This is a genomic window from Mucilaginibacter sp. P4_C11 (assembly GCF_056402115.1).
The window spans coordinates 57,672-115,342 of the sequence record NZ_JBFUIA010000012.1; the positions used below are offsets into that span (position 1 = coordinate 57,672).

The window sequence follows — 57,671 nt, forward strand, 5'->3', positions numbered from 1 at the left end:
TTTTCAGCCCAAACTCATTTACCTCTACCAAAACCGGTTCGTTAAACTTTTTTTCCTCACCCACAAAGGCCTCGGTAAGGTCTTTTATAGATGAATACAAGAACGCGAAGATGGGTAAACGGTTAAACCAGCGCTTAAACCAGCGTTTTATCGGGTCGGTTATTACATTGGTAACTAAAATGCCGGCAATCATGATCACCACAATCACATTCAGTATCCCAAGGCCCGGGATGTAAAGGTGCTTGCCCGTTTTATCAACCAACAGGTCACTCAAATTCAACGCCTTATCAATTGTTGATACGCCCCAGTACATCAAAAAAATTGCTGCGCCAATAGGTACTACTACCAACAGCCCTTTTGCAAAATACCTGATTAAAACCCGTACAAAATTGTTCATAAGCCCCTGAAATTTCCTGCTTGTAAAAATACACCCTTTTAAATTGGCAAAAAAATAAAATAACGGGTACGTTCAAGCGCTTCTGCCCCCGGGATATGTTATTGTAGTCAAAGTGTGTAAGTTTACGTGCACAGGTCGGCAAATGAATTCTTGTTCATTTAAAAAAGCATCACTGGTACTTTACACGTACCTCTTCCCGTTGAATTGACAAAACCTTGCTAAAAAACTTTAGAGATTTTAACTCCAAATATAAAATTTCCGCATACATTGGTAACATCTAAACCTTTGAACCGGTAACCAGAAAAACAGTAATTTAAAAATTTCTCCTCTTGGCGTTCTGTGATGTGAAATTGTGTTACACGTTGGGCAATGAATATCTTTTTTATCGTGATTGTTGATGTTTGACATAATAAAGTCGATTAACATGGGTAGGTATGTAAGTTACCCATTAATAATTGCTAAACCGGTTTATTACAGCCAACTTCTATTAAAATGCCTTTCAGATGTCTAATGTTGAATCCTCACGGCTCCTAAAGTTCCAAGCTGCCCGGCGGGTCGAATAGCAAAATTGTTATAGTTTAACATCTAAAAAACTACTCGTAAAAATACACCCTTTTTACCCGCTGCGAAACATTAGTTAACATTTCATACGGGATGGTGCCTATCTGGGCTGCAAGCTCCTCAATCCGCTGGTGCTGTTCGTCAAATATAACTACCTCATCGCCCTCGTGTACATCAAGGCCACTTACATCCAGCATACACATATCCATGGTAATGTTACCCACCGTTGGCACTAGGGTTCCTTTTACCAGCATTTTACCTACGCCATTGCCAAATGCCCGCAAATAGCCATCGGCATAACCAATACGCACGGTGGCAATTTTACCGTCTTTAGCCAGCTTACCGCTGCGGCTGTAGCTGATGGTATCTCCTGCTTTTATTTTTTTTACCTGTGCCACGCTTGTTTTTAAGCTGGCAATGGGCTGTAACGCCCTGTTTGATGCAGGCACGGCCGAATCGATGCCATATAAGCCGATGCCCAGCCGAACCATATCGTACTGTGCCGATGGCCACCGGATGATGCCGGCGGTATTGCACAGGTGTTTAATAACAGAATAACCCAATGAGCGTTCAATCTCCTTAAATGCTTTTTCAAAACGTTTTATTTGTGTTTTGGTAAACTCATCATGTTTACTGGCCTCGCTTGCTGCCAGGTGCGAAAAAACAGATTGTACACGCACATACCTGTTGGCTTCCAACATATCGCAAAGCGTATCAATTTCGTGATTTTCGAAACCCAGCCTATGCATCCCTGTGTCTATTTTGATGTTTACAGGATAGCTTGATATGTTGCGCCCCTTTGCATAGCTCACAAAATCATCCAGCAAACCAAAGCTATAAATCACTGGCTCCAGTTTGTACTCCGTCAGCTTATCAAATGCCGAAGCTTCTGGGTTCAATACCATGATAGGCAGATTGATGCCGGCCTGCCTTAATGCAGCGCCTTCGTCAATATAGGCAACTGCCAGGTAATCTACCTTATTGTATTGCAGCATATTGGCTACCTCAAAGGTGCCGCTGCCATAGCTAAAGGCTTTTACCATCGCCATCACTTTTACACCTGGTTTCAGTTTAGATTTATAAAAATCAAGATTACTCAACAAGGTATTCAGATTAATCTCTAAAATGGTTTCATGCGCTTTCTGAGCCAATGCACGGCTTATCCGTTCAAATTCAAAACTACGCGAGCCTTTGATCAGGATAGTTTCATCTTTAAAATCAAGCTGCTTCAGATGTTGTAGCATTGCTGCAGTATCATTAAAAAAATGATGTTCCTCTACATTAAAGTAATCCCGATGGCTTACCAAAGCTTCGCCAACGCCGATGAATTTATCTACCTTTTTACCAGCTACCAAATCGGCAACCTGCTGATAAAGCACATCCTGCGGCAGCCCCGACTGGTAGATATCTGACAGGATGAGTGTTTTTTTCTGATGTTGATTTTGCTGTCCTAAAAAATTAAGCGCAATTTCCAATGATTGCAGATCGGAGTTATACGAGTCATCAATCACCGAACAATTGTTTATGCCATTTTTTAATTCAAGGCGCATGCTTACCGGCACCAGCCGTTCAATACGTTTATCAGCCTCAACAGCACTATACCCAAGGCCCAGCATAGTTGCCCAGCAAACAATAGCATTTTCTACAGATGCCTCGTCGGTAAAGGGCACCAGGCATTCAATCTCCTGCTTTTTGTAGTAAGCGCGCAGGTAATAATTTTTGGAGATCACCGTCCCGCTAAAAACGTACAAGTCGGCCTGGTTAAATTTACGGCTCCAGGTAAATGCTTCTTTGGCCTGCATATCTGCCCGAAAATCTATCAGCAGGTCGTAATTACAAATTAGTTTTTGGCTGTTTTTAAATAGTTCAAGCTTCTCCAAAACCTTCTCCCGCCTGTTGGCAAAACCTTCGTCATGCGCGGTACCAATGTGGGTAAGCACACCTACCTGGGGTTTAATAATAGCCTCCAGCTTTTCCATTTCGTTTATGGTTGATATCCCGGCCTCAAAAATACCCAGATCATTGCGGCTATTTATTTGCCACACCGAAAGCGGCACCCCTATTTGCGAGTTATAGCTTTTAGGATTACGTACAATATTTTTATCGGCGGCAAGCAGCTGGTATAACCACTCCTTTACAATAGTTTTACCGTTACTGCCGGTTATGCCTATTACCTGCAGGTTAAACCGGCCACGGTGGTAGGCGGCCAAAGCCTGCAAGGCAGCCAAAGGATCGGCCACAATTAAAAAATTCGCTTCGGGTAAATTAAATTCGGGGCCATGCTCCACCACAAAATTACGTACGCCGGCGGCGTAAGCGCCGGCAACAAACTCGTGTCCGTTACGCCTGCCGCTCAGGGCAAAAAACAAGCCTTCGGCGGCGTTATTTAAACGGCGGCTATCGGTAAACAGCGCACTGATGATGTATTCTTTTACAATGTTGCCACCCGCATTAATGATCTGTTTAACTTCGGTTATCTGGTACTGGTTGTTAAGCATGGTACGAATTTGGGCATATTAATTTAACTATAGTATATTTTTTGACGAATTTTGACAACCAATGGATGGCCCTAAAAAAATAAAAATAACCGACCCCAAAATAGCCCTGGCCAAGGCCGAAAGTTATTGCGCCTACCAGGAACGATCGCAACAAGAGGTGCGCGACAAGCTTTACGAATGGGGCTTATGGCCCGATGCCATTGAACAGGTAATAAGCGAACTGATACAAGGTAACTTTTTAAACGAAGAGCGCTTCGCCAAAGCCTACGCCAAAGGCAAGTTTAGCCAGAAAGCGTGGGGCCGCGTAAAAATAAAACAAGGCCTTAAACTGAAACGCGTGCCCGATGTATTGATAAAAAAAGCCCTGTTAACCATTGATGCCGATGATTATTTTACGGCATTAACAAGGCTATTGGAAAAAAAAGCAGGCACCATAAGCGAGAAAAATGAACTAAAGCGCCGTTACAAGCTGCAACAGTACGCTATGGGGCGCGGGTACGAGGCAGACCTGGTTGCAGATGTTTTGAAAGTCAACCACTTATAAACTATTTTAAAAAAAGTGAAATTTTCCCTTGCAGAACATCCAATTCTGTCTATATTTGCACTCCCGCAAACGAGATAGGCACACAGCTTCCTCAAAGCAGGAGAATACCAATGCGAAAGTAGCTCAGTTGGTAGAGCACGACCTTGCCAAGGTCGGGGTCGCGAGTTCGAATCTCGTCTTTCGCTCAAAGCCCTTCCATCAAAAAGAAGGGTTTTATTTTTGAAGGTTAATCACCTGCTCAGATGGTGGAACTGGTAGACACGCAGGACTTAAAATCCTGTTCCCGTAAACGGAGTGCGGGTTCGATTCCCGCTCTGAGTACAAAGCCTTGATACCGGCGTATCGGGGCTTTGTTATAATTATGAAGACCAACGCGAAAGTAGCTCAGTTGGTAGAGCACGACCTTGCCAAGGTCGGGGTCGCGAGTTCGAATCTCGTCTTTCGCTCATTAAAGCCCTTCTGTAAAAAGAGGGGCTTTTTTTGTGGCCAGTTTCTGATCGCCGGAGACGAAAAATGAGGGATCAAGGGGTCAGTCTAAAAGTTAGGTGATGTCAAAATAAGTACCTATTTTGCACGTAACATGAACTACAAGTACATTTTAGTTTTAACAATCGCCGTTGTTACGCTCTCTGCATTTCGGTTACCTCTAAAAAATACATTAAGCTTTAAAACATTGGCAGGCCATACAATCAAAGTGGTCGTGCGGCAAATTCTTTACGATAATAAAATGATACTTAAAATACAGTACGCCGACGACGTACTTTATGAAAGCAAGGCCAATCGCTTAATAGAAGATCATGGTTCTGTTTTGTTGTTTATCGCGATGGCTGGCAACCCCAATGTTGACCGCTTAAACGTATTTTTAATCACGCCCACAAAAGCCACTTTGCTGGTTGACGCCATTATTTCACCTATTAAAGATTATGACAATGATGGATACCTGGAATTTGGGGGCAGGGATTTAACGGAAGCGTATGTTAATCCCGATTCGATGTATTATATACCATCGGCTTACTACGAAATACGTGAAGGAAAAATCCATCCGGATAATACGCTAACAAGAAACGAGGACATAAAAACAAACGGATTATACTTACCTCCGAACAAGCAACTTGACAAAGATGGCAATTGCTGCAAAGTTGTGCCGGTTCCACGACGAAAACATAAGCAACAAGCAGCAAGCAGGAATACATAGTCTTTTGCAGTGCTTTGAACTCGGCCAACGCTGCGAAATTAGACTTTTATGCGTTGAGATTCACCTGTAATAATTCAATAGCGCGAAACAAATAGACTAAACTCAGCGATCCAGGTTAAAGTGACCGGATCAATGTAACCATCGCGCCCGGGGCTTTAGCCATAATCGTACGCCGAAACCAAGTACTACCGATCTCCGGTTACCTTACTTTTAAACAGGCAGCATCCGGGTAAAAAAAAATATTTTTCAAATCCCAAGAAAAATGTCACATATGTCCCTGTTTTTTCGTATATTAAATTTATGGGTAGATCAGTAGAAACATTTAGTAAAAAAGAAAGAGAAAAGAAAAAGTTTAAAAAGCAACTGGATAAGAAAGATAAAGCTGAAGAAAGGAAAGCAAATTCAGGTAAAGGAAAAGGACTGGAAGATATGATGGCCTATATCGATGAGAATGGCAATATCACCTCTACCCCACCCGATCCGGCTAAAAAGAAAAAGATTATAGCAGAGGATATCCAGATTGGCGTACCCAAACAGGAAAACCTTGCGCCTGCCGATCCGGTGCGTAAAGGCGTGGTTGCCTTCTATAATGATTCTAAAGGCTATGGATTTATCAAAGACCTGCTAAGCCAGGAAAGTATTTTTGTACATGCTAACGGCCTTACGGAAGCTATCCAGGAAAACGATAAGGTAACTTTTGAAACCGAGCAGGGAGCCAAGGGTTTGAATGCAATTAAAGTAAAAAAGCAATAGTCGTCATTCGCGGTCATTAATTTCCGAAAACATTGGACATTCCAATAGCCATTTATTAAAATGGCTAAAAACCGGGAATTAAGGTATCGCCTTTCGGTTACGGATGCGGTTTTAAAAAGCTTTCTTCCTGATATCGGTGTCTAAATAAATGGCCGGCAATCAATATGCCGGCCATCTAAAAAATAGTTTAAAAATTCATTTGGGGTAAGATATCTATTGATTTACGCGGAAGGATTCGTAAGTCTGGGCAGCGGTGCGATTACAGGTCATAGCCTGGGTACCATTTTCGCTCGAAACATATTTGGCGTTGTTTCCTCTCAGCGAAAATGTGCCGTTCCCGTTGTTTACCCAGTCAAATTGTTCCCAGGCCCCAATCGACGTGCGGTTGCAATTTATAGCCTGGGTACCGTTTTCAGAAGATACATATTTACCCTGGCTCATCAAGGCAACCTTGCCTCCGCCAGCATCAACAATGGTAAATTGCTCCCAGCCCTGTGCCGTAGTACGGTTACAATTCATTGCCTGCGTACCGTTTTCACTACTTACATAAAGATTATTGTTTCCCTTAATGGTAATTGTTTGCCCTATGGGTGCAGGAACACTGCCCGATACCACCGGTAGCGTAGGGCGTGTAGCCGTAAGCCCAATCTGGCCTTTCAGCATCTTGCCGCCATCGCCTGTAAGGCGTAAATAATAATCTGCAGAGCAGGCCGTGCCATCTTCATCCAACGAAAAAAAGCCCAAACCAACAGGCGTGTAGGCAGATGTTTCGGTGGTTTTGGCAATCTGATTACCCTCGTTGTATTCATCAAACATGGAAATGTAAATGCCCTGGGCGCCCAGCCTTACCATGTTATAAAATTGCCTCCACATAAAATCGCCATGAACTCTTTGGTGTTTTTGCAAATCGCCGGGTAAAACGCATGGCTGGTAATCAATACCATTGGCGTTACAATAAGACTGATCGCCAACATTATGGTCGGTGTAAAAACCATCGGCTTCCGAGGTATTTGAAATCTTCCCAATCATCCAGGGCGAAATCATGTTCAAGGCGTTATATGTCGCCAAAAAGCCTGGCCTCACTTCGGTACTATTTGTATCGCGCCAATAAGCAGGCACGCCGCCAATGATATAGCAGCCCTGGGCTTTAAACCAGTTAATAACATCAAGACATACCGCCGCCGACCAGGGATGGTTGGTATCATTGAAACCGAAGCCCCATATACACACAACAGGCTTACCATTTTGCTTAGCGTAAGCCGATGATGAGGTATAGGCCGCCATTTTGTTGGTCCAGTCTGTTTTAATTTCCGATTGCATGTTAGTCCAGCCGCCCACATCATACATAATGTAAAATTTACGCCCGTAGGTTTCTGCTGCTGTTTTAACTTTAGCGGTAATAGCATCGCGGATTGGCCCTTCCTGCCCGTTAGGATTAAAACGTTGTAAGGCAGCTCCGTCGATGTTGTTTTGTTGCATCCATAAAAAATGGGTGTTTACTGTTTGATCGTTGAACGAAGAAAACAATTTGGCCGGCTGACCATTGCCCAGGTTGCCAAAATTGGATGCCGTGTAGGTGTTGGTATACTCGCGAACATCTGGCCAGGATATAATGCTGGCATTGGTTGGTGTTGGCACACCAAAGGGGTCGCCGGATGCATAGTGCCACCAGGTATTAAGGGGCGAACCATCGCCAGGTGCAGCAAACCAGCCCTGGTAGCCTACTATCACTTTACCAACAACGTCGCCGGCGGCAGAAGCCGAGGTTTTAAGCTTGGTTGTTTTTCCATCCGGAGTTGTAGCTGGGGCGCTAAGTTTATTTTTGGAACAACTGATGATGACAGCCGTGCAAGCTATCATCAAGATAAGATTGGTTTTCTTAAAAGTCATAAAGGATTGATGTTAAAAAATTAATAATTGGTTAAACGACGGAGCTGCGTACCCACTACGGAGGTACAAAGAGTTTCCTTTTCATAGCTGCAGATTAATTTGTTTAGTAGATTTTGTGAAATTTTCGCTGATATTATTGGTTGCTTATAAAGTAAGCCTGGGGCGATTAATAAAAGATTAATTATCGCTTAACGTATAGAATTCAGACCAGAATAGCAATTCAACTATTTGATATTTAGATAAATATATTGCACGGACAATCAGAACGAGATATTAAGACGTTTCAGTCTGTAATTAATTTCCATATTAATATGCCTGTACAATATAATTCCGAATTTATGAAGACGTGTTTTAATATATAGAAATATCTGTGCAGCTTTTTGACCTCTGCGAAGTTGGTTGAGTTTGATTTAGGTTATTTATGTATCACATAAATATTATTGCCGATAACTTTAGTCAACGGCAATGAATACTTTTGGTGCTATGATGGTTTATGTGGGTAACACAGATGCGGTTGCCGATTAGTTTCTAAAGATATATTTTGCCGATACATCCGGGCTTGTTCAATCGGATTAGAGGCGTAGCCTCGGCCAATCTTGTAGCCGCGGGTTTTAACTCGTGGAAAAAAACGAAGAAAACGATTGAGAGCCGTAGGTTCGATCCATATGAGCAACGCGTATATATCGTTTAAACAAATTTATACCCCAATATGTGCCGTGCCGATGGCACTCTTGTTGTGCTTGGCCAATCGTCCGCGGGTTGAAACCCGTGGCTACAGTATGTGCCGGGCCGATGGCCCTTAGGAAGAATCATGTAGAAGCTAATTGAAATCGAACAAACCATTCAAACCGGCATAGAGCCATCATTTTCTTGTTATACTCAAAATAACCGTGCTAAATAGCTTGCCAACAAGCCATGTTACTTGCCCAGCGCGACATCAAAATCAATAAAAAGGCCGTCTTTGCCTTCGGTATTATAAACGCCGCCTGCTATAATGCTTTGCCCGGTTATCCCCGGATTGTTCCCATGCCCCAGGGGCCACGAGCCTTTTGTATCAGCCACGCCGATGCCTGCGTATGAAGCAGCTTTAATTGCAAAATCGGTACAATTATTTTTAGATAGATGATATTCAAGCCCATCGTAGCTTTTGGTGAGCAGCAGTATTTTATCAAACCTTTTTTTGGAGATAAACTTCCCCATCACCTCGTCCCAGTTATGCCCGTTGTCGTTCTTGAACGTGCCCGAGCAGGAAGGATCAAGCGGCGTTGCCGAAAACAGGTTGTCTTTTTGAGGATAAAATCCAAACGATATGGAAACCGAGGTTGAATCGGTATTGTATTTTATAAGCGTAATAAAAGTATGCCCCGTATTAACTATCTTAAATATCCGTGGTTTACCGGGCACCGGCTGTTTTACATGAAATAACAGCGCATAAGCAACCGCCTTTTTGCCATCGTTAAAAGTGTTTACAATACGCTGGTAAGTAACCGCCTTGCTTTTCTCTTCGGCCTTATCATTTAATGCCAAAGGTTTTGGATCGTTTACAAATAACGAATCGTCTTTTGCGCTAATTGCCAGGTAACGTGTGCTAAGGCCCGAATCAGCACTCAGCGTATCTGCCGATACAGAATCAACCACCGGCCTTATTTGCAAGGCTGGTTCTTTTGAATCTTTTTTATACTGCATGGTTTTAAAAAAGCATTTCATGGCCAGCGGGTACATGCGCAACCGGGCAAATACATTAGCCAGTTTGTAGTATATCTTAACCCTCGACCTATTATAATTTACTTCGTTCCCCGCAGTCGAAAACTCTTTTAAATAGCCCATCAGTGCCTTACGCTCCTGGCGGCTGTTTAAATGTGTTTCCATATTTTCCAGGAAATTGATGTTGCCTTCGGCCGGTACGCGTGTTTTATTAATTATTACAGATGCTTTTTTAACATCGTAATCAGTTATAACATCTGCCGATGTATCTGCCCGCATTGGTTTATAATGCACCGCGGCCGATAATTGGGCATGCACGGGTATACTATATAAAAGATAACCTATAATGGTAAACGCTTTTAAACATTGCGCTATTCGATGGCTATTCATGAAAAGAAGCTTAGATGGATATTGTATTAACGTAATTTATTGGTAAACGGTATATGCGGCTTGCTTACCTGCAACAACAATAGTTGCTGCTACAACTTAAAAAATTAAAACATGTGGGCGTGTTTTTCATATCCGTTACAAACGTAATAACATTTTAAATAGTCTACAAATTTAGTAGAGTATTTATTTAACTTGCGGAGTTTTTTGGGTTTTGGTTTAAAATGACAATTACAGGATGAAAAAATATGCTTTAGTAACCGGCGCAAGTAAGGGTATTGGCAAGTCGATAGCCTGGCTATTGGCACAAAAAGGTTATAATTTATTGCTTGTTGCCCGCTCAGAGGCCGAATTGAATGCTTTATCCGTAGCTATCACATCAGCAAATCATGTTGATGTGCACTATTACGCGGCCGATTTATCAAACGCGGACGCGGCTGCAGATATAGCCGCCTGGTTTGCCGGTTTATCTATACCACTATCTATACTGGTTAATAATGCGGGCTACGGCCAGTGGGGTAACTTTGATGAACTGCCACTACCAGGCCAAATGGCCATGATGAGGGTTAATATAGACGCAGTTGTTGAGTTATCGCATTATTTTATTCCGCTTTTAAAATTACAGCAACAAGCCTATATACTTAACGTAAGCAGCACTACAGCCTACCAGGCTGTACCTACGATGGCTATTTACGCGGCTGCCAAAGTATTTGTTTTATCATTTAGCAGGGCTTTGCGCTACGAACTAAAAAACACTCCTGTATCTGTAAGTTGCCTGTGCCCTGGCCCTACTGATACCAACTTTGTGCACCGTGCAGGCATGGATGCCATAGCAGAACTGGCAGCCAAATTTAACATGAGTCCTGATGATGTTGCGTCTATAGGCATCGCCGGTATGTTTGCCAACAAAGCCGAAATTATACCCGGCTTTTTAAATAAGCTATCGTCAACAGCGGCCAGGCACAGCCCCAAACGCCTTATTGAACGTATAACAGCCGGTTTATATAAGCGATAAAAATATTTTCAGGAAAATTTGTTTGATTAAACAATTTATCTATATTTGCATAGTCTATAAAATACATAGACATTATATACATTGAACAAAACACAACATAAAACCTTTGCATTCTCCATGCGAATGCCCTTTGCAAAAAGGGTGATGTGTAGCTGTTGTTGTTAATTATCACCGGCCCCAAGGCTCCCCATTTAAAAGCGGTATAGCGCTTTATCCAATTCAACATTTAATTATCTATTATTTTAACTACCCATTTTATGGCAGCGGTATATCAAAAATTCACCTTAGGCACAACAATTACGGCCGAACAACAAGCTTTTTTTAACCAGCATGGTTTCATCCATTTTACCAATTTCATTAAGCCCGAAACCGTGGCCGATATCATCAAGGCATCTGAACAGGTACAGCGGCAATGGATAGATAATAAAGTAGAAAAGATAAACGGCGTCCCTGTTAAATATGGCAAGGATTTGGATGGATCGCCAATTGTACAGCGCTTCGCGTTCATAAACCAACACCATGCGGTGCTCAATGAATTTACGCATGACCCAAGGTTCCAGGTATTGTTAAACCTTATTGGCGATGGTGCAAGGCTGGGAACTGAAGAAAAAGACGGAATGGTTTTTAACCATTACGTAAATGGCCCCGAAAGCAGCTTTACCAAAATGGGCTGGCACACCGATGGCCTCCGCGATATATTTCACGGGCAGCGTTTAAACCCGATGCTGAATGTAGGTATCCACCTGAGTACATTAAAACCCGAAAACGGAGGGTTGCGCATTTTACCCGGCACCCACCGGCAGAATCTTTACCAGATGCTTTTCCGTAAAAAGTATTTCCTGGATCATGATACTGATGAAAATGAGGTAGCAATTACACCAAATGCCGGCGACCTGACCATACACGATGGCCGCTTATGGCACCGTGTGGCACAATCAACCATAACCGGCGAAGCAAGCAGGCGCAGGGTAATATACATACCCATCATAGCGGGCAAATTCGAACCAAAAAATGCTGATAGCCCTACCGCATTTTATCAACGTTTTGCAGGAATTGTTAAATAAATTAAATTATGCTGATAGCCTTACTCACCGGTTACCTTATCCGTACAGGAAAAATAACCGTATTTAAAAACTTCATTAACAACAAGGTGCTTGCTAAAGTTTATGTACGTAGTACCATCAACTAAAAGCAAACACCCTGAGTTATTTTATCCTGCTGCTTTTTAAAGCTCCCTTACCCAGATATTGCGATAACTGATAGGTTCGCTTTTATCGCCATGGGCTTGTAGCTTAATAGGCTCGGCACCATGCTTGCGGTACTCAGGCTGACCGATGTAAGGGGTATCTCCTTTCAGGATAGTATTGTTTTGTACCAGTACACCGTTATGCAAAACCGTGGCGCGGGCTGCCGATTTTAAGGTTCCATCCTCATTAAAGCGTGGGGCTGTCCAAATTACATCGTAGTACTGCCAGTCGCCGGGTTTGCGGCAGGCATTTACCAATGGCGGCGATTGTTTGTACATACTGCCGGCCTGGCCGTTTACATAGGTTGGGTTTTTATAATTGTCCAATACCTGCAACTCGTAACCACCTGCACCCCAAGGCAAAGCGGCCAGGAAAATACCGCTGTTACCACGTGCCTGGCTGGTACCGGTAATGTTAGATGGAATGCGGTACTCAATATGCAATTGAAAATCTGTGAATTTCCTTTTAGTGCGGATATCGCCTACGCTTTTGTCAACCGTGATTGCATTATCGGCCACTATCCATTTATGGGTAGAGGTAGAATCGTTAAGGGCAACCCACTCGTCCAGGTTTTTACCGCCGAACAAAACGATGGCATCAGATGGTGCTTCGCCCATTTTTTGGCCGGGTGTTACTACCGTGGGTACCGGTGTCCAGTATTCGGTATCCTCTGGTTTTCCTTTTTGCTGCGCATTTGCAGCTATTGCCGAAACAGCTAATAAAGCTGATAATATGATAACATTTTTCATTTTAAACTATTGATGATCTGTTTTAATAAATTATTTAGCCAGTGATTTAATCCAGAGCGCTATTTTCCGGGCCTCATCTTTAGGCACCTGCGGCATTGGTGGCATCGGTGTCGAATAATCGGGCCAGTGTTCTGGTTTGGGGTTGTGGATCAGTTGCACCAATTCGTTCACGCTGTACTTCTTTTTGGCCACGTCAACATACGCCGGGCCAACCTGGCGCTTATTGGCGTTATGGCACGATAAACAGGTGTTTTTTAGTAACAGCGGTTTTACCTCATCATAGGTAGGTACCGCGTTGGCCATAGCCAATGCTTTTGCACCGGCGCCTTTAGCTAAAACTCCCTTTTTAGCACCTGCTGTTGCCACAGTTTTTACCGTTTTGGCCGAATTCAGGGTACTTACTCCCACCATCGAAAGCTTTTGCCCTTCGGGGATGTTGTTGAGTGTGTAATAAGCCGTTGGATGAACAAGATTAAAATAATTTTCCTTATCGCGCATGCCATCCAACGTAATAGTGTGGATGTAATACCTACGCAGGTTGTTTACAATTAACCTGGCCTTCATGCCGTCTTCCGATACTTTAACCCCTACAATAGGGCATTTTTCGGTATTCACCGGCGGGCTACCGTACACCGCCTGGTATTTATAGATGTAACTTTCTACCGAGTAAGAAGCGATATCTTCTGCTACCTTTTTATCAACAGGTTTGGTAAATTCAATCTCGAAACCATCGGGCATGGCACGGATGGCGCGCATCTCAAACGGTACCTTATTGTTCCATACCAAACGTTGCAGGCCCATAGTGGCCTCGCCTGCAGATCCCCAGCCACGGTTGGTTTCGCCGGCGGCTAATGAACCATCGGGTAACCAGGCCAACCGCACAATGCCCGATTGAAAGCCGCTGCGGAATGCCCATGCTGCGCCCTGGTACTGGCCGTTAACTTTTTCTAAAAAGATCCTGTCAACCATGCTCTGGCCCTGGTCGCACACTAATAGCTGGCCGGCAAAGGGACCAAAGGCATCTTCGGGAACTTTTACTATTTCGGAGTTGGAGATACCCAAAATGCCATGAGGTAACCAAACGGTCGGCAATGTCAGTTCCGGAATTTCCTTTTTTACTTCAAATTCTGTCCTGAATTTTTCGTTTACGATATCCTGTGGTTTAAAAGGCTGGCCGTCTTTATCAAACTCGATGCGTGGTTTGTTTTTGGCGAAGAACTGCTCGGGCGTTAACTTCAATGGCGAATTTGGCAAATTCGTCCACACCAGGCTTGAGGGGTGGCCCATAAAAGCCCCTTTTTCTATCTTCATGATACTGCCCGATCCTACCCAGTCGCCCTGGTTATCGCTGTACCACAGTTCGCCATCAATCATACTGATACCGCAGGGCGAGCGGAAGCCCGCAGCCCATGGGGTAACGGTGCCATCTTCCTTAATATTTAAAGCCCAGCCACGGTATGGCACAAAACTTTTGGGGTGCCACCAATCCGGCGGGAAGCCGAGGTTAAGCGTAACAAAGAATGAACCATCGGGTGCCAGTTTTGGCCCAAAGCTGTATTCGTGGTAATTGCCCGATAATGGCCAGGCGTAAATGGTTTCAAATACATCGGCCTTGCCATCCATATTGGTATCCTGCAGTTTGGTTAACTCGCCGCGTTGTACCACGTATAAAGCACCGTCTTTCCAGGCCGCGCCCAAAACCTCGTGCAGGCCCGATGCAAATTTCCTGAAATACGGATGCTGGCCGGTGGGGTTCTCTACCATAAAAATATCGCCCCGGCGGGTGGTTACCGCCAAAGTGCCATTAGGCAGGGTGCACAAACCGCCAACTTCCAGTATAGTACCTTCGGGTGCGGGTACTTTCATGATCTTGAAAAAATCGTCTTCTTTAGGCGATTCGGCCTGGGCTAATGTGTATTGCGTATTGCTTAACAGCGCACCAACTATCAGTGTAGTAAATAAGCCGGCCCTGTTTATCATTTGTTTTAATGTGTATTTCATGACGACGGCTGCTTAAAAGATAATTGAATAGGTTAATTTTCCTTTGATAGGGATAATGAGCTCCTGCTTACCGCCCGCATCCCTAAGGACGGGTTTAGCCCCAGCAGCATCTTCTACTTTGATATAGTAAGATTTATCATCAACTATATATAATCCGTTACCCGCATCCTCAATATTGTTGCCGGTAGCCAGGTGCGCAAACAAGCCGTCAATCGGGTTTTGCAAAGAAATTTCGCGGTGGATGCCGTGGCCGCCTTCTATCACCGAACTGGCATCATTTACCATCGAACCATAAATGATATACCTGAAAGCGGGCTGATCATTAGCGTTCAGGATATAGCCTTTGGGCCGGTAACCTGTGCCGGCGGTATCTGCCGCCCAGGCCGCCTGCACGCCAGCCAGTTTTTCAATTCCCGGTACGGGTTTGCCCAGGTATTGTACCGAACCTGCTACGCGCGATGAGCCATCGCCCCTATCGTGCCACATTGGGGTGGCATCTAAAAAGCCGCCGCGCCATAGTTGTACTATCATCCCTTTATCCAGATCGTAAGTGTAATGTACCTGTTCGGCACTGCCCACATTTACGCCATGGGTAACGCGGATACCGCCAGGCAGATCGGAAAAGCTGCGTAAAATGGTGTTGGCGGTAGCATTAATAAGGATAGGGTCAACCGGATCGTTATTACTTACGTTGGCATCAGTCAGCAGGTATTCGCGGATACCGGGGCCCGAAACGGTTAAGCCTAAAGCAGGCTTGGCCCAATCAGCAGTTTTGGAATAGTACAAATCGAAAGCCTGACCGCCGGGCTGCAATTGGATTTTTCCATCGCCGCGGTTATTGGCTGATGCTATGGCATCATTGCCGCCGATACGTAAGGAGCCTTTGCCTCCCGGTACACTTAGTTTAAAAGTATACTGCCCGGCCTCGGTTATCTTCATGGTTCCTGTATAGTGAATCACAAAGTCGTTGTTTAGTTTACCTACATTTGATGATAATATGGTCGAATTTCCTTCGGCAACCGCCTTAACCTTAGCATCATTTGCTGCGGTGGCTGCACCTTTATAAATCGCATATTTTAGGTTAGATAAAACAGGTGGCATTTTATCAAAACTGGTAATACTGATATTCCTGAAAGCTACCGCACCGTGATCGCCCTGGATACGCAGCGGACCAGCGGTTGTTTCCTTGCTGTCCATTGCACCGCGGGTTGGGCCTGCAAGTTCTGCATTATCCTGTATCAAAACACCGTTTAACCAAACGTAAATTACTTTGGCGTTACTTATCTTTTTGCCCTGTGCATCAAAGCGCGGAGCCTGGAACGAGATACGCATGTGCTGCCATAAGCCAGGAGCCCTGCTGGCATTTTGCCTTGGCGCGTGGCCATCATAGCCTTGCTGGCCGTCGGGCTTGCTATCGTCCCAACGCTCGTAAATGCCCCCATTATCGCCCGATTGGGGATTAACTTTACCCCAGCTATCCAGCAGCTGAATTTCGTACCGGCCCTGTAAATAGATGCCTGAGTTTGATCCTTTGGCCATCATATAATCCAGCTCCAGATCCATATCGCCGTAATTAGCTTTAGTATAAAGGTCCTGGGCGCCTTTTTTGCCGGGCAGGTTAACCAATATGCCGGTACCATCTTTAGTGGTTAAAACTTCGTCTTTATCCAGGTCGGCTTGTGCGCCGGCAGCCAGTTTCCAGTTAGATGATGGCTCCTGAAAGGCCGAAAGATCGGTTAAAGGCACTGTGTTTTGTGCCATCAATTGATGGCAACCCAACAGGCAGCCCAACAACATAACCAGCTTTTTACCGCCAAGGGTTATAGGAGGATACTTGATACAATACATTTTATTTTAATTATAATTTGGTTTATGTGGCATAAGATGATTAAACCTTATACCCGTGCAATTTAATAAATTATACAATCGATTGCGGATTTATTTGAATAACTTGTTTGATACAAAATAAGTAGTGCATACATATCCTTTCCCGATTTCTAAAAGCATTAACCCGTTGTTATTTCGAACGAGGTACGGGGAGAAATCCTATACGATTTGCATCACGATAAGCCGTCGGAATGCAAGGCGTACAAGATTTCTCACCCTTTCCCCGCACTTCCCCACCCTTCAAGGGATTCGAAATGACATTGGGTGTAATTTGAAAACGCTGTTAGCTGATGCCCCCCTATTTCACCACCCTCTTATTCCCCCTATCATCAAATACAACCACACTCTTCATTCCATCATCAACCTGTATAAACCTTGCAGATTGCGAAAGGAATGAGCTGCCGTAGTAAAACTCCTGCTTAGTTACCCTGCCATCAGCGTATTTGATGATAGCATAAGCATCCCGCTCCTGTACCGCTATGGTTTTAACCTTTGTATTTTGTTTAAAAACTTTCAGGCTATCCTTGTTTTGGCTGGCAGCCAGCAGGATGTTGTTGCTTTTATCGCGTAACTGCACCAAGGCTTTGCCGTTACCGGGAATGTAAATACCGCTTTGCAAAATACTCATCGGTTTAAAACCGCCTTTTCCATCGCCCTTCAACATTAAGCCATTTAAGGCGTCGTAGCGCCCTACAGATGCATCGGAGCCATAATCGTTTCCATTCATCACCACATCCAGGTTGCCATCGCCATCAAAATCGCCGGTTTGAATGCCGTTGAGGACGGATACCTGGGCCTCTATTGGTAGGGGTATCAGCGTAAATTTGCCGTTGCCATCGTTGCGCAGGTAACATGATTTAAGCAGGTTGGCTTTAAGCCTTAAAGCACCGTTTAGCTGCTCGGGCGTGAGCATATCCTGCAGGGTAGCGGTGGCAAATGATTTGTAGTTGGTATACTTCTTTTTCAGGCTGATCATTTGTTTCAGCTGGTCTTCCCTCCCGTGTAACGGAAACTCTTTCTTTTCGCCATTTACATCCGGGAAAAACACGGATGGGATGGTGCTGTATCCGCTGCCGTCAAAGTTTTTTGCGGTAATGTAAATCGGGTATTGATCGCTGGCCTGCAGCAAGCTGTTTTGGCCAAGGTTGCCCACTATGTAATCAGTACGCCCGGTATGCCTAAAATCGCCGCCGGTTATGGTGTTCCACATCCCCAATTTGTCGGCTGCGCCCGATTTAGGGGTGATGTTCACAAATTTGCCATGATCGTTTTTCAGAAAAGTAATAGGCATCCATTCTCCGGCCATGACCAGGTCGGGCCAGCCGTCGTTGTCAAAATCGGTGAATAAGGCATCGCAGATGAGGCCCGCATTTTTTAATGCCGGGGCAACCTGGGCGGTAACATCGGTAAATTTGATGTGCCCGTTTTGGCTATTGTTCCTTAAAATAATGCTTGATACCGGCTGCGGGTATTTCCATGGCTCAACCCTGCCCGAGATAAACAGATCAAGTTTGCCATCTTTATTATAATCGCAGGCGCGTACACACAGTTTGCTTGTAAAGTTTGTGGGCAAGGCATCCGTAGCTAAGGTAAAATTGCCCTTGCCATCGTTTAAATAAAGCCTGTCCTGGTATTCAGGGCTGTTGGCTGCCGTTTCGTATCCGGCGCCCGCCGCGTATAAATCCAGCTTGCCATCGCCATTGACGTCAAACAGCAGCAAGCCGCCATCTTTGTATTTACCCTGGCTTTGTGCCGGATTATTTTTAACCAGGTCGCGCTGGATGAATTTGCCATTGGCCTTTTGCAAAAATACTTGTGCCGGAAAATTGGAGTTGCCGCCTATCACCACATCGTCCAGCCCATTATTATCTACGTCGCCAACGGCCAAAGCCGGGCAGTATTCTGATAGTTTATGGGGTAAAAGTTTTTGAATATTGAAATCGATGAAGGTGGCATCCTTGCTTACGTAACCTATTCCCAAGGAGTCTGTAACCTCTTTAAACAGCGATTTGGTATAAAACTTAGGCAATATCGATGAATAATTACCTTTAGCATCTGCAATGTTTACGCTCAGTTTTTGATCAGCCTTTACATCGCGTAATACTTGTTTTTTGCCACCCGGCCATTTTATAACTACCGAATCTACCTTCCTAATAGTCCCTAAACCAAAATGGGCTATGGCCTGCACCGATGACAAATATCCCCGGTAAGGGTCGTGTTCATAAACCTGGTGTTTGCCTTTATCATAAAAAATTTCGGCCAGTGCACCCAGTCCGTTGATGTTATTTTTCTCGCCTTTAAAGGCTATCTGCAGGTAATGGCTGCTGTCTGATTTCGTTTTATCATCCCGCGAGGTGTTGCGATATACCGATGCTTCATCGTTGATATTGTTCACCACCATATCCATAGTGCCATCATTATCCAGGTCGACGTAAACTGCACCATTTGAAAACGACGGTGTATTCAGTCCCCAGCTTTTACTTACATCATGAAAAGTAAGATCGCCGTTGTTTTGGAAGGCATAGTTAGGAATCTTGATCTGGGGGATTTGCTCCAGCACTTTTTTCTTCGGCACGGCTGCGTAGGCCTGGCTGCGATAAGTCATAAAATCACGGTCGGATACATCCTTGGGGAAACCGTTGGTTACAATTACATCGCGGAAGCCGTCATTGTTAAAATCTGTTACCAATGGCGTCCAGCTCCAGTCGGTTTGGGATAGGCCGCTCATGAAACCTACTTCGCTGAAGGCCGGGCTGCCAATGGCTCCGTTTTGCCCCAAACGCGGCCCCTGGTTAACCTGTAGTGTATTGCGCACGTATTGATACTGCGTTTTAAACATATCAAAAAGCTGGAAGGTTTGGTAGCTGTTGGCACCAAGGATCATTTTTTTACGGTAATTATCCTCCGGGTTCATGTCCAGCTCTATCACATCGGCCAGGCCATCGTTGTTTATGTCCACAATATCCTGCCCCATGGCGTTGTAGGATGTATGTTTAAAATACTCTTTGGAGCGATCTGTAAACGTACCATCGTGGTTATTGATGTACAGGATATTGCTGGATACAAAATCGTCAGATACATAAATATCTTTCCAGCCGTCGCCGTTAATATCAACCGTAGTGGCTGCATGGCCAAAGCCATCTAAATTGATGCCGGCCTGTGCCGATACGTTATGAAAAACGGCATGGTGCAGCTTTTCGTCCCAATCGTTACGGTACAACTGCCCGGTACTGCTGTTGCTGGTACGGGTGGCTTTGCCAAAAACGTTGGGGTAATAGGCAGATGACGCGGTATTAACGGTGAGGTACATATCCAGGTCGCCATCATTATCGTAATCAAAAAAGCTGGCCATGGTTGATTGTTTGGTCAGCTCCAGGCCATAGGCTTTCGCCTCATCCTTAAAATGAGGGATGCCATCCTTATCAAGCCCCTGGTTGATGTATAAAATATTTTTACGGCGCAACGAATCGGGATAAATGGTATTACAAACATAAATATCCATCAGGCCATCGTTATTGATATCAACAACGGCAACACCCCTGCCCCAGCGGCCCATGCCGCTTACGCCGGCTACATCGGTAATGTCCTCGAATTTAAAATCGCCTTTATTCAGATAAAGCCGGTTTGATACCAGGTTGCCGGTAAAGTACAGGTCCTGTAAACCATCGTTATTAAAATCGCCTACGCCAACGCCGCCACCGTTGTAAATATTGGTAAGGTCGATGGGGTTAATGGTATCGGTTTCTATAATCTGGTTGTTAAAATGAATGCCCGAATGCGACGAAGAAATTTGCTGAAACAACGTATGCTTTTTGCAGGAAAACAAGCATATCAACAATAAAAGCAGCACCGGGAAATGGATCTTATTCATATGGGGGATATTCAATTATTTGTTAACAAATGCCATTATCTTTTTAACCTCCTGCGGATATATGGCTATATGATGAGTATGCACAAAAAACCGTACAGGCGGGGCCTTATCGGCCGTTTGCACAGATATTACATTGGTAGTTAATTCGGGCATATGGCAGTTGATGCATTTACCTTTAAGCACACTGGCGCTCAGCTTATCTGTCATTTTGCAATAAACATGATTGGGCTTGTTATGGCAGCTGAGGCATTTTTGGGTATATAAAATATCGTTGCCGCGCGTATTCTGGTGCGTATCGTGGCAGGTTGCGCAATCCATGGTACTGTTTATGTAGCATTTGCTGCTTTGTAATAGCTGCAACTGCTTGCCATGCACATCTAAATGGCTGGTATCCAACGTGCGCTGAAATTCGGGAAGTTTATATTTGGCAAAGGTATCGCCGGGCATAAAACCAAATGTTGTTTTTAACAATGCTGTATGGATGCCCGAATGGCATACCGCGCACATATCCATCCTTTGCTCCCTGCTTAAATTTGCGTAGCGGGCTATAAATTTTGCCGTTTTAACACCGGGATTGTTAGCCTGAAAATCCACGTGCTGTGCACCGGGACCATGGCAGCGTTCGCAATCAATACCATATACCATGGTGCTTTTATCAAATTGCTCATCGCGGCTTAACTGCTGGTTTTGCTGGGGCAGCTCATCAACATACGAAACATGGCATTCCAGGCAACGCTTCCCTATCGACCGGTAGTTGACAAAATTAAATTGATAGCCAGGGCTGGTTGACCATTGCTCCTGTTTGTTGTAATAAGATAACGGCAACTGGTAAAGCTGGTTGTTTTTCCAGTATAAATAGCTTTCGCCTTTTACCCCGCCAAAAACAATATCAAAGCGGTTGCTTTGCTTAACCTTCCCATCCTGGTAAAGGGTTTGGTATAAGCCGCTATCGCGTTTCTCCATCACTATTTTTTGATTTTGGCTGATGTTAAACACGTTAAAGCCTGCTGCAAAACTGCCGTGTACTGTATTTGCCGATGCAGGGATTGACGCTATATAATGCGCAGTATGCAAGTACGAATCATAAAGCTTACCATGACATTTAGCACAGGCTTTTGAACCGGCGTATAAAGGGCCGCGGGGATCGGCCAGTGCATTATTACTCCTAAGCTGGAAGTAAATGACTGCCAGCAGGGTAATTAATATGCTTGTTACTATTAGTATTTTCTTCATAACTGCGAGCCCCCGGCCCCCTCTAAATCTCCCCCGGTAGGGGAACTTTTAACCAGTTTCCCCGGTTAGTTACCGTGTATGCACTTCAAAGCCACATCGTTAATTAAAGAATGTCATTTCGAACGAACCAGGTCGGGTTTGAGCGCAGGTGTGAGGAGAAACTATCTCTTGAGCGATAGCCAAAAATCTTATACGCCCTGCATCACGACAATCATCTCGGAATACAGGGCGTATAAGATTTCTCTTTCGCCCCTCCCACTCACGCCCCCCTGCTCTATCGAAATGATATTTTTTAATTAATAAATAGGATAACGTTTGAATTTAAAAAGGCTTTCTCCCGAAGGAGAAAGCCAAAACAAGGAAACCAATTATATAACTAAACTTATTTCATTTTAATTTATATAACCCTTTATTAATAACCTGGGTTTTGTTTCAGGTTAGGGTTAAGCCCTATAGCGGTTTGCGGTATAGGCAATATATCGTGGTTTGCAGGTAATGATGTGCGCCAAACTCCATGCAGTTTTCCATCGGCAGTTGGGCCGTAAGGGTAAGGCTGCGGGGTTACTGTAGCATCGGTACCGTAGTTTTTTTGAATAAAGGCAGCAGCTACTCCAGCACCAGCCCTGCGTAACAGGTAAAATAATGAATACTCGCCGGTCAATTCGTGCCTGTACTCGCTTAACACCATTTGCAACGGATCGGTGATAGGGGTAGTTGCTTTACCATCATAAGTAAGCCCATCCTGCATAACCGCAGGGGCCGAGCCACCAAAAGCCCTGTCTCTAACCAATTTCAAATCGGCCATGGCACCCGGAATATCGCCTGTACGCACTTTACACTCTGCTCTTGACAATAAAACTTCGGCATAACGCATCAAGATCTGGTTTTGCGAACCAAATATGGTTGATGAACCGTTGGCACCTGTAAGGTTTGGATCGCGCCATTTTTTTGCACAATAGAAACCAGAACGGGTAAGGTCATCGCCGTACCATGGCTGCCTTAACGCACCGCAGGTATTAATGATGTTGCCATCATCGCCTACAAATGAGCCGTATTTTTGTGCCGAGTTATCTTTTGTTCCGTTTTTGAAACCGTCAATAACTACCTGGTAACCTTTTATACCACCCCATTTGGCAATAATGCCAGGGCTGATGTTTTGATCGCCGGGACCAATGATGGTTGCATTTTTACGTAAATCGCCTGTTTGGTATGAGTATTCTAAACCTGGGTTACCATAATCATAACCAAAACCGCTTAACTCATGTGGCCAGCTAAAGTCATCAATCCATGCTACTTCGCCACCATTTTGCCAGCCGCCATCCCAGCTTTGTGAGCCCTGGATATCAAACTGAATTTCAAATAACGATTCGTCGTTATTTTGATTGCTAAATTCATGTACATCAATGAATTTTGGCAATAAATGGTAATTGGCTGTCAATTCGGTATTGTTAAAGGCGGTAAGTGCCTCGGCATATTTACCTAACCACATTTGCGCCGAACCTTCATAAGCGTAGGCCGCGCCTTTGGTAGCCCTACCCTTTTCGGTAGCCGGCAATACTGTTTTTGATTGCAACAAGGTTTCAGCCTGTTTCATATCGGCTACTACCTGCGCAAATACCTCGGCCTGGGTGTTTCTTGGGGCCAAACCATTCGGGTTTGATTTTAACTCCAAAGGTACGCCGCCAAAGCTGCCTGCCAGGTAATAATAACTCATCCCCCTTAAAAAGTAGGCTTCACCCAATAAACGGTTTCCCAATTCTGGGGTAACTACACCTTTTGTTTTTGCGGTAGCAATGATCTCTAACGCCGAGTTTGCCCTGATGATATCAAAATAAGCGTTTTGCCAAAAGGTATATAAGGCACCAAAAGTCGGGCTGATGGTATAGTTATTCCAGGCAATGTCGCCACCATCATTAAACCAATCATGGCTGGTAAAATTGGCATAGTACCAGATTGATTTTTTCAACAAATCGCTGTTTTGATAACCATCATAAATACTGTTTACCAACGCTACTACATCCTGCGATTTTTGAAACGTAGCATCAGCGTTTGATGCTGTTGTATTGGTTTGTGTTAAGAAATTCTTTTTACAGCTGAGCGGGATCAGCATAGCCCCACACAAGGCCGCTATAGTGAAATATTTTTTATTGATTTTCATATCATTAATTTTTTTGTCCTTGGTTAGAATACTACGTTTAAGCCGATAGTGTAAAACCTTGATGATGGATAAGTACCGTTATCAACACCGTTCTGGGTTGGGTTAGCGTTTTGAGTGCCAATTTCGGGATCAAGACCAGTGTATTTGGTAATGGTGAACAGGTTTTGAGACGAAACATATACCCTGATTTTGGATAATGTAAGTTTCTTAACCAAATCCTGTGGTAACGAGTATCCAACCGTAACAGTTTTCAATTTCAGGAAACTACCATTTTCAATCCAGGCGCTTGATGGCAAAAGGTTACCGTAATCGGTATCATCATAATGTACCGCGGCATAACGGTTTGACGAGCGTGTAGGAGTCCAATAGTTATTGTAATACTGCTTGCTTACGTTTTCGATACTTACCGATCCTCTTTGTGCAAAGCTCTCGAGGTTACTTTCCTGGTAATTCAAAATCTTGTTACCGTAAACACCGTAGAAATAGGCATTAAAATCCCACGATTTGTAAGACCCGCCAAGGTTAAACCCGCCAAAAAACTTAGGCTGCGGACTGCCAAGGGCTACCCTATCGTCGGCTGTTATTTTACCGCTGCCATCCACATCGGCATATAAACGGTCTCCAACGCCTGTAGTAGCTTTATAGTAAAAATCATTACCTTTTGCCTGTGCAGCTGAGTTTAAGGCCGTTAATTGAGCCTGGCTCTGGATAATTCCGATTGCTTTGTATCCGTAAAACTCGCCAATTGGCTGGCCTATATAAGTCCTGGTAAATTCACTCCAGCCATCGCCTGTTAATCCAAGGCCACCAAAATTGGAGATTGCATTAGTACCAGAATATAAGCCTGTAAGTCTGTTTTTAATGAATGAAAGCGTTAAACCTAAATCAATGTGTACATCACTATTTACAGCGTGATTATAATTGAGGGCAAACTCCCAGCCTTTATTTACCATCGAGCCCACATTTGAAGGTAATGTATTATAACCTGTTTGTGGTGATGCCGCTATGTTTAACAGGAAATCTTTTGATTTCCTATTAAAATAATCAACAGTAAGGCTTAACTCGCCATTTAAAAACGACGCGTCCATACCAATGTCCGTTACATAATCGGTTTCCCACCTGATGTTATCATTTTCTGGCTGGATTGAAGCCACACCTGCCTGGTAAGTTCCGTTTGATCCACCTACTTTACCAAAGGCATAACCAAGGTTGCCACTGGCTGTTGCAGAAGCGCCTGCAGAATATAATGATTGGTAGGTAAAGTCGCCTATGCCGTGCTGGTTACCCAACTCGCCATAGCTTCCTCTGAATTTTAAACCCGAAAGCCAGTTTACATTGGTAAGAAAAGATTCCTTTTTAACATTCCAGTTTACAGCACCTGAGTAAAAAGTACCATACTGATGGCCTGGCGCAAACTGCGATGAACCGTCTCTTCTAACCGTACCTGTTAAATAATACTTACTGGCGTAGTTGTATGCCAACCTCGCAAATTGCGAGGCGTAAGAACGTTTTACTTCGCCGTTGTTAACAGCACCATTGGTATTAGCATCCAATATAAGGTTGGTACCCTGGCTTAAGCTTTTAATAGTGTTGTTTGGCGGCGTAACACTACCACCTAAACTATTGTAATCGCTTTCCTGTTGAGATACACCCGCTACAAAATTGATGGTATGTGAGCCGAATGTTTTATCGTACGACAGGTAATTTTCCCACAACCAGTCAAAAGTGCTGTTGATATGCTGCGAATATAAAGCTGTACCCGATGCACCGGCAGCAGCGCCATACTGGTCAATTTTACGGCTATCTGAAGGCTGGAAGTAAGAACCGTTGTAGCCGGTATAAGTAATGCCGCCGTTGGTTTTAAATTTAAGGCCGTCAAAAATGGTAGCTTCTAATGACGAGTTAACCAAAAAGTAGTTGTTTATATTTTTATACTGATTGGTCTCGATTGAATAGATTGGGTTGTTATTTTTGGCCACATAAGTGTAAATAGGGTTAAAAAAACCGTAGTTGCCATTAGCATCTTTTATCTGGCTGGTTAATTTATTACCGCCATCAAGTGTTGGTGGCAACTGGTTTATATTACCTAAATTACCGGTACCAAATGGGTTATTTAAATTTTGGTAAGAGTATTTGGCACTGGTTGCAGATTTAAGCCATTTTGTTGGCTGATAATCTAAATTTTCACCTACGGTGATCCTTTTAAAGTAAGAGCCCAGTACAATCCCTTTTTGATCATAATAACCTATAGATGTTGATGACCGAACCTTTTCATTACCACCACGCACAGCCAAATCGTAATTTTGGGTTAAACCGCCTCGGTAAATGGCATTTTGCCAATCGGCATTGGTTAACGACGATGGGCTGGCCCAGTTGGCTAAAGTTGTAAAGTGTTTGTTAGGGTCGTTTGCGGCTACGTCGTTGGCCAGGGTGGCAAACTGTTGGGCATTTAGCAAATCGTACTGTTTAGGCTTGCTTTGAAACGCATTGTAAGCGTTAAACTCAACAACAGCATTGCCATCACCTTTACCCCTTTTGGTAGTAATCATAACAACCCCATTTGCCGCCCTTACGCCATAGATAGCCGTAGCTGAAGCATCTTTCAATACTTCCATTGATGCGATGTCGCTCGGGTTGATGTTATTGATACCGCCCGCATTTATCGGGTAACCATCAACCACGTATAATGGTGTGTTGCCACCACTGGCCAAACTACCAGTACCGCGTATTAACACAGTAATGTTGCTGCCCGGCGAAGCATCATTATTGGTAACCTGTACGCCCGCCGCGCGGCCCTGCAAAGCCTGGTCTAACGACGTAACAGGAACCTTGGCGATAGTTGCGGCGTTAACGGAGCTAATTGCGCCGGTAACATCGCTGCGTTTGGCACTACCGTAACCGATAACAACAACCTCGTTAAGGGCTTTATTTTCGGGTGATAATTTTATGTTTACTGTTGCGTTACCGCCAACTGCCGCTTCCTGGCTGGTGTAGCCAATAAAGCTAAATATTAGTGTAGCATTACTGCCTGCTGTAATTGAATAAGTACCTTCGGTATTGGTACTTGTTACGGCAGCGCCGCCTTTTACTTTAACGGTAACGCCCGGTATTGGCAGCCCGTCATCGGCTCCGGTTACCTTACCGGTAATTTTGCTTTGTGCATATCCAGACATACTTACCAGCATAAGTGCTAAGTTGATCCAGATTAAAGCCACAAACTTTTTGATGTGTAGTTTTCCTCTCATACATTAATTATTAGATTTTGAAAATTGGTTTGCGATCGAAGCGGTTCAGCTTTTTTTCATGTCGGCAAAATTTCACCGAACCTTGATACCAAAACTATACAACCCGCACAATCGATTGTACTACTTATGTTTAAATTGATACAACAAATGTTACACACATTTAAACATATGATTATCAATTAGATAAACAGAATACTGAGTATTAATGGTCAAAAAAATATCATAAGCGCTAAGCCGATACAACTTTTGATACAGACATTAGAGCTGTAATTTGAGGCAAAACAGCGTTAAAATAGATTGGGAGATAAGTGTAGATTTCCGGGGGAAGGCCAGAGTCCGCATAACGGAGGGATCAATTTATTAGCCGCGGGTTTCAACCCGTGGACACGGAGCTATACCCAATTCAAAGTTTTGTAGGAACGTTACCGTTAAATGTGCCGAACCCACGGTTCTCCTTATTGTTCGGCTCCTTTTTCAACGGGTTGAAACCCGTTGTTACAAAATGTGCCAGGGCTACGGCCTTGGGGAACTGTAAGCGCAAAACTTGACGAATTGAGGAAAAGACCTGGTAATACTATTTATTCCGAGCTGGTGAAGCTGACTAATTAAAAAGAGACCGCCATTGCGAGGCACGAAGCAATCCTTTACGTGCTAAGTCCCCTATAGTTCGTCATTGCTTCGTACCTCGTAATGACGATAGTTTAATCAAATTTAAACAGCTTCTTAAGACCTTGGGCTAAAGACTTTCCACTTAAAAAATAGGGCTCTTTAAAAACGACTCAAAGCCGATGGCTTAATTTTCAAAATATTGCCTTGCTTATCAAAGTTCAGGCTATCTAAACAAAGCTCGCGCAATACATATTCTTTATTTTGTGGATGGATGCGGTGGTATAAAATATAGTATTGACCGTTTTGCTGAAAAACAGTATGATGACCCGGCCCAACTGTTGTACTATCGGGTGTGGTTGCCAGGATAGGATCATACTGGCCCTCTGTCCATGGCCCAAAAGGTGTTTTACTTACCGAATAGCGAACCTGGTAAGTAGCATCAATAGCCTTCCCGTATGAATACATCAGGTAATACAAGCCGCCACGCTTAACCATATGCGGGGCTTCAAAATAATGGGGTGGCGTAATATCCTTTGGTTCGCCATCAAAAGTGACCATATCTTTTTTAAGCTTTACTGCCATACAATGGCCATTTACCCATTTAAAGCCCGATCCCCAGTATAAATAGGCCTGCCCATCCTGGTCAATAAAGCAATCGGGATCGATATTATGAACCCCCGGGTATTTATTGCCTGCAACCAGGGGTGTATTGTCGGCCTTCGCATTTTTCCACGGGCCAAGCGGGTGGCTGCTTACCCCTACCCACAACTCGCTGCCGACTGCTACGTACAGGTAATACTTGCCATTGGCTGCCTTACGGATAGACGGCGCCCATACCATGGAATTATTGGACGTTGGGCTTGTACAGGCTTGTTTAGTTGGCCAGTTAATATGTTCTGTTTTAAAGGTCACAAAATCTTTGGTCACCAATACGCCCAACTCGTTGCCTCCCCAGGGATCAATGGTTGCATAGATATAAAAAAGCCCCTTATCTTTAATTATGGTAGGATCGGCATAATAGCCCTTAACAACCGGGTTATTTATAGCCTTTGTTTGCGCGCCAACTGTCAGCAAAAAACTAAAAAATAATGTTATCAGCAACGGCGTTTTAAATATCCTCATGAAGCGCAAATTAACAATTTTATCAATTACCGGTATCAATTGTGCTATTGGCTAAGCTAAAATATCTTCATGCTCCTTATTTTTCAGTTCGGCAATGTATTCAGATGGCAGCATACCAAACTCTTCTTTAAACACCTTTGCAAAATAAGCGGCATTATTAAAACCAACTTCGTAGGCAACATTGGCAATGCTAAGCTTGCTGCGCTCCAGTAGCTGTACGGCACGCTGCAAACGGRTGGTGCGGATACAATCAACCGGCGTTTTACCGGTAAGGTTTAATAATTTACGGTAAAGGGATACCCTGCTCAATGCCAGGTGCCTGGCCAGCTCTTCTACCGAGAAATTGGGCTTGGTGATATTTTGCTCAATAAAATCGAGCGCGTTTTTCAGGAATTTTTCGTCTTCAGATATGACCACCACACCTTGCGATTGAATATCAACCTGCTTTTGATAGGTTTCTTTAAACGTTTGCTGCATCAGCAATAAATTGTTGATTTTGGACAGCAGGATGCCGGAATTGAATGGCTTAACAATATAATCGTTAGCCCCACACTCCAGCCCCACCAGCTGATCGTCTTCGCCGGCCATAGCGGTTAGCAATATAACGGGGATATGCGATGTACGGCTGTCTCCCTTTAGCTTTCGCGACAATTCAAAACCATTCATTTCGGGCATGGTTACATCGCTCACTATTAATTTGGGGTGCAGGGCAAGCGCTTTTTGCCAGCCTTCTTTACCATTTATGGCCTCAATAATGTGGAAATGATCTTTCAGGTTCTCTTTCAGGTAAAAACGCATATCATCATCGTCTTCAATTAATAAAACCGTTGGTTTTTTGTTTGAGCCCTGTATGCCATCGGTGTTTTTTAAAGTTGGCAGTGTATTATTTTCCTGTATTGCAGGTGCAAGCGTCAGTTTCTCGGTTTTGCCTTCAAATGGTATACTTACAATAAAACAACTGCCATATTCGGGTTCGCTTTCCAGCCTGATAGTTCCGCCGTGTATTTTTATGAACTCTTTTGTGATTGATAAACCTATTCCGCTGCCCTGGTTTAACAGGCTTTCGGGGATATCATCCTGGAAAAAACGTTCAAAAATCATCTCCTGGTTTTCCTTCGTAATCCCGATACCTGTATCAATTACCCTGATTTCGAGCATCCTTTTATCAGCCGGCAAATTAGCAACCTGCGGGGTATTTAAAATTACACTGATGCTGCCGCCTGCCGGCGTAAACTTAAACGCGTTTGATAGCAGGTTAAACAGTATCCTTTCTATTTTATCCTGGTCAAATTTGGTAGTAAATGAGTGCAGCTCGCTTTCAAAAAGGTATTGAATTTTCTTTTGATGGGCTACATCTGTAAATGACGACGAAACCTCCTTTATAAATTGAATGATGTCGCCCTTGTTTAAGCTAAGCTTCAATTCGTTATGCTCCATTTTCCTGAAATCTATCAACTGGTTAACCAGGTTAAGTAAGCGCTTGCTGTTGCGCTTAATCATGGTTAAATGATGTTGCTGATCGGGGTTATCAGATACCTTAATAAGATCATCAATTGGCGACAGGATTAATGACAATGGCGTACGAAACTCGTGGCTGATGTTAACGAAGAATTTAATCTTCATTAAATCAAGCTGGTGCATGCGCTGCGCTTCTTCGCGCTGGCTGGCAAGTTTTCTTTCAGCCTCTATCTCGGCCTGTTTAAATTCAAATTGCCGCTCCAGTTTGGTTATACCGCGGTGCCTGATGTAAAACAACAGCCCAAGGGCAAGCAGCATGTAAGCGATGTAGGCTAAAGGTGTTTTCCAAAAGGGCGGCTGGACAGTAATTTTTAGCGAAATCTCTTTACCTGTATTCAATTCCCTCACTTTAAAAGTATAATCGCCACCGTCAAGGTTGGTGTATGTAACACTATGGCTGTTGGCCGGGAAAGTGATCCAACCTTTGTCAAAGCCTTCAAGGGTATACTGGTAACTTATTTTATTGGGATAAAAATATTCGTTGGCGGCAAACTCTATATCAAATACATTTTCATTATGGTTCAGGGTTATCCATTCTGTTTCCGCTATGGCTTTATCCAGCACAACCCTACCTTTTACCGAATCGCCGGCGGCTACGCTTTTATTAAATAGCCTAAAATCGGTAAATACCAGTTTGGGGTTGGGTTTAAGGGTGTTTATTACTGCAGGGTCAAATAAATTAAACCCATGTGCGCCACCAAACGCCATTTGCCCGTTCCTTAGTTTTGTCGCGGCATATAAATTAAAATCACGGGCCTGTAAACCATCGGCCTCATTATAATTATCAACCTGGAATTTATACTGCCCGCCTGCCGGTGTTAAGCTGATGTTTGAAAGGCCGTTGGTTGTACTTACCCACATCCGGCCCTGGTTATCTTCCAAAATGTTCGACACATTATTTACCGGCCAGCCCATGCCCTTATCTACATTTAAAAATGTGTTGGTTTGGGTGTTAAGTATGCTGAGGCCACTTTTTGTGCCAATCCACATTAATCCGCGGCTATCCTGGGTTATAATATTTACATCGCTGCCGGCAAGGCTGTTTGGATTTTTAGGCAGATAGTAGTAATGCCGCACCCGGTTTGTTTTGGTATCTATTACATCAACGCCCTTATCGCGGCCTATCCAAATGTTTTGCTGCCTGTCCCGGTAAAAAAAAGCGGTATAATCAGATACCATTTTATACTCGGGATGGCTAAAGGTATTGCTTTTACGGTCAAGCACATTCAATCCGCCGGCAAAGGTTCCTACCCATAAATTCCGGGCGGCATCTTCAATTATGGTATAAACCCGGTCGTCGGTAATGGTAGTTTTATCTTTATCGCTGTGGCGGTAATGGGTAAACTTTTTACCGTCAAAACAGTCCAGGCCACCAAAATAGGTACCTATCCAAAGTTTATTTTCATGATCAACGTATAAGCTTATGATAATATCGATTGATAAACTATTAGGATCTACAGCATCGTGCTTGAACTGGGTATATTTTTTGGTTTCCGGGTTAAAATTAATAAGGCCTCCCCCGTTTGTGCCTATCCATAAATTACCGTTCCGTTCTTCGGCAAAAGCATTAATATCCTCATAGGGCAGGCTGTTTTTATCTGTTAATAAATGCCTGTAAACCGGGAATTGCATAATGGCGCTATGGTAATAACTTATGCCCTGCTTAAAAGTGCCCGCCCAAACAATGCCGGCATCATCCCTGTATAAAAAAACACTGTTGCCGCTAATGGATTGCGGGTCATCCTCTTTATTAACCAGGTAGCTTACCTTATGGGTTACCGGATCAAGCACGTTGATGCCGCCATGATCGGTACCTATCCATATTTTGTTATCATCGCCCTGTATTACGGTATTTACAATATTGGAGTTTAGCCGGCCATCGGGCGTATCTTTACTAAAGTGTAATAGCGAATAGTTTTGGGTATTGAAGCAGTAGGTACCAAAAGGTCCAGCGGCCGAATAAATCCACAGGTTATTTTTATTATCAACTGCCAGCGTGTACGATTCCAGCTTATATAAGTTAGCCTTGGCCAGGCCATCAAAACGTTTGACGATTTTATTTAACCGGGTATCTAACAAATCGATAATACCATCGCTATAAATTAACCAAACAGCATTGTTTTTTGTAACCGCCACATCCATTATGGCATCTGAATGCAAAATGGTTTTTGAAAAGGACGATGTGCAATAAAACGACGTGGAACTGTCGGCAGGGTTATACCTGTACACGCCTTTATTTTTGGTGATAAACCAAAAGCCGCCGTCTTTATCCTTTCGTATGAGGGTTACATCGCTGGTTATAATTTTATAACGCCTAAGCTCATCGGCAACATTAATGGCAAAGTTCTCGGTTGTGGGGTCATAAATACTGATGTTGCTGTGCGTAAATATCCACAGCTTTTTATCAGGCCCTTCGCTGATGCGCGAAACAAAGCTTTCACTTAGCGAATTAGGGTTATCGGCCTCGTGTTTAAAAACCTTAAATTTAAACCCATCATACCTGCTGAGGCCCGAGTTTGTGCCAAACCACATGAACCCTTTTTCGTCTTTAAAAATACAATTGACGTGATTATCAGATAAGCCATCGGTAATATCCAACCGCGAAAATTTATATAAATGATTTTGGGCAGACAGCCACTGATGGGTAAAAACAAGAAATATAAATGTTATATAAACTTTAAAACTCATTATTTAGCAATTACCAACAATCGATTGCGGGGTTTAATAATCCGGTTTACGGGATTTATAAAATTACATAATAAGTGTTATATTAACATCAATATATTTTAATTATTAAAAAGAGGTTAACCTACCCTGGTACCAAGTGTGTAGGCCTTCCTGAATTCTTTTGGGACACATAGCTTATGGCGTTTAAATATCCGGTTGAAGTTTGAAATATTATTGAAGCCGCACTGGTAAGCAATTTCGGCGATGGAATGCGTGGTGTTAATAAGCATACGGGATGCATTGCCCAGCCTGATATCATTAAGGCTTTCAATAAACGATTTGCCTGTGCTTTTTTTCAGGAACCGGCAAAACGAGGCCTCGGGCATGTTGGCTACCGTGGCCACTTCGGCAAGTGTTATACGCTTGTCGAAATTGGTTTTCATATAATCAAAAACCTTATCAACACGCCCGTTGGTATACCGGAATTTTTCGTCCGAAAAGCCAGGATCAGATAGCATCCTCCTGTTTTTGGATGTAGATAGGGTGTGCAGTATAGCAAGCAGCTCCAATACCGAGTTAAAGCCATCCTTATTGCTAAGGTTTAATATACGCCGGGTGATATCGCGGGTGGTTTCATACGAGAAAACCAGGCCACGCCCTGCGTTTTCAAACATGCTTTTGATAAAAAACAACTGGTTACGTTGCAAAAACTTTTCATCAAATAAATCAGTATGAAACTGAATAGTAACCTCATTAATGGCCTCGCTGGTACATTCGCCCGTAAACCAGCCATGGTAAACGTTTGGGCCGATAAACACCAGCTCGATATCGTCAATAGTTTCCATGCTATCGCCAATAATGCGTTTGGCGCCTTTGGCATTTATGATCAGGTTTAACTCATATTCGTTGTGGTAATGTAAAGGAAAATCAAACTTTTCCTTCACTTTCGAAAATATCGAAAAACAATCGCCCATATTCAGGGACGTTGTTTCGCGCATCACATTAGGAACCGACATTTGATACATTTAAATTATTGGCAACCAGGAATTACGGTTTAAAGCGTAAAACTATGCGATTGCCTTTTTTTTTAATGCCACAAATGTTACAGTTTCTACAGCAAATGTTAACCGGATTTTTTTTATACCATGCTTTGGCAGCCAAAACAAGTGATAGTGTCAGGTGAGCAGTACAGAGCATTGAGTTAAAAGGACATTATTATTTTTGACTTAACGGAGATAGTTAAACCAATGTTCCAAACCACAGTCATTGCGAGTATCTATCAGGATGATCCTGAAAAAAAATGTTATGACGTGCAACGGATATAGTTAAACTAATGCACTAAACTATCGTCATAGCGAGGTACTAAGCAATCCCAAACTATGTGGGACTTAGCATATAGGGGATTGCTTCGTACCTTGTAATGACGGATTTATAATATATTGATTATTAATGTTTTTTTGTAGAGACGCATCACATGCGTCTCCCACATGCAAATCGAAGCCGGTCTGAAGGGAGACGCATGTGATGCGTCTCTACAAAAATTCCGGTCGCAGCCATGTCATTACTGCTTTTTTCAGCATAGGCTGATGGTCACTAGCAACGGCGGTCTGTTTTTTAATTTCAGACAGCCTCTTAGAACTTAAAACTTTCGACTTAGGACTATCATCATTAACCTACCATCAGGTGGCCTTGCCGGCTATTTCTGTAATTGCTTTTACCAGCTTATCCAGGTCGGCAAGGGTGGTGTATACGTGCGGGGTTATGCGCACCAGGTTTACATTTTCAAATACAATGGATACCTGGTGAATTTTATATTGACTAAATAACGCGGCATCCAGTTGCGCGGGTGTCACGCCATCAATAGATATGCCGCAGATAGCGCAGGAGTATTCGGGTTTTAACGAGGTATGCAGCTTTACTTTGGGCAGGTGCTGTACTTTGGTAGCCCAGTAATTTTTAAGATAACGGATGCGATCCTCCTTACGTTTGCTGCCAATAGCCAGCTGAAAGTTGATGGCCTCGCCTATCCCCTGCTCTATCGGAAAACTGCGGGTACCCAGGTTTTCAAACTTGCGGATATCGGGCCCCAGTGGGTTATCATCGCATAAAAGGGGCATCACCTTACTTATTTTTTCTTTTTTAATCCACATCATGCCACTACCGATGGGTGCCGACAGGAATTTATGCAGACTGGTGCCAAAGTAATCGCAATTTAAATCGGGAATCTTGAAGTCGAGCAGCCCGAAAGAATGGGCCCCGTCTACAATAACTTCTATACCCCGGGCATGCGCCATATCGCAAATTTTGCGTACAGGCATAATCTGGCCTACATAGTTTACTATATGCGTAACGTGTATTAGTTTTGTTTTGGAGGTGATGGCATCCTGGTAAGCTTTTACAATCTGCTCGTCATTCTCAATAGGGAAGTCGAAGGTAAGCTGTTTGTATACTATACCTTCACGCAGGGCCCGCTGCCGATAGGCCTGTACCATATGCGGATAATCTAACTTTGCGCCAATCACTTCATCGCCACTTTTCAGAGGCAAGCCGCAGATGATGGTATTCAATGATTCGGTAGCGTTACGGTTTACGGCAATTTCATCGGGCAGGGTACCGGCCAGCAAGGCAAGCTTTTCGCGCAACGGCTCGCGCCCCTGGTCAAGGATGCGCCACATAAAGTACGACGGGCCTTCGTTGGTAAGCTGGTTATAACGCTCTACAGCCTGCTGTACCACAATTGGCGACGGCGACACACCGCCATTGTTCAGGTTGATGATATTGGCGCTTACCGAGTACGACCGCTGGATAACGCCCCAAAAATCCTCGTCCTGCGCCACCTCTTGCGGCGTTAAACGGCTTACCCTGTTTAATGCTGAAGTCCAGTCGGCTGCATGTGCCTGGTTAAACAGGCTTGTAGCCGAAAAAGCGCCGGTAAGTACGGCCGCCTGTTTGATGAAACTGCGTCGATTATTGGTCATGACCGAATTTAGCATATTTGATGCATACAAACAAGCAATCGACACCTGTTTTTTTGTTGTCTTAGCTGCGGAGATTACTGATTAGAAGCGATTTAATGAAATGTATTAATTAAGCTGTTACACCACCGCCTTTGCAACAAACATTGCTTTATAATACTTCCAATACCCCACGCCTAAAAGCAGGTTTGGGGCTACCAGGAAAACGCCCATCAGCCAGCCCGATGGCACAAGGAAAGTGTGAAACAACAACACATTTAAACTGATAGGGAACAGTACTACTGCCGAAAAGGGCGCGTAACGGTTAGTGAGCAGCGACAGGCCGCCTGTTATCTGTATTACTTTTTGAATAGGATAAAAGTACCCGGTACCTTTTAACCCGGCGATGAATGCACCCGCAGCACCGGTATGTAATGGCTGGTACGGTATAAAATGCAGAAAATAATCGAGGCCAAACACCAGGTATAAAAAGCCAAGCAGCAGACGGGATATAAGGACGGTGGTTTTCATTGAAATTGATTGATGTTAATTATCTGAGTATGATCGTTATTGGTTCCACGGATCTAAAAATTCCAAATCTGCAATATTTTTAAAATCAGAAGTATTATGTGTGATCAACGTCAGATCACCGACGATGGCTGTAGCTGCAATGATAGCATCAGGGAGTTTAATGCGATGGCCTTTACATATGATTATCGTTTTATCTACAACCTGATCATTAATTTCGAAAACGATGCTTTCTGAAACAAAATCTTGCAACGTTTTATAAACATCATCAGACGTATTAAACCTAAGGACTTCAATTTTAGTAACAACAGAGATATTGGGAGTTTCATCAACTATAGCATGCATGAATTTCATGCCTGATTCAGGTAATTTGTTATCCAAATACCCGATTACCACATTAGAATCTATTAAATATCCCTTTCCCACTCGTTTCTACTTTGTTCGATTGAGTTTTGAAAGTTGTTATATTCCTCTTCAGAAAGATTAAGTGAGCCGGCAAATCGTTCGGAGAGTTTTTGCTTTGGCTTACTACTTTTCTCAAGAACCTTCACAATATGTAAAGCTTCAAGATCTTCGATCAGTTTGTACGCTTTACTATTATTTATCTGAAGCAAAACCGTTTCCATCTTTAGTTTATCTTTTACCAAATATACAAAACTTATCTTATAGATATATTCTATTCATTCACCCGCCGCCGGCACCAGCTTTGCCTTCAAATCCGGGTCTTTCATATCCTTATCCAGCGGGAACATAGGGCGCTGAATGCGGTGGTACGGCAGGCGTTCGATGTTCTGATCAACCCCGCCGGGGGTTATGGCCAGCAGCCAGTCGGCGCGCATGGCATATAGTTCGGGTTCAAGGTAGCCAATTTTTACTACCACAATACCGGCGGTGCGCGGGTTTAGGCCCAGGCGGGTAAAGTCAATTTCTTTGTGATAGGGTTTGCGCTTTTGGGTGATGATCACATGTACACTGCCTACCTTTACCACGGCCTCCACTTCGGCATCCTTATCGCCGTATTGGATAGATTCTACCGTGCCCGATAGACTTACGGGTGGTGCAAAACGGGCATCAACGGCTGCGCCGGCCAAACCATCCACATGGCCGCCTACACCCGCGGCAATGGCGCTTTTTATCAATTGCGGCGCAGGGATGGATGCATACAGCAACGATGGGCCTGCATCGGTTTTAAACTCCGGCCGGGCCAATATCTGTGTCAGTGTCCAGGTAGCATCTCCTGCCCCGCCAGCCGTCGGGTTATCGCCCGAATCGCTGATGTAAAATGGATGTTTTGGGCTGGCTACGGCCTTATCAAGGCATTCTGTTAAAGTACCTGTTGGTGCTACAAATTCAAAGGCTTTGCGGGCATCCCAAAAGTTTTGGGCCAGCTTTTCGGCGGTGGCTGTTACCACGGTTTTATCGTCGCCGGTTACCATTACTACGGCATGATTGCGCGGCTCATCGGCCCAGGCGTAACCAATCCAGATGGCGGCATCAATAACTCCCGGCTGTACCGAAGCCGGGGCTACGGCCTTATATATGCTTTTACCGGGCTCAATCCGGGTGCTTGTTTTTTCGCCGGGCAGTAAAATAGGGATAGAGATGTAAGCCTTGAATGCCGGTTTTCCTTTACCGGTTTCAATCCGGCTGAGGAGGTTTGCAACAGCCCGTTGTTTGGTTTGCATGGCATCTTCATGCGGGGCCATGCGGTAGCAGGTAATCAGGTCGGTATTTTGGGCCAGCCGCCAGGATACATTGCCGTGCAGATCCATAGATGTGGAGATAAGTGTTTTTGTGCCCACTACTTCCCTGATCCTGGTTATCAGGTCGCCCTCCGGGTCATCCAACCCAACCACGCTCATGGCACCATGAATATCAAAATACAACCCATCATAAGGCAGGTGTTTTTTAAGCGAATCTAAAGTTTTACTAACCAGCGACTCATAAGCTGCCCTGGTGACCGCCCCGCCGGGCAGACTTTTGCCCACCAAAGCCGGGAACCAAAGCGCGCTTTTGCGCAAAGGCGAGTCGGCAGCCATAAATGGGTACGAACTAAAAACTTCGGCCCCGTATTTGGCATGAAAAGCAGCTTCATCCGTTAGTGCCGGCGAAAACGTGCTCGACTCGATACCCAGGCCGCAAATGGCTATCCGGGGCAATGGTTTCAGTGTAGACCTGTTACCAGATGGCCTGCCGCTGTGTTTGAGTTTATTGGGCAAGGTGGCCGCCAAACAAAAAGTAAGGCTAAATAATAGTATTGCCGGTATGGAGTGTTTAAACATAGCTATTGGGTAAATTGCATTTCATCCTGTTAATACCTCCAACTTTTCAAATCCGCTCCCTTTGGTGCTCTGTTTTTAACCTCAGCGGCCCATTTTTTGATGAACATTTGGTGGTAGCGCAGGCGGCTGATATAGTTGGGTTGGGTATGGTCGCCGTTCCAACAGTGTTCGGCGCGGTCGCCGTAGTCAACTTCACAGTTGCAGTTGGGGTTATTGAGCTTTTTGAGCACGTCTTCGGCGGTGTAAACGGCGTTGTTGAGGTAGTAGGTGTCCATATCGCCTACGTAAATATGGATTTTGCCTTTCAGGCTGTTGCCAATTTTTGGCCAGTCGCGTTGGATGATGTGCGTAAGATCAAAGTGCTCACGCCAGTAGGCGGCAACCGAGGTATCTATAGCGCCGGTATTTTTATCGTAGATGCGTTTGGGGTAACCATCCTTATCCATGGGCGAAAATACGGCCTCCCAGATATCAAACTGACCACCGCTGCGGCTGCGTGTACCTATTGCCAGTTCGCTTTGGTTAACCTCTTTCATGGTCGATCCTACGTGGCCCAGGTAGTCGCGTTCTTCAGGTCGCGGCGTCTGTTTAAAATCTGACGACAGGAAATAGGCGTTTTTATCGTTATAAAGGTTGATGGTCATGTAGTGATGAAAATCTACCGGGTCGGGGCAGGCGGCATAGCAGCCATTATACTCGTTGGGATAAAAAACCTGCGCGGCCAGCACTTCCCAGCCACCTGTGGAGCCGCCGTACATAAACCTGGCCCATCCTTTACCTATCCCCCTGAATTGCTTCTCAATCTCGGGGATCAATTCGTAAGTTATCGCATCGCCGTACGGACCAAGATTGGCCGAGTTTACCGCATATGAATCATCATAATACGGGTTGGCATGCTGAATCTCGATGGCCAATACCCGCGGGAAGGCCGGCCCTGTCCATTGCTTATAAAAATCGTAGGCCTCCTGCTGCACTATCCTGTTATAGCCTGTGATATGGAAGCGCGCCGAAGTATCGGGTTTCAAATTCGGGTCGGGCGGCGTGGTGCTGAAGCCTTCCAGGTCGGCAGGGAAATGCCCGTGGAAAATAGCCAGCGGATATTTCACATTAGGGTGCTCGTCGAAACCTGCGGGTATCAATATGTTTGCGCCAAGGTACATCGGCCTGCCCCAGAATTCGGTAAGCAGCTTGCTTTGAATTTTGATGTGTTTGATGTATTTGGTATCCTTAGGCGCTTCAATAGGCGGGATTACTTTGCTGATATTAAGCGTTAACTCATTAGAGGCAGCCGGGTCGAAATGAATTTTGACCGGGGCCGAATAAATATTACCCGGCGCCATATTCCAGTGCTGGCCTTCGCCCCTATCCATCGGCAGCTTTACGGTTTGCCCGGTTTTAAGGTGAAATGTTTCGTATTTATGTAAAAGCACCTGCACATAATAATCGCCGGCAGGCACATCCTTCAAACGTTCCAGCGGGTAACCGTAAGCCTGCACATCTATTAGTTGGCTGGTGCCCGGCTGCCACCCGTTTATATCCATCCCAAAAACCAGCTGCGATTCGGCACCGTCACTCACCTGGAAACGGGGTTCGGCTTTGTTGTTTTTTGATAGCAGCAATAGCAGCCTGCCATCCAATTCCTTGCTTTCGCCAAGCGAAGGGTCAATATTTACCCGGAAGGTTTGGGCGTTTACAAAAAACGGGGAGATAAGGAGTATGAATAAGATCAGCTTTTTCATGTAGGGCGGGTTTGGGATTAAATATAGGGAAAAAGATGAAGGTTAAAAAAACACATGTTTTTGGCGGTTTTTTTATTCTCTCGAGAGGGCGCAATGAGAGGCGCCGGTGCACTCATGTCGTGTGTACCTTAATGACCGATATATGCAGTACTAAAACGAATTAGCAACTGTATCCATGGCTTATAAGCACCTCCATTGACAACTAAACATCATACTAAATCGAATTAGCAATTTTACCCATACCCCTCAGCACCCCTATTTCGCGTTAGTGATTGTACCGGATACCGGCCTCGTGCGTAATGCCTGCAGGCGTATGAGGGGAAAGCACGACCCAGAGGGGAACGCCAAATATTAAATTGGTAAAAAGCTTCGGAGATGGTGCTAATTTTTTCAGATTCACTAAATAAATGCGGCACTTATTCTCTAAATTAATACCCAAATACCAACCTAACCATGCGCCGCTTTTTTGCTGTTGTTTTGCTTTTATTTCCTTTGTTTTTTGGCTGCGGCCGTCATGATAATAATCCCGCAAAGCCGGGTAAAAATGTTTACCGGGACACCAGCCGGCACGATGACTATAATGTGAGGATAGCTATACCAACGGCCTGGATAGAGAAGGTGCGGCATTTTGATTACAAACACAAGCACGCCAATTTATTGCTGCGCGAATTTGAAAAGTATATAAAACCCGATTCGCTTCTTAAAATCAAGGATGAGGGTGACGTAGATTCGGTTAGAAGAGGAATGGCGCTGCTAAACCCGCTGTTTATAAACCTTGACCAGGAACCAGGCGAAGAACTGGTATGCCTGATGGGCTGGGATGCGAGTTACCCCTCCATGGCGGTATTTAAAAACATTGCCGGTAACTGGTACCTGGTTTACCTGGAAGAATTTTACATGTTTTATTCGGGGCCGGAACTTTATGTATCTAACAGCTTTTCGCCAAACAAAACTTTCTACTTCAGGCGGGTATATGAACGCGGTTCGGGAGTTTACTCAGATGGTTATAGTTTTTATAAACTGATTAACAACAGGGTTTATCATTGCTTGGAGTTGACTAATGAAGCCCGGATTGAAGGATGGGGCTTATATATTAACCAGGATGTTAGCACAAGCTTTAAATTTAACAGCAACGACCTTAATACCGAAGATGCTGATGAAATTTGGGTTAATTATAAATACAAGTTTTTCCCCGGCGCTGTTAACGAAGGCGATTGCCCATGGTGTGCCAACCCTGACATTTCGCTTATTAAAGGAAAAGGCGGTGTAAATTACATATGGGATAATAAACGCCGGCTTTATAAACCTGATATTTCGCTCCAACAAAATGACACTGAAGAACTTACCGCCAAAAAGATAGCCTGTTTTGGAGATTTTGGCAACGACACCCTGTTTGTAGATGCCTTTCATGACCAGTTAACCAGGGTAGCAAAAGAAGGAACGCCGCAGCAAAAGGCCATCTTAAAAAAATACATGGCCATGGTTAAAAAAGATAAAGTGGCCAACACCCAAAAACTAAAAGTAACCACCCAAGTCGGCGGAACAACTTTTTACGGGCCGGATACAGCTAAAAAGAAGTGAAGACGCCTTGTTAGAATATCCGATTGTTTATTTTAAGGCAAGCCTCCAGGCTTATGCCCACATAATGAGATTTCACTCCAGGCATTTCATAAATTCACTTTTATATCTATTTTTGAACTATACGTACTAACCTTTTAATAAGTAACCTTATCGCATATGTTCTCCCGCTTATTTTCAAAGCGTAATAAACACCAGGATTTCTGGACCTGGTTTTCAAAAAACGCTGATAGCTATTTCAATTTCGAGCAAGATCAAAATAGCTTATTTACAAAGCTAAAATCAGAATTAGAAAAAATTAATCCGACGCTTACCTTTGAGTTTAGCCCTGTATTGGCTAATAATACCCGGGAATTCATTATTTCGGCCGACGGTATTAAAAGTGTTTTTCCGGTTTGTGCACGACCTGGTAGAACACGCCCCCGTATTAGCAAACTGGAAGATCATCGCCTTATGAGAAGGTTTGATTTGACTTTTTACAGATCCAGATAATGATAATAACATACCGTAGTGTCAGGCATATGTTTCATTGCCATTTATCAAAAACAATTGTATAATGAATATAAACGATGAGTACAAAAAAGTTGGTTGGGTAGTGGTCGGTTTTTGTTTGTTGGGAATTATGTTTTACACCGGGCCGGGACCTTTTAGTTGTGACAGGATTGCAAAACAATTTAAGACAACTTTTGAATGCAACCTGGTTTTAGATCACATTGAAAGCAATACGGGTACCGCTGAACTTTATGGTACCGACATGCTTACAAAAAAGGATACTATGATAGAAGAGCACACCAAGTGGATCATCACCAATATGAGCGAATTTGCCCGGGGCGATACTATCCGAAAAGAAAGAGGCAAGTACACGATTTATATCAAAAGAAAAGGAAAATCGATTACAATACCGTACCACTGTGACAGGGTATACCCGGACACAGCGCAATTCGGAAAATCCCTGACACACAATAGGTAGCACCTACAATCCATAGATGTGTAAACGCTGTAGCTCCCTAGAGAGCGCACCGGATTTAGCGATGGCAAGGGCGTGTTTACCTGCGTTCATCGTTCGCTTGTATAAACACACCCCTCCGCCCCTCTCGAGAGGGGAATCGCGCTTTCCTTCCGCTTTTTGCCACATTTCTCCGCAACAAAAAAGCCGGCAACCGTTACTGCGGGATGATTTGCATCCGGGAGACGCATGTGATGCGTCTCTACAAAAAAGCCGTCGCCATCCCCTCAACAAAAAAGCCGGCAACCATTACAGTTACCGGCTACATTTAACCAATTTATAAACCTATTATTTATCTGTTTTGTACATCGTCAGTTCGCACAGGTGGAAATAGTTGCCGCCGCCCCATGTTTCCAGTACTTTAAACCGGATGTAGCGGTATGGCGCTAAATTAGCCGGGAAGGTAAATGGCTCGCCGGCGCGTTCAAACGCCAGGTCGGCATCGGTGTTTTGGCCAGCCGGCAGGCCCGATGGCTTAACCGAGGTAAAGCTGCCAAGCATTACCCAGTTGCTAAAGTCGCCGTTTGAGCTTGGGTTGTTGCTGCCGTAAATTTCGAAGCGTTTTGGATTGCCGTAGTTATACAGGCCCGATTCGCGCTGCCAGATTTTCATTTTGGCCAGCGATGCCGATTGCCCCATATCAAAGGTGAACCAGATTGGGAAATTTTGGCCGGGGGTATGAAAACCAGGCTCGCCGGTGCTTTTATCCCACAGGTAATAAGTTTCCCAGCCGTAGGCCGATGGCACATCTGTTGGTAGGTTATAGGCCTTGAACAATGCTTTATCGCACTCCACAATATTGTAAATGGTTGGGAAGCTATCGGCTGTTTTTACCGGAAACGCAGCAACCGCATCGGGCGTTGGTTTATATGCCGACTGGTAACTTATTGGGCTGCCCAGTTTATAATCGGTTAAAGTTACCGAGTTATCATTTGGCCCGAATGATTTTTGGGCGGCAACACCAAGCTTATTGGTATACATCATGGTGGTTGATACGTTACCGGTATCGGCCTTGTTAAAGTTTAGCGTTACGGTACCGTCGTCATTTAACGAATATGGGTTTGACGTGTTATAGCCCCGGTTAAACAGCGCCGATATGTACGATGGACCATAAACCCGCACGTTGTTTAAATCCTGCCCTACCGATTTATTGCCATCGTTGTCATGTGCCACAATGGTGAAAGTATATACATACTCCTTTAAATTGGGGATTGATACGGTAATTGAATCGGCCGGACTATGCGAGGTGGCATTAACAACTACCGAATCGTTGCCGTTATTCCAGCTTACCACGTAGTTTTTGATGCTCGGATCGGGGCTGGGGTGCCAAACCAGTACGGCCCGCAAATTGCCGGTATGGTAGGTAACCCCGCTGGCTAAGCCAGGATAAGTTACCTCGTGATGATCTAAAAAAGATTTATAGTCTGTATCGTATTTTTTGCAGCCGGCCAGCGACAGGTACAGCAAAAAGAAAACAGCAACCTTGAAATTAATTTTCATTTTCTTAATTTTTAATTTTAACAACACGTTGTATTACAAAGGATTGCCATATAACGATACCTCAATAGCGTTTACATAGTTTAAGCCGCCAAACGTGCGCGACACATCCAGCCTGATAAACTTGGTAGCCGGTGCAGCAAACGGGATGGCAAAGTTTACACCCGCGGCAACAAAGGCCAGATCTGACGCGTTGGCCTGGTTATTTGGCAAACCCGAGGGCGGCGGCGGAAACGCGAAGTTGCCCAGGTTAACCCAATCGCCGGATATGGTGCCCGGTGCCGAGTTTTTTGGCAGAACGGAATCATGCGGATTATCAACCGTGGTGCCCCATAGGGTAAAATTCTGGATGTTTTGGTACGAGTAGATACTGTTAAGCCTTTCCCACAGCACAAAACGGCTCAGCTTGGCGGTTACACCCAAACCGAATGTACACTGGTTGGTTGGCGCGCCTAAAGTATGCCAGCCCGGTTCATTGGTGCTGCCATCAAACAAGTATTTTAACTCCCAGCCGTAGCCAATAGGGCTATCGCTGCCCAGGTGGTACACATAAAACTTGCTTTTATCCAGCAGGGTTTCAAACAGCGGTGTTAATGTTTTAAACAGGGTATCGGAGTGGTTGCCAAACCTGTCGGTAGTGTAAATACCAAATTTGGTGGCTACAGCACTAAACCCACGTACCGAAAAGTTAACGGTATCGGTACTGATGTAGTTAGGGTCCTGCTCATCGTACTTGTTGGTTTTGGTGTTAAAGCTAAGCACGTGCATGGCAATGGGCGCTTTATTGGGGTTGAGGCCAAAAAAGTTTGCGCCGCCAAAATCGGCAGTAATGTTTAGTGCGGCGTTAACCAATTCGTAGTTTGGTGTAAGCGGGTTTACCTTTACCGTAACCGGATCCGACATGATATTGGCACGGCTTACGGCATACAGCGTAACCGTGTACTCCTGGGCACGGGCAAAGCCATCAACCGTAATGGTATCGGTATAATAGCTGGCCTTGGTTTCGCGCACGGTTTTATCGTTTATGGCGTATTTGGCCAAAACGTACAGCAGGTTTTTTGAATTGGGCAAGGTATAGGTTAACCTGGCGCTGCCGTTTAAATTGGTTACGTTAACGTTGGTTACAGGCCCCGGTTTGGTAGGATCGTTAGATACCACCTCGATGTTCGACTCGGCTTTTTTACAGGATGCAAAAAGCATCATGAGCAACACGGGCGCTAACAGCAAACCTGAAATGTATCTGCGGTTATTGATCTTTTTCATAATTTATATTTTAATATTAATCATTTGAAATTTTTACAGCACCGGTAAACTACCAGTATGGGTTTTGGTTAAGGTTATTATCCACCACAATATCGCTTGTCTGGATAGGCCATAAATAATCCTTAATGCCAAACACGGGTATAATAACCGTTTGCGGGCGGTAGTAATTTGCGGCATCGCCTTCGTTAACGTTCCAGCCCTGTATTGGCCTGCTCAGCACATCCTGCAATTCTTTCCAGCGGCGTAAATCCCAGCCGGCCTGGCCTTCAAAGCATAACTCAATCCTTCTTTCGCGATGGATGATCTCGCGCAGGCCATCTTTGGTATTTGGCTTATCGGGTGTTTTTGAATAGCTGCCCCATGAAGCCTGTACGCCACCCAAACCTGCCCTTGCCCTTACTTTATCTATGTAAGTATAAACTTCGGCAACAGGCCCCTGCGATTCGTTAAGCGCTTCGGCATAAAGCAGGTAAAGGCCTGCCAGGCGCATCCGCGGCATATGAAAATCAACGGCGGTAAAAACCTCATCATAAACCGACAGGTAGTTGGCCAGTTTTTTGGGCCACATACCGGTAATATTGGTGCCGCTCAAACTTTTTGGGCCTGCCAAGGCATAAGGGCCACGGGCTTGCACGTAATAAGCGCTGCTTTCATCAAGCTTGCCGTTGCCAAACCAGATGCCGCCGTCGAAACCGATGCTGGCATAAAAACGCAGCTCGCGGTTAAAGTGGCCTTTTGCTGTTTGATAGCCCGATTTGATGTACGATCCATTGGCATCATCACCGGTTTGCGGGGTGTAGCGATTGGCATAGTCAAAGGTTTTATCCTCGTTAATGGGCACACCATTGCTGGTATAATACAACTCGGCAGTTGAAATAGGCACCGCGAATGTTGATGGATAGGTTGATGCCAGGCTTTCAGATTTATCAGTCATCCTTGGGATAGTAAAGCCCTGGTAACCAAAACCGTAATTTAGGGCCCAGATCAGTTCGGGGTTTTGCTCCCATTTATCGGTGATCATGGCCTGCAGGGTTAATACCTTTTTCAACTTATCTGACACGTTGCCCACACTTACTGTTGGCGGCGTGTTGTACAGGTGCAGGCCCTGCGCCTCGCACTCGGTTATAGCGGCTTTACAGGCATCGGCAGCCAGTTTCCATTTGTTAGCATCGGCGCTTGCCGAAAAAAGCAGTTTGCCTGTATTATCCTTGAAATTAACATAATCGGGGTTGCCGTTAAACAGCGGGCTTGCAGCCGTGGTTAAAACCTCGGCCTTTACACTCATGGCAATAAATTTTGTAATGCGGCCAAACTCGGTAGCCTGGCTTTCAATAACAGGCGGCAAATCGGGTATGGCATCATCCAATAACGATACCACATAGGCAAACGATTCATCAACCGACGAGCGACTGCGTTTTACATCGGCCGTGCTGGCGTTAACCGGGTTATTGGTTTTTATTAAAATGATGGGGCCGTACAACCTTATCATGTAATAATGATAGTAGGCCTTTAAAAATTTAACCTCGGCAATCCATCGCTTTTTTTCTGATGCGCTTAAATCAATAGGCTTATCAATGTTTTCGAGCATGATATTACACCTCCTGATGGCCTGGAACAAATTGCTGCCCCCGTTGGTGCCATCCCAGTAGTTGATGCTTGGGTTTGCGGTGGTTTGCAGGCCCCTGATGATGTTAAAGCCCACCTCGTTAAAGTAATGATCGTTAAGGGTGTTGGGGTACACAATTTCTGACGATGTTGCAAAACCCGGATCATTTACCACGTTGTTCATCTGCGTCATGGTAGCGTAGCACGAAAACAGGTAGTTTTCGGCCTCGTTACGGTTACGGAACGCATATTCAAGCGTGCCCACATTATCGGGGGTAACATCCAGGTATTTTTTACATGAAAGGCTCATGGAACACAGCACAATCACACAAATCAATTTATAATATGACGATTTCATATCTTCTGCTTTTTTCTGTTAATTATAAATTCACGTTTAAGCCTATGTTGTATACTTTTTGTATCGGGTACGCAAAGCCGTTACCACCCTGCTCAGGATCCCATAGTTTGAAAGGGCTCCAGGTAAGCAAATTCAGGCCGTTAAAGTAAATTCTTAAGTTAGATACCCTTAATGATTTGGCTATGTGTGCAGGCAGTGTATAACCAACCTCTAATGATTTAAGGCGCATAAAGCTGCCATCGCGCAGCCACCAGGTGCTTGGCTGTAGGTTGTTTGATATCACGTTTGAGTTAACACCCAGGCGCGGATAGGCTGCATACAAATCCTGGTGCTCTTCGCTCCAGTGGCTGTTGGCAAACTCGCTTAATACCTGTGTATTGCCGTACACATAAGGATCAGGACTCTGAATAAAAGGGCTTACCCTGGTTGGGTCGACAAAGAACGATACCCTTGCCTGGCCCTGGAAAAATGCCGAAAGATCAAAGCCTTTATAGCCGGTTGAAAAACCAAAGCCATACACAATTTCGGGCGTTTGCGGATAACCAAGATAGGCCTGGTCAAGCACATCAATTTTACCGTCGCCATTTAAATCGCGGTATTTAATATCACCGCCCTGTGGCTTTATACCGCTGCCATTAAAGATCTGGGTGGGCGAGTTTGCCGCTTCCTGGTCGTCAACAAACAAGCGTTCGGCAACGTAGCCGTAGCCGCGGCTGATGGGCTGGCCAATAGCGTGGCGCCATGGCTCTTTATAGTCGGGCTCCTCGATGTAAGTGTACTTGTTATTGGAGTAGGTAAAGTTACCGCGGATTGACGCCCAGGCACTCTTGCCAAAGCTTTGTTTATAATCCATAGATAAATCGATACCCTTTGAATCAACCACGCCCAGGTTGGCGCTGATAGGCGCTTCCAGTCCTTCGCTTACAGGGATGCTGGTACGTTGTTGCAAAATATCATAGCGGTGGTTTTTATAAAACTCGGCCACGATGTTGAAATTTTTCAAAAGCGTCATTTCAACGGCAACGTTGGTTTGTCTCGAGGTTTCCCAGGTTACATCGGTATTCTCGTAGTTCTGGATGGTTACCCCTTTACGCTCGTACTGGTTATTGATACCAAACTGCGCATAATTATAACCCTGGTTAAACTGCACCACCGATTGGTAGAAGAAACGCTGCGAACCAATAGCATCGTTACCTACCAAACCATGGCTGGCGCGGATTTTTAAACGATCGACGATACCCGGTGTCCACCAGTCTTCGTTAGATACTACCCATGATGCACCAATGGTTGGGAAGAAACCGTAACGGTGATTGGCCGAAAAGCGCTCTGATCCGTTATAGCCGAAGTTAAACTCGGCAAAATACCTGCTTTTAAAAGAGTAGGTTACCCTGCCTGCCAGGCCAAGGTTACGATATGGCAAGGCCGATAACAAATCGCCGGCATTGGCATACAACGTTTGCTGCTGTGTACCTATCAATGTGGTGTTTATGGTATGACTGCCGAATGATTTGGCATACTCCAAAGCACCCTGTAAATAAATAAAGGTATTTACCTGCGTGCCGCCCGGCGAGTAGCTCAGGTATTCCTGCGCTACGTTGTAGCCTGTTGGCTGCGGGTTAAGCCAGGTAAGGGTGTACTTGTTGGTTTCCTTATCGTAGGTATTAACGTTATAATAAAATGGCGAATAGGCCGATTGTGAGGTGAAATAAGAATACCTGTTGGTATTAAATAGCCCCCTGAACTTTAAACCATCGGTAATAAACTTAAGGTTTTGGTTTAACTCCAGCTGGGCCGACATCCTTGACTCTGACGAGTTTTTATGCCCCCTTAATAAAGCCGCGTAGGGGTTATTATAGGAGATACTGTTGCTTGTAGAGCCACCTGTTAAACCGGTATTACCAAACAGGATGTGCTGGGCGTTCAGGTTTGCCGAATCGGCCGGGAAATAAGCCGGGAACAACACGGGGCTGGTATGGATGGCCACGTTATATAAATCGGACGCGAAAGAACCATCGGTAGTAATAGGGCCGTTATATTCGCTAAACGTACCGGATAGCCTTACCACTACCTCGGTGGTTTTGGTCATGTTTACGTTGATGTTTGAACGTAACTGGTAGTTTTTGAATTTAACGTTATTGTTGTTATTGTTGCGGATATCGTCTTTCAATACACCGTTATCCACATTGTATGCGCCTGCTATATAGTAGCGGGCAATGTTACCGCCGCCGCTCACGCTTAAATTATTACGTTGGGTGGTGGCGCGTTTTTTAAACAACAGGTTAAGCCAGTCGACAGCCGGGTATACGTATTGGTTACTGCCAGGCGTGCCGTTTATGGTATTCTGCGTGTTCCTGATCTTACTTTCGGGGAAAGGCAGGGGCAATTTAGGGTCGCGGGTTAGGGTTGCCTCGTTGTACAGGTTCATGTACTGTATCGGGTCCACAAGGTCCAACGTCTGGGTTGATTGCGAGGACGAATACTCCGACCGGAAATTGATTTTAGGTGCGCCCTCCTTACCCTCTTTGGTACTTACCAAAATAACACCGTTTGCGCCGCGTGCACCATACAGGGCTGTAGCGCTGGCATCTTTCAGGATAGAGAAGCTGGCAATATCATCCACATTTAAGCGTGCCAGGTCATTGGTTGATAGCTCCACGTTATCAATCAAAATAAGCGGATCGCGTTTGTAACCGAAGGTAGTTACCCCCCTGATGAAGAAGGAGGCGTTATCCTGCCCCGGCTGGCCGCTGCGCTGGTAGGCAATGATACCCGCTGCCTGCCCTGCCAAAGCGTTGGTTAAGTTACTTGCCGGTATTTTAAGTTCGCCAGGCTTTATGCTGGTTACCGAACCTACCAATGCCTCCTTGCGTTCTTTTTTACCAAAGGCTGTGACTACAACCTCTTCGGCAATCAGCTTGTTTTCTTTCAGGATGATGTTAAAGATCCTTTTATCGGCAGTAACAATAACGTGCTGCTCGGTAAAACCCACAAAGCTTATACGTAATGATGTACCCACGGGCACATCCAGTACAAAGCGGCCGTTCTCATCAGTCGACGTCGAGATATTTTTAACGTTTTCGGCCAATATGGTAGCACCCTGTATTTTTACGCCAAGGGTATCGGTTACCTTACCTGTAACGGTAACCCTGGTTTGCGAATAGGCACTGCCAAAAAACAGGGTAAGCACAAAAAGCATTGTGCAACGCCCCAGGATAAGGTGCCTGTTATTTTTTGAAAGTAGTTTACTAAAAATGTAAAGTGGCTTCATAAAATTTGGTTCATAATTTGTTATTCATTAATTGGTTTGCGATCAAATATTTGTTATCAAATGCAGGATCAGTTATTGGCGGGGAAAGCAATTTTTTTTGGATTGTTAAGCCTGGCATCTGCGCGGAGTTAATTGTAAAACGGTCGGCCTCTTCTCCATAAGGCCGTGGTTTTCTTAATCGCATCCGCCGGTTTTTCCGTTGCCTGTAATTGGTTGTTCTGCTTTTCTCCCCTAAGGTCAAGAGTCAAAATCTTCACATACTTTATGGGTTTAGTTAATAATTGGTTCTGTAAATGTAGGCGGGGAGCGTGCTCCAAAAAATGGATTTACTTTCAAAAAGGATGGACAATTTTATGATTTTTGACCACCAAAATGGGTTCGTCCATTAATTCCCGAACCCTGGGAAAAACAGCACTTTGGGGAGTGCAAAAAAGTTGAAACTTTTTGTGAATTTTTTGAAAAAAAGTATAGCATAAGTATCTCGTTTGTATAAAAAAGTATCGTTTTTTTATACGAAAAGAGCGTCTTATATAAAAAGGAAGGAAAGCTTAAGCCACCACGCCAAATTTGTACAAAATAACCTGGTGAAAGGCTTCGCCTGGGCTTAATGTGGCCGATGGAAAGTGAGCATGATTGGGGCTATCGGGATAATGCTGGCACTCCAGGCATAAACCATCAAAAGGCCTGTATGGCCTTGAATAATTGCCGGGGATTTTGCTTTGAAGGTAATCGCCGGTATACACAACTATTGAAGGATAGGAAGTAGCTACTTCAACCTGCCGCCCCGAGGCGTTATCTATAAGCAGCGCGGCAGGTTTCAGGGTATGGCCGGCATCGTTTTGCAGCAAAAAGCAATTGTTATAGCCGTTGATGGCATCGCCGCCTGCAATCATTTTATCCCTTAACACTTCGCCATTTAAAATTCTTTTACCCACTGGTTTAACCAGGCCGGTTGGCACGTAGGCGGCATCTACATCCAGCACGTTATCCGCATAAACTTTAAGGGTATGGTCAAAAATGCCACCCTCACCGGCAGATAGATTGAAGTAAGCGTGGTTGGTAAAACTGGCTACTGTTTGCTTGTCAGTTGTGGCCTTGTATGTGATTTTCAGTTCATTATCCTCGCTCCACTCATAAGTTACTACCAGCTTAAGGTTTCCAGGGTAGCCGCCATCTCCATCTTTACTCAGCAGGCTAAATGATACGCCACTTTCGGTTATTTGATAATCAAAAACCCGGGTGTTAAAACCGGCATTGCCGCCATGGTTGGAGTTGTTGGCATCATTGGCATCCAGGTGGTAAGCTGCTCCGTCCAAAGTAAATTCCGCCCCTCCAATCCTGTTGGCAAAGCGGCCTATGGTAGCGCCTAAATAGCATTCGTCGGCAAGATAGCCCGGCAATGAATGGTAGCCCAATATTACGTTTTCCAGGCTGCCCGCCCTATCCGGCACTACTGCCGATACCAGCGTTGCACCATAATTGGTAAGCTCCACGTACGCCCCTGAACTGTTTTCGAGCCTGAAAAAGTAAACCTTGCAGCCAACATGTTCGCCCCATTCCTGTTGCGATATCCTGTTTTGGCTTTTGATCATGATTTGGTTGGTGTTATGGCTCAAGGTAAATTAAATTATTGTAATTATAACACATATTTAATTAAGCTAAAACTATTTAGCTTGCTCAAATGATGCATAAGGGCAACACAAATATGCGTTGCATTGTTTATTTAGCCAGAAGTCTTAAGCCTTAAGTCCCAAATGCTACCCGGCATTTTTCGACCTAAAACTTAAGACTCCGGACCTAAGACTAAATTAATAGTTTGTCACGTTCAGTTGCTGCTTGGTCGTCTCTAAATGAGCCTTTGCACCGGCATGGGCACTGTCGAGTTGCAGCACTTTGGTAAACAGGGCCAGCGCTGCATCAAACTCGTGCAAACCCAGCATTCCTAATCCCTGTAAAAAGTAGGTATGAATGGTGTTGCGCAGGTTTAAATCGTCGTCGAAAATGAGCAGGTTGGGGAGGGATACGGCAAAGTAATCTATCTTCACTACATCATTTTCATGGGCTTTGCCATAGGCTATCAGCTTATCAAAAATCTGTTTGGCATGCTCCTGGTCGCCCAGTTTTTTCCAGCTTAGTCCCTGGTAAAAAATCTTATCGGGCTGCTGGTCATTATAGAATACAGCGGCCGACGGCTCGTCCAAACCGATGGTTGACTGGGTAAAATAGTGTTTGGCGGCATCAGCCTGGTTTAAACCTTCATAAGCACGACCCAGCCAATAATCAATATCGTTTTCCTGTGTACCGTACAGCTTGCCCTCGCCCAAATTATGCGGATAGCTTTTGGCCATATTTAAATTGGTAATGGCTTTATTAAAGTCGGCTTCGTCAATATACTGTTTAGCCAACTGCACCAGGCTAAACACGTATTGCCCAGATGCCTTGCCTTCGCCCCCCTCCCATGGGTGAAACTGGCGTTTCATCAGCAAACCGAGTGCCTTATCGTACTCGCCCGACAGGTTATAAAGGGTTACCCGTTCCAAATAAACGTCGTCGCGTTGTTCGGCAACTTCAAGGTTATCTTCCAGCAACTTCATCCTTTTATCAACAGGATAGTTGAGCCTTTTATAAAGCTGATCCAGCTCCATTAATACGCGGGCATCTGTTTTATCCAGTTCAAATGCCTTTTCAAAGTAGTTTAAGGCTTTATCGGCATTGTTTTGCTTGTTAAAATAGGCAATAGCCAAATTCCTGAACACCGTAGGGAATGTTTCGTCCAGCTTTGCCGCTTTTTCCCAGTTGCTTACAGCATCATCATACTGGCGCTTATCATAAAACAGGTTACCCAAATAGTAAGGCGCTTTAGCATCAGCGGGGTTAAGTTCCATAGCCAGCTGAAGGATCTTCACTTCATCCAAACGGTTAGGAAAGCACAGGTAAGGATCGGCCGCGGCGGCTTTTTCAAACCATTTTTGGGCTTCATCCTGTGCCCCGTTTTTATGGCAAAAATAGCCCAGGCTGTAATAAACCATTGGGTTGTTACCGTTATCCTTCAACGCCAACTGCAATAGCTCGCCAGCCTCGGTATATAAACCCGCGGCGGCATAATCAAGTGCGTATTCTATATAATTTTGATCGTCGTTTCTTGAAAGGGCTATCAACTCATCCAGGCATTTGGCAACCATACCGGCATTGCCTTCCAGCTTATAAAGCTGAATTTTTTCGAAAATAACCCCAAGGTTAAAGCCATCCCTTTCAAGCGCCACACCGGCCACATTTTGCGCCTTATCCAGCTCTTTCAGGTTGCGCAGGGCAGCCATTTTTATTACGTAGGCCTTGCTGTTATTGGCATTTCTATCCAGCGATTGGTTGATATGATCTAAAGCCAACGCAAAGTGACCACGTGCCATATCTGTTTTGGCCACCTCAAAAAAGCCGGTATCTTTCCAGGCATTGCTCCAGGTTGATTTGTAAAAAACCGTATAAGCTTCATCGGCCCTGCCTAAATATTTTAAGCATAAGCCCAGGTTATAATAAGCCTCGCTATCATATGGGTTAGGGTTGCGCTGAATGCTGGTTTCCACCGCCTGCCGTAAAAAAGGCTCGGCTTTGGCAAACTGCCCTTTGCGGATATACCATTTACCCAAAGCGTTGTTGTTGCGGATATCGGTTGGTTCGCGACGCAAGGCTTCCTCATAATATGGTACCGGGCTATACGTGGCGTGGCGGTATTGTTCCAAATGTTGTGCAGTTAAAAACAATTGCTCCACGCTTTCCACATTGGCTGGCTCCAAAGCGGGTTTGGCCGGGATGGGCATCTCGTTCTTTTTGTTTTTGGCGGGTTCGTAACGTAACACTTCCTGGTTGCTGCTGTTGGTGATGATGAGCAGCAGTTCATTCTCATTTACATCGTCAGCTACCGTCAGTTCCTGTACAAAAACAACTTCGGGCACAATTGTACCAGTGTTTGCAAACAGCTCTTCGCCGTTATAGCTGAGGTTGATATGCAGGTTTGTTTGGGCTGATGTTACCTGCACTTTGATGGTTATCTTATCCCCATTTTTGCTTAAAGCTAACAGGATATCCTTAGATGCATTTTTTACCATGCCTAACTCGCGGTAAGGCAAAAAATACTGGGTAAATGTTTTTTCTTCATAAGGCATCAGCCAGCTAAAATCGGGCTGATTATCTGTAAATACGCCCGTCATTAGTTCAATGTACGGACCATCCTCATCGGTGAGGTTCCTGTCCCAGGCCTGGCCAAAATCGCTGTGGCCCCAGGTCCATTGTTTTTTACCGGGCGATACATGGTGATTGGCTACGTGCAGTAAACCGGCCTCGCTATCGTGCTCATAGCCACCCACAAAATCATAATCGGAGTTAATGGCCATGTATGATGTGGGTACCGGGATGTTTTTATACATCGAGATATCGGTACCCGGCGAATAATCAACCTTGTAGTAAGTACCTGTAGCTATCGGAAAATCGGATACATCGCGCTTGCCGTGGTCAAAAACAGCGTTCACATCTGGCGGGAATACCGATTGGTAATAATCATTCACCTTAACTGCCGGGTTTGCCCACCATAAAAAGGTTTGCGGCAGGGCCGAGCGGTTAAACAGTTTCGCCTTTATTTCGATATAAGCCGTATCTGGATGCAGGGTAAAACCTGCCATGCCTTTGGTGTGGAACATGCGTTCCACCTCGTTAACCCAAACGGTTTTGCTGCCATCGGCGTGCTCTTCCAGCTTGTAATCAACCGGATCAAAGGTGCTTGGCCTGTGGTGCTGCGGCCAGTTAAATTCGATGCCGCCCGAAATCCAGGGGCCGGTTAAACCTACCAGGGCGGGCTTAATTACCTGGTTATGGTAAATAAAATGGCGCTGTTTCACCTTATCAAAGGCTGTTTGAATACGGCCGCCTAACTGCGGCAGTATCATCACTCTGAGGTATTTATTCTCCAGGAACAGGCCTGTGTATTCTTTATCTTCTTTTTCGTCGGCAATTTTCTCAATCACCGGGTTTGGATAAACCACCCCGCTGCTGCCCTGGTAAACCCGTTTCTCAAAAAACATGGGGTTTTTATCAGGCTTGCCAACACCATAAGTGGGGATAATTACTTGCTCTTCCCAAACGGAAACAGTTGAACTTTGCATACTATGTATTATATTTTAATGTCTTATTAAATTGTCTTCTAACTCTTCTAAAGTTTGGCCTTTGGTTTCTTTCACTTTTGCTTTTACAAACAGGAAGCCCGCAAAGCAGATGCCCGCGTACAGGTAAAATGGCCCGTATGCGCCTAATATTTTGGCCAGGATAGGAAATGTAAACACCAGGATAAAGTAGGCCCCCCAAAGCGATACAATGGCTACCGATGACGCTACGCCGCGAATTTTGTTGGGGAATATCTCGGAAATAAGCACCCAGGTAACTGGTGCCAGCGAAATGGCATAGGTACTGATGGCCAGCAACACAAATATGGATACCAGCCCCGCCGGGAAATGATTTTGCAGCAGAAAAGCCAGTATAATGTACAATACTGATAAGCCCAGCGATCCCCAAAGCATTAGCGGGCGGCGGCCAAGTCTATCAACCTGCCACATGGCTAATAAGGTAAATACCAGGTTCACTACGCCTATGGCCACGGTCTCGAACAATTGCCGGTTCAGGTTAGCGCCTACCGATTCAAATATGGTAGATGTATAGTTAAATACCACATTGATACCGCAAAACTGCTGAAACACCGCCAGCGTTATACCCACCACCACAGCCGGGCGTACGGCTTTTTCAAACACCATGGCGTATGATTGTTTTGTTGACCCAATCAATGATTTTTCGACCGCTTTAAAGGTTGATTCGGCAAAATCAGGCGAGCCAATTTTGTTGAGGATAACCCTGGCTTTATCAGGCTGACCCGATTTCATGAGCCATCTCGGGCTTTCGGGCAGCCAGGTAACACCTATCAAAAATATGGCAGATGGTACGGCTCCCAAACCAAACATCCAGCGCCATGAATCGGCACCATGATCGGCCAGGAAGTAGTTGACCAGGTTGGTCACCAATATGCCTATTACTACAGTAAGCTGATTTATAGCCACGTTTCGGCCGCGTACTTCGGCAGGCGAAACCTCAGCAATATACATGGGGCAAAGCATCGACGCCATGCCCACGCCTATCCCGGCGGCAAAACGCAGGATTAAAAAGTAAGTTAAGGATGCAGAAAACGCTATCCCTATAGATGATACCGCGAAAATTAAGGCAGCGATAATAAGCCCCGGTTTACGGCCATATTTATCGGCAATGTTACCGGCCAGTAAACAGCCAACTATGCAGCCTAAAGCCAGT

At 44.6% G+C, this 57,671-nt stretch carries 34 protein-coding genes and 3 tRNA genes (2 of these 37 cut by a window edge); 10 read left to right on the forward strand and 27 right to left on the reverse strand.

What is annotated here, in order from left to right; translation table 11 throughout:
• Both AC1DU2_RS12885 and AC1DU2_RS12890 read right to left on the reverse strand, forming a co-directional pair.
• A protein-coding gene (locus AC1DU2_RS12885) for a DUF502 domain-containing protein (protein WP_477357770.1) crosses the window boundary here: on the reverse strand, nt 1-397 show its 5' portion. Its footprint begins 197 nt before the window's first position; 397 of the gene's 594 nt are visible here — the first part of the coding sequence; the start codon lies at nt 395-397; the stop codon falls past the left edge of the window.
• Nucleotides 398-990: 593 nt separating this feature from the next.
• Nucleotides 991-3,456: a bifunctional UDP-N-acetylmuramoyl-tripeptide:D-alanyl-D-alanine ligase/alanine racemase gene (locus tag AC1DU2_RS12890; RefSeq protein WP_477384824.1), complete on the reverse strand. Its 2,466-nt coding sequence runs from the start codon at nt 3,454-3,456 to the stop codon at nt 991-993.
• Between the two features lie 61 nt (nt 3,457-3,517).
• On the opposite strand from AC1DU2_RS12890, the gene AC1DU2_RS12895 reads away from it, so the two are divergent.
• The 6 genes from AC1DU2_RS12895 (at nt 3,518) to AC1DU2_RS12920 (ending at nt 5,948) form a co-directional block, all read left to right on the forward strand.
• A complete protein-coding gene (locus tag AC1DU2_RS12895; RefSeq protein WP_477357775.1) occupies nt 3,518-4,000 on the forward strand; it encodes a regulatory protein RecX in 483 nt (160 codons plus the stop codon).
• A 112-nt stretch (nt 4,001-4,112) separates the two neighbouring features.
• Nucleotides 4,113-4,185: transfer RNA gene (locus AC1DU2_RS12900), tRNA-Gly, on the forward strand.
• A gap of 51 nt (nt 4,186-4,236) precedes the next feature.
• Nucleotides 4,237-4,321: transfer RNA gene (locus tag AC1DU2_RS12905), tRNA-Leu, on the forward strand.
• A 52-nt stretch (nt 4,322-4,373) separates the two neighbouring features.
• Nucleotides 4,374-4,446: transfer RNA gene (locus AC1DU2_RS12910), tRNA-Gly, on the forward strand.
• 281 nt (nt 4,447-4,727) lie between these two features.
• Nucleotides 4,728-5,195, forward strand: a complete 468-nt coding sequence (locus tag AC1DU2_RS12915; protein WP_477384825.1) for a hypothetical protein — start codon at nt 4,728-4,730, stop codon at nt 5,193-5,195.
• 300 nt (nt 5,196-5,495) lie between these two features.
• Nucleotides 5,496-5,948, forward strand: a complete 453-nt coding sequence (locus AC1DU2_RS12920) for a cold-shock protein (RefSeq protein WP_477357784.1) — start codon at nt 5,496-5,498, stop codon at nt 5,946-5,948.
• 213 nt (nt 5,949-6,161) lie between these two features.
• Here AC1DU2_RS12920 and AC1DU2_RS12925 read toward each other — a convergent pair whose 3' ends face one another.
• Together AC1DU2_RS12925 and AC1DU2_RS12930 are read right to left on the reverse strand one after the other, a co-directional pair.
• A complete protein-coding gene (locus tag AC1DU2_RS12925; RefSeq protein WP_477384826.1) occupies nt 6,162-7,838 on the reverse strand; it encodes a hypothetical protein in 1,677 nt (558 codons plus the stop codon).
• Between the two features lie 918 nt (nt 7,839-8,756).
• Nucleotides 8,757-9,932 carry a hypothetical protein gene (locus tag AC1DU2_RS12930; protein WP_477384827.1) on the reverse strand — a complete coding sequence of 392 codons (1,176 nt, stop codon included), beginning with the start codon at nt 9,930-9,932 and terminating at the stop codon, nt 8,757-8,759.
• 235 nt (nt 9,933-10,167) lie between these two features.
• Here AC1DU2_RS12930 and AC1DU2_RS12935 point away from each other — a divergent pair, with 235 nt between their 5' ends.
• Both AC1DU2_RS12935 and AC1DU2_RS12940 read left to right on the forward strand, forming a co-directional pair.
• On the forward strand, nt 10,168-10,944 hold the full coding sequence (locus AC1DU2_RS12935) for an SDR family NAD(P)-dependent oxidoreductase (protein ID WP_477384828.1): 777 nt from the start codon (nt 10,168-10,170) through the stop codon (nt 10,942-10,944).
• A 257-nt stretch (nt 10,945-11,201) separates the two neighbouring features.
• On the forward strand, nt 11,202-12,008 hold the full coding sequence (locus tag AC1DU2_RS12940; RefSeq protein ID WP_477384829.1) for a phytanoyl-CoA dioxygenase family protein: 807 nt from the start codon (nt 11,202-11,204) through the stop codon (nt 12,006-12,008).
• Nucleotides 12,009-12,169: 161 nt separating this feature from the next.
• On the opposite strand, the gene AC1DU2_RS12945 is transcribed toward AC1DU2_RS12940, so the two are convergent.
• The 16 genes from AC1DU2_RS12945 to AC1DU2_RS13020 all read right to left on the reverse strand — a co-directional run bounded on the left by AC1DU2_RS12945 (nt 12,170) and on the right by AC1DU2_RS13020 (nt 40,754).
• Nucleotides 12,170-12,940, reverse strand: a complete 771-nt coding sequence (locus tag AC1DU2_RS12945; protein WP_477384830.1) for a 3-keto-disaccharide hydrolase — start codon at nt 12,938-12,940, stop codon at nt 12,170-12,172.
• A gap of 30 nt (nt 12,941-12,970) precedes the next feature.
• Entirely contained in the window at nt 12,971-14,941 is a 1,971-nt protein-coding gene (locus tag AC1DU2_RS12950) for a c-type cytochrome (protein ID WP_477384831.1), read from the reverse strand.
• Nucleotides 14,942-14,953: 12 nt separating this feature from the next.
• Complete coding sequence (locus AC1DU2_RS12955; RefSeq protein WP_477384832.1) at nt 14,954-16,789, reverse strand: 3-keto-disaccharide hydrolase; 1,836 nt, start codon at nt 16,787-16,789, stop codon at nt 14,954-14,956.
• Nucleotides 16,790-17,126: 337 nt separating this feature from the next.
• Nucleotides 17,127-20,699 carry a VCBS repeat-containing protein gene (locus AC1DU2_RS12960; protein WP_477384833.1) on the reverse strand — a complete coding sequence of 1,191 codons (3,573 nt, stop codon included), beginning with the start codon at nt 20,697-20,699 and terminating at the stop codon, nt 17,127-17,129.
• Between the two features lie 15 nt (nt 20,700-20,714).
• Nucleotides 20,715-21,932 (reverse strand): multiheme c-type cytochrome, encoded by a 1,218-nt coding sequence (locus AC1DU2_RS12965; RefSeq protein ID WP_477384834.1) that lies wholly within the window; start codon nt 21,930-21,932, stop codon nt 20,715-20,717.
• A 412-nt stretch (nt 21,933-22,344) separates the two neighbouring features.
• Nucleotides 22,345-24,090, reverse strand: coding sequence for a RagB/SusD family nutrient uptake outer membrane protein (locus tag AC1DU2_RS12970; RefSeq protein ID WP_477384835.1), 1,746 nt, complete (start codon nt 24,088-24,090; stop codon nt 22,345-22,347).
• A 23-nt stretch (nt 24,091-24,113) separates the two neighbouring features.
• Nucleotides 24,114-27,335: a SusC/RagA family TonB-linked outer membrane protein gene (locus tag AC1DU2_RS12975; RefSeq protein ID WP_477384836.1), complete on the reverse strand. Its 3,222-nt coding sequence runs from the start codon at nt 27,333-27,335 to the stop codon at nt 24,114-24,116.
• Between the two features lie 768 nt (nt 27,336-28,103).
• Nucleotides 28,104-29,066, reverse strand: a complete 963-nt coding sequence (locus tag AC1DU2_RS12980) for a family 43 glycosylhydrolase (RefSeq protein ID WP_477384837.1) — start codon at nt 29,064-29,066, stop codon at nt 28,104-28,106.
• Between the two features lie 51 nt (nt 29,067-29,117).
• Nucleotides 29,118-33,272 (reverse strand): hybrid sensor histidine kinase/response regulator transcription factor, encoded by a 4,155-nt coding sequence (locus tag AC1DU2_RS12985; protein ID WP_477384838.1) that lies wholly within the window; start codon nt 33,270-33,272, stop codon nt 29,118-29,120.
• Nucleotides 33,273-33,388: 116 nt separating this feature from the next.
• Nucleotides 33,389-34,267: an AraC family transcriptional regulator gene (locus AC1DU2_RS12990; RefSeq protein ID WP_477384839.1), complete on the reverse strand. Its 879-nt coding sequence runs from the start codon at nt 34,265-34,267 to the stop codon at nt 33,389-33,391.
• Between the two features lie 663 nt (nt 34,268-34,930).
• Nucleotides 34,931-36,229: an aminotransferase class V-fold PLP-dependent enzyme gene (locus AC1DU2_RS12995; protein ID WP_477384840.1), complete on the reverse strand. Its 1,299-nt coding sequence runs from the start codon at nt 36,227-36,229 to the stop codon at nt 34,931-34,933.
• A gap of 117 nt (nt 36,230-36,346) precedes the next feature.
• On the reverse strand, nt 36,347-36,736 hold the full coding sequence (locus AC1DU2_RS13000) for an acyltransferase (RefSeq protein ID WP_147058702.1): 390 nt from the start codon (nt 36,734-36,736) through the stop codon (nt 36,347-36,349).
• Between the two features lie 36 nt (nt 36,737-36,772).
• Nucleotides 36,773-37,114, reverse strand: coding sequence for a type II toxin-antitoxin system VapC family toxin (locus AC1DU2_RS13005; RefSeq protein ID WP_477384841.1), 342 nt, complete (start codon nt 37,112-37,114; stop codon nt 36,773-36,775).
• 26 nt (nt 37,115-37,140) lie between these two features.
• Nucleotides 37,141-37,380 (reverse strand): hypothetical protein, encoded by a 240-nt coding sequence (locus AC1DU2_RS13010; protein ID WP_477384842.1) that lies wholly within the window; start codon nt 37,378-37,380, stop codon nt 37,141-37,143.
• Between the two features lie 33 nt (nt 37,381-37,413).
• On the reverse strand, nt 37,414-39,015 hold the full coding sequence (locus AC1DU2_RS13015) for a M81 family metallopeptidase (protein ID WP_477384843.1): 1,602 nt from the start codon (nt 39,013-39,015) through the stop codon (nt 37,414-37,416).
• Nucleotides 39,016-39,044: 29 nt separating this feature from the next.
• Nucleotides 39,045-40,754 carry a hypothetical protein gene (locus tag AC1DU2_RS13020; RefSeq protein WP_477357838.1) on the reverse strand — a complete coding sequence of 570 codons (1,710 nt, stop codon included), beginning with the start codon at nt 40,752-40,754 and terminating at the stop codon, nt 39,045-39,047.
• 453 nt (nt 40,755-41,207) lie between these two features.
• Here AC1DU2_RS13020 and AC1DU2_RS13025 point away from each other — a divergent pair, with 453 nt between their 5' ends.
• Nucleotides 41,208-42,335, forward strand: coding sequence for a hypothetical protein (locus tag AC1DU2_RS13025; RefSeq protein WP_477384844.1), 1,128 nt, complete (start codon nt 41,208-41,210; stop codon nt 42,333-42,335).
• Nucleotides 42,336-42,888: 553 nt separating this feature from the next.
• Nucleotides 42,889-43,302: a hypothetical protein gene (locus AC1DU2_RS13030; protein WP_477384845.1), complete on the forward strand. Its 414-nt coding sequence runs from the start codon at nt 42,889-42,891 to the stop codon at nt 43,300-43,302.
• Between the two features lie 324 nt (nt 43,303-43,626).
• On the opposite strand, the gene AC1DU2_RS13035 is transcribed toward AC1DU2_RS13030, so the two are convergent.
• From AC1DU2_RS13035 to AC1DU2_RS13065, 7 genes are all read right to left on the reverse strand, one after another.
• Nucleotides 43,627-44,838: a DUF4998 domain-containing protein gene (locus tag AC1DU2_RS13035; RefSeq protein WP_477384846.1), complete on the reverse strand. Its 1,212-nt coding sequence runs from the start codon at nt 44,836-44,838 to the stop codon at nt 43,627-43,629.
• Between the two features lie 33 nt (nt 44,839-44,871).
• Complete coding sequence (locus AC1DU2_RS13040; RefSeq protein WP_477384847.1) at nt 44,872-46,098, reverse strand: DUF4959 domain-containing protein; 1,227 nt, start codon at nt 46,096-46,098, stop codon at nt 44,872-44,874.
• A 49-nt stretch (nt 46,099-46,147) separates the two neighbouring features.
• A complete protein-coding gene (locus AC1DU2_RS13045; protein ID WP_477384848.1) occupies nt 46,148-48,061 on the reverse strand; it encodes a RagB/SusD family nutrient uptake outer membrane protein in 1,914 nt (637 codons plus the stop codon).
• A gap of 22 nt (nt 48,062-48,083) precedes the next feature.
• Nucleotides 48,084-51,329: a SusC/RagA family TonB-linked outer membrane protein gene (locus AC1DU2_RS13050; protein ID WP_477384849.1), complete on the reverse strand. Its 3,246-nt coding sequence runs from the start codon at nt 51,327-51,329 to the stop codon at nt 48,084-48,086.
• 548 nt (nt 51,330-51,877) lie between these two features.
• Nucleotides 51,878-52,921: an aldose epimerase family protein gene (locus AC1DU2_RS13055; protein ID WP_477384850.1), complete on the reverse strand. Its 1,044-nt coding sequence runs from the start codon at nt 52,919-52,921 to the stop codon at nt 51,878-51,880.
• Between the two features lie 216 nt (nt 52,922-53,137).
• On the reverse strand, nt 53,138-56,482 hold the full coding sequence (locus tag AC1DU2_RS13060; RefSeq protein ID WP_477384851.1) for a DUF5107 domain-containing protein: 3,345 nt from the start codon (nt 56,480-56,482) through the stop codon (nt 53,138-53,140).
• A gap of 15 nt (nt 56,483-56,497) precedes the next feature.
• Nucleotides 56,498-57,671 carry the 3' portion of a sugar porter family MFS transporter gene (locus tag AC1DU2_RS13065; protein WP_477384852.1) on the reverse strand. Its footprint extends 170 nt past the window's final position, so the window shows 1,174 of its 1,344 coding nt (coding positions 171-1,344); its start codon lies beyond the right edge, outside the window — the gene reads right to left on this strand; the stop codon is at nt 56,498-56,500.

Excerpts from the sequence above, each read along its gene's own strand:
- AC1DU2_RS12890 (WP_477384824.1), bottom strand. The coding sequence starts at position 3,456 with ATGCTTAACAACCAGTACCAGATAACCGAAGTTAAACAGATCATTAAT.
- AC1DU2_RS12895 (WP_477357775.1), top strand. The coding sequence starts at position 3,518 with ATGGATGGCCCTAAAAAAATAAAAATAACCGACCCCAAAATAGCCCTG.
- AC1DU2_RS12915 (WP_477384825.1), top strand. The coding sequence starts at position 4,728 with ATGATACTTAAAATACAGTACGCCGACGACGTACTTTATGAAAGCAAG.
- AC1DU2_RS12920 (WP_477357784.1), top strand. The coding sequence starts at position 5,496 with ATGGGTAGATCAGTAGAAACATTTAGTAAAAAAGAAAGAGAAAAGAAA.
- AC1DU2_RS12925 (WP_477384826.1), bottom strand. The coding sequence starts at position 7,838 with ATGACTTTTAAGAAAACCAATCTTATCTTGATGATAGCTTGCACGGCT.
- AC1DU2_RS12930 (WP_477384827.1), bottom strand. The coding sequence starts at position 9,932 with ATGAATAGCCATCGAATAGCGCAATGTTTAAAAGCGTTTACCATTATA.
- AC1DU2_RS12935 (WP_477384828.1), top strand. The coding sequence starts at position 10,168 with ATGAAAAAATATGCTTTAGTAACCGGCGCAAGTAAGGGTATTGGCAAG.
- AC1DU2_RS12940 (WP_477384829.1), top strand. The coding sequence starts at position 11,202 with ATGGCAGCGGTATATCAAAAATTCACCTTAGGCACAACAATTACGGCC.
- AC1DU2_RS12945 (WP_477384830.1), bottom strand. The coding sequence starts at position 12,940 with ATGAAAAATGTTATCATATTATCAGCTTTATTAGCTGTTTCGGCAATA.
- AC1DU2_RS12950 (WP_477384831.1), bottom strand. The coding sequence starts at position 14,941 with ATGAAATACACATTAAAACAAATGATAAACAGGGCCGGCTTATTTACT.
- AC1DU2_RS12955 (WP_477384832.1), bottom strand. The coding sequence starts at position 16,789 with ATGTATTGTATCAAGTATCCTCCTATAACCCTTGGCGGTAAAAAGCTG.
- AC1DU2_RS12960 (WP_477384833.1), bottom strand. The coding sequence starts at position 20,699 with ATGAATAAGATCCATTTCCCGGTGCTGCTTTTATTGTTGATATGCTTG.
- AC1DU2_RS12965 (WP_477384834.1), bottom strand. The coding sequence starts at position 21,932 with ATGAAGAAAATACTAATAGTAACAAGCATATTAATTACCCTGCTGGCA.
- AC1DU2_RS12970 (WP_477384835.1), bottom strand. The coding sequence starts at position 24,090 with ATGAAAATCAATAAAAAATATTTCACTATAGCGGCCTTGTGTGGGGCT.
- AC1DU2_RS12975 (WP_477384836.1), bottom strand. The coding sequence starts at position 27,335 with ATGAGAGGAAAACTACACATCAAAAAGTTTGTGGCTTTAATCTGGATC.
- AC1DU2_RS12980 (WP_477384837.1), bottom strand. The coding sequence starts at position 29,066 with ATGAGGATATTTAAAACGCCGTTGCTGATAACATTATTTTTTAGTTTT.
- AC1DU2_RS12990 (WP_477384839.1), bottom strand. The coding sequence starts at position 34,267 with ATGTCGGTTCCTAATGTGATGCGCGAAACAACGTCCCTGAATATGGGC.
- AC1DU2_RS12995 (WP_477384840.1), bottom strand. The coding sequence starts at position 36,229 with ATGACCAATAATCGACGCAGTTTCATCAAACAGGCGGCCGTACTTACC.
- AC1DU2_RS13000 (WP_147058702.1), bottom strand. The coding sequence starts at position 36,736 with ATGAAAACCACCGTCCTTATATCCCGTCTGCTGCTTGGCTTTTTATAC.
- AC1DU2_RS13015 (WP_477384843.1), bottom strand. The coding sequence starts at position 39,015 with ATGTTTAAACACTCCATACCGGCAATACTATTATTTAGCCTTACTTTT.
- AC1DU2_RS13020 (WP_477357838.1), bottom strand. The coding sequence starts at position 40,754 with ATGAAAAAGCTGATCTTATTCATACTCCTTATCTCCCCGTTTTTTGTA.
- AC1DU2_RS13025 (WP_477384844.1), top strand. The coding sequence starts at position 41,208 with ATGCGCCGCTTTTTTGCTGTTGTTTTGCTTTTATTTCCTTTGTTTTTT.
- AC1DU2_RS13030 (WP_477384845.1), top strand. The coding sequence starts at position 42,889 with ATGAATATAAACGATGAGTACAAAAAAGTTGGTTGGGTAGTGGTCGGT.
- AC1DU2_RS13035 (WP_477384846.1), bottom strand. The coding sequence starts at position 44,838 with ATGAAAATTAATTTCAAGGTTGCTGTTTTCTTTTTGCTGTACCTGTCG.
- AC1DU2_RS13040 (WP_477384847.1), bottom strand. The coding sequence starts at position 46,098 with ATGAAAAAGATCAATAACCGCAGATACATTTCAGGTTTGCTGTTAGCG.
- AC1DU2_RS13045 (WP_477384848.1), bottom strand. The coding sequence starts at position 48,061 with ATGAAATCGTCATATTATAAATTGATTTGTGTGATTGTGCTGTGTTCC.
- AC1DU2_RS13050 (WP_477384849.1), bottom strand. The coding sequence starts at position 51,329 with ATGAAGCCACTTTACATTTTTAGTAAACTACTTTCAAAAAATAACAGG.
- AC1DU2_RS13055 (WP_477384850.1), bottom strand. The coding sequence starts at position 52,921 with ATGATCAAAAGCCAAAACAGGATATCGCAACAGGAATGGGGCGAACAT.
- AC1DU2_RS13060 (WP_477384851.1), bottom strand. The coding sequence starts at position 56,482 with ATGCAAAGTTCAACTGTTTCCGTTTGGGAAGAGCAAGTAATTATCCCC.